Origin of the sequence: Vibrio sp. Makdt, assembly GCF_027587015.1 — a bacterium.
GTDB classification, from domain to species: Bacteria; Pseudomonadota; Gammaproteobacteria; order Enterobacterales; family Vibrionaceae; genus Vibrio; species Vibrio chagasii_B.
In genome coordinates this window covers 115,344-170,025 of the sequence record NZ_JAPPTH010000005.1, presented here as the reverse complement: position 1 = coordinate 170,025, position 54,682 = coordinate 115,344, and the positions used below count along the sequence as shown (strand labels likewise).

Sequence of the window (54,682 nt, the reverse complement as noted above, 5' to 3'; positions counted from 1 at the left end):
TCGCAGGACGCCACTATATAAAATCAACAAAAAAACTATAGGCTAGTAAATTCAGGGGTTAAGCACTGATTTATGCCCGCTATGCCTGATCACCAGTGACGGTATGCTTACTTGCCAACACTGAGGTTATTATTTATCTGAGTGTAAATTTAAACAGTGCAGGGCAAAGTAATGAGTGTTCAATCAACCAAACAAGAATCTTCAGAATCAAATAGTGAGCTCGATATCTGGAAGGCATTTTTCCCCGCCTCAGAAGTCTTTATCAAAACAGTTCTTGATTGTGCTCGGTACTGGGAAGATCAAAACAAAGGTCTACGAGAATTATTCTTCTTTCTGTGCGAAGCAACCGCTGACAGCTACCGTAGTGAACATGGGTTAAATGATCCAAAAGCACCACTGAATGTTGATCTAAACTCTGTCCGTCAAAGTCTTTACGCACTGGCTTCAACTCAGGCTACATTCGACCCTATCATGAAGACAGCCTATTTCACTGTTAGGTTTGACGCTCAAACTGGCCATTACAATATGGCCGTTGATTTAACATACAAAGGGAAAGTTCATCTAGCAAAGATAAACGGTTTGATTAAAACTGTTCGACCATCATTGGTTTGTAAGCGTGACACGTTTACCTTTAAAGGAAAAAATGAAGTACCAACGCATGTATACCCAAAATTGGCCTCAATAAAAGAACGGGGCGGAGTTATTGGAGCATACTGTTTAACTACACGGCCAAATGGTGAGACGATAGTAAATTACGTTAATCAGTCGGAACTGGAACAATTACAGTCATATTCAAATCATCAAGATCTGTACGTACAATGGCCTGCTAAGATGGCGTTAAAATCAGCCGTAAACCAAGCAGAGCGAGACTGGTACACAGCACCAATATCACCAATTGAGCAAACAGAAGCCCCATTAAGGCGATTAGTTAATACAAAGGAGTCATTGAAACCATTCTTAAAACTCTGTGACAACCAAGGTCAACTGCAAAAGCTATCCAAAGTCGTAGCTTACGCTATGACGTTCTTTCCCGATCAACGTTCGGCTCAAGAAGAAGGCGAGAATATGCTGATGCTGTTGACTTCGCAACCAGAACTCTTGAAGTGTAAACCGTTCAGTATTGCTAAATCTCTTATGGCTTGCGCTAAATATGGCGTTTCGCTCTCAAAAACAAGGGAATTGACGTACCTAACTGTATTAAAGGAGAAGGTGCATACGGCCGAAATTGACCTTATGTATCAAGGTATGAGAGATATCGCATTCTCTGGAATAACGAACACTTCGCAGAAAAGAGTCACCAAATTAGATGTAGAGTTGGTTTACTCGACCGACAAAGTTACCTTTGAGGCTAATACGCAGATACCACACGTGTTGGAGCAGAACCTAGAGGATAGAGGGCAACTTCTTGGCGGTTTTGTGGTGGTTACTCGCGATAACGACTTTGAGGTAAATTTCGTTAGCGTTGAAACAATGGATAAAGTAGCTTCATGCTCTCGGAGTAATGTAAAATCTACTTGGCCTAAGCATTACGCGCGAAAGACTCTACTTAGACAAACATTTTCATCATGGCTGTAAGAATGACAACTCAAATGAAAGAAAAACTAATTATGCTAGTGGACTGTATTGCAAACCAAGGTAACTTGGCTAAATTGATTGAAGATCAGAAGCTGTGCGTCTACGGTCGTCACGTTGAAGAGGTATACAAACTCTTCGGGTCGGGTATGTTTCTCAGGTCTGAAGTTCCAGATTTACTTAAAACCGATTTCTCTACGATAAACAGGTTGAATGAAAGATTTAAAAACGCAAATGTAATGAAGGGTTCTATATTCAGTCACGACTCAATTCACTAAGGCTAACAATGTCTAAATTTTTAAACACGGTAACGGCTTGTGTTGCCATCATCGCTGGTGGTAATGCTAGTGCGAGCGATGTACCTGAAAGATATGTAACGGTAAAACATAACGGATTTACATTGGTTATGGACTGCGTTACCAAAACCCCTCTGATGTTTAACTTCCAAATAGGTAAAGATGTTTGGAATGAACCGCGGTCTGATAGTTTTGACACAGACCCTGTTTTGCCAAGTAGATGTCAGCAGGAACGAAGCAGTTCCTACGGCCATAAGAAAGGAACCATGTATCATCGCGGTCATCTTGTCGGAGCTAATGCAATGGACAATTCTCGCGTAACAATGGAAGAATCGTTCTACATGTCGAACATTGTCCCTCAAGCTGAAGGATTCAACAGAGGAGCATGGCTCAAAACTGAGCAATATCAGGAGTGCTTAAGAGAACGTTCAGAAATAGTTGTATTAGGCGGCGTGGCTTTTAATGATGATCAAAATGATTTTTTCATCAAGTCACACGGGATAAAGACCCCCGATATTTTTTGGAAGATCATCATTACGGGCGAGGGTTACTATGCTTGGAAGTTTGATAACACGAACGAAATGACAGGTGAAGTAACAAATCAATACCTTACGACAGTTAATGATATCGAACAAACAATTGGCTTTGGGTTGAATCTTGGTTCAACACGGCAGTTATCAGCAAAAACACTGCCTCTGAACATCATGGATTGCCCTTTAGGATAGATAGGCTCAAGTTAGTGCCTATCATCATGGTACTGCCCTCAACACAATTGCTTACTCGGGTTCGTCTTATTCGAAGACGCTGTATGCTACATAACTGATGACCGTAGCATACAGTATATCTGAATGAACATTGCGGGTAGGATTTTAGATTTTGAGCAGTGCTAATAGTTATTCAATGGACATACTCATCAAGCAAGTGGCTTATGCCCTGAAACTATTGAAATACTTCCTCTTGATAGTTACTAACGAAATGTTAGATTATGAAAAAATTGATAGTTTGAAATTAAAATTTTGAATTGAGAAGAAATTGGGTCGTAAATGTCAAAATCTGATTTAAAGAGAGTCCATCGCTGTATTAAAGGTAAGCATCTTCAGTTCTACAGTACCAATGATGCTGAGATCGAACAAAAGATCAAAGAGTGGACACTCATCCTTGACACTCTAACGTTTCCTTGGGGTGTCAATTCAATTAAACGAAAAACGGCTAATAACGGACTTCCACAGAATATTCATTTCAAGAGAACGCGTAAAAAACTAGCTGATGGAAGTTACAGTTACTACGACAAGATTGTTTTAATTATCGACCGAAAATCGCTTGGGGTATATAAGACCTTCAGCCGTCGATATGGGACAACTCATACAATTGAAGAAGCAATTGACGATGTAATCGAACGTGCTACTACCTGGTGGAATCGTTCTGAGTTTGCATCAACCACCAGAAAGATTTCTGTATCGATAGTTGAATAAAAATCGGTTAATGGGCTTGCAGTGTGAGATTTGTCAGTAAATAAGCCGAAGGGGAAGTCTCTTCGGCTTTGTTTATGGTCGGAATATAACAGCATTCATTAGAGCATTGTCTTTGTATATCGCCAGTAACCCATCCCAGTCGACCTTAGACGTTCCGCGCAATAGAGTTATGCCTGAGCCCGGCTTGTGGCTAAATAGTGGCTTAGGGTCAATGTGACGACCTCTGTACTTAATTTCATAATGCAGATGTGGTCCAGTGGTGTATCCTGTATTACCCGAATACCCAATCAAATCACCTTTTTGAACATACTCACCATTAGCAATCGCGAATTTCGAAAGATGAGAGTAAGAACTCTCGAAACCAAATGCGTGCTGAAGACGCAGAAAGTTACCGCTACCCGTTTTACTTTTAGATGGTCTTACAACCTCTGCGTAGCCGTCTGCGGGCGCATAAATCGCTGTCCCGGTTAGAACGGGGAAATCAATACCTTTATGATTCTTTGAAGCATTGGGATGACCTTTAATATTTCTAACTCCATATAGGGAAGAAATTCGATAAGGACGGTCGAAGACTGTTCCAAAGGGTATATCCTGCGACATCGCATAAATGGCTGAGAGTTGCACCTTTCCAGAGGCTATCCCCTTAGACAAGGGTACCACCTTAGCGTCATCTAGATTGAACGCATAAGCAAAGTCATTATATTTGTCTTTTAGGTAAATTGCCCCAGATTGAAAATCATTAACAGTTCTCGATAATTGACCATTTTGGACACGAAGCTCAGCAGCATCACTTGTCACAGTCGAATTGAGTTCCTGAGTTGTAATTAGTGCTTCCTCTAACTGCTTAATTCTCAGTTTGGCTTCAGCCAACTCATTGGTAGGAACTTGCTTAATTTGAAGGATTGGTGGCAGTTTTGGCTCAACATTTGTTGCTACATTAGCTGGAGATGACACTCGTGTGTACGATTGTAATCCATAAGCTGCGACAACGGTGATAGTGATGCCATAAAGCCCAACCAATAACCGTCGCTTAATTCTACTTGAGGGGAAAAACAAGTCGTGGTAATCATAGTTACTGATAGCTGTCTTATGCTGCATGACAAACTCCAAGTGTTTTGGACTGCTTGTAAGACATTGCCACTAGCCCTAGAAGGTAATCAAGGTCCGTCTGTATCGCGTGGGTTTGGTAATCTTGACCATGAAAATGGTATAAATCAGAACGATTAGATTTGCATAAAGTTAAAATTGAAGAGTCACTAATCAAGAGAGCCGGTTTATCATTAATACTGAGTTGATAGAATCCGCCATATGATAGTTCGCAATGAACTCGCCCGTATATGGATGCGAGATCGCATAGAGTGTCTTTAATCATCGTTTTGCTCTTTCGAAGGTAATGTTCGTTCATGGGGTGAACAGTCGACATTTTCACGCAATATTACCACCAACGTCAATCTGGAATTACTGTTTCTAAGGTATCAAACCATTGGTTTACTGCGTTATCCTGAAAAACTTATCCTCATTCGATTGGATGACCAATAGCAGAAAGGATAAATCGGGCATTTTGCATACGCGATGAGTGAATTGGAGATCTAGTCGCGAGTAACCTCAGTTGACCGAGGGTGAATGTTTCATAATCGATATTCATAGAAGCTAATGCATTATTACTGTTATTAAGACACTTAGTGTAATTCGCTCCCTCATCAATTAAAGGGTAACAGCCAATACTTTCCTTCAACTTGAAAGAGCTCAGGATAGATTTTGCATCTGGCAAAGTTTGGGATAGACCATTTGCTGATGATACAGTCGAAAATAGAGCGATCAGTGCAATACAAAGGTGTTTTGCGTTCAAAATAATCTCCTTGATGGTAATTGGATTTAGAGTTAATCTAAATTTTGAGGTCAATCTATTTCATATTGTAAGCACCTCAATCCTCTAATATGGATGAATGTGTCTAACTTAAATATTCCTAAAGGCGGCTCACTACCAGGATTGTGAGCCGTTTTTACATCTGGCAGATTGGATGATTTTTGATTTTTGCCAGCATACATAGTAAATACAGCTCGCCTTACCAAAAATAATAAGTGGGATAGTTGTTATGAGTATTGGCGCAACCTTAACAGCAAACACATCATAAAATACCTCTGGCAAATGTTGAATTGCTCTATGCGTTAAGAGCCCAGTTAAGGTTGTTGATACGAGGGTTAAAGCCAAGGCTATGAAAAGCTTGGTCTTAAATACCCTAGCGTCAATCTGAGGTGATTTTGATAGCACTCGACATTTCCTGTTAGCAGTCTTCTGGATTGAAATAGAACTCTAGGCCACACGGAGCTGTAATGACTATAAAAAGCCACGTAGTGCAACGTAATCTGGATTGTCTATATGGGTTGCATTGTCAAAATCGACATATAAAACATCAGTCCCGGCAGTTGGTGTAAGTAATTGGAAATAATGGTCCCCAGTATCGTTAGTAAATGTGATTAGCACCTTAACTACATCACTCGAGTTAAGTTCAGAAGTTAGGTCCATACTATCAGGTTGACCAAGTACTAGTGAGAATTGGTGCAAGAACTCAATTAGAGCCTTATCTACCAAAATTTTGAAATCACCAATAGTGGCGCTAAATACTTGCGAATTGATTACAGATTCCGGGTCATTTTCATAGTTGACTATTTCCGACTGCAGAACCGAAAGTTCAGACTCAACAAGAGTTAATTCACTGCTGATTTGGCCGATGTCACCAACTACTTTATCAGCCTCAACAGTAGCCGCAGCAAGTTCGTTTTGCAGTGAGGCTATTAATTTTGTGTCAGGATCTTCATCACTCTCTAAAATGTTAATTTTATCTTGAATAATGGCAGTATAGCTAAGGTGTTCGTATTGAGATTCAATTAGGTCGCCTCGTTGGGACTGTAACTCTGACGCTTTAGATTGAACAAGCACCATTGAGCTTTCAATTTTAGGTTTAACCTCGGTGAAAGTATCGTTATATACATGAAGGTACGCCGCCAACTCGGTAGAGACCTTACTCCCTATAACCGACTTTGAACTGTTTCTATCAAATTGAACAGCGTCAAAGGGGGAGCTCAACAACTTGTAGTCTGTGGCCAAGTCATTAATCTGTTCCAGATCTGAACTACTGATTAGGTATGCTTTAGTGTCAGAGATGGACTTGAAAACATCGTTATCATAAGTGAATCCAATTCTAGAAGAGAGGGCGCCAGCTTCAGTATTCAGTTGCCTATTAGTATCGTTAGGTTGGGTCGACTCAGAGCTATAAAAACTGACCAGTACCAACAGTAAAGCGACTAAGAACATCGTATATACAACGCGAGCTTTTACCGAGTTTTTTGAACTATTCATAAATTAACTTGCCTCTTTGAATCGCTTGTAAGGTTGCTTCTGATTAGGGAGGTTTACCCTATAGTTTTTTTTAAGACGTGTTTTCTTCGAGGGTGTGAATAACTGAGAATACAAATAGTCTTGTTGTTCACCAGAGGCAAGGTTGATTAACTGAATTGGTACGCCTTTGAGTAGCATGTTGTTTTGAAAGGCCCTAATTTGCTTTTTCGTATAAGACGCCACGTTGCGAGCGATCTGCCTAGCTCCATTTAAATCACTCTCTTCAAAACTTGACCAATCACATTCTACGATGTGGGGAAGAGCCTTGTTTCCGATTTTAGAAACGATGAGTCGTGAAGTGAATCCCAAATGACACAGCTTTTGTGTCATTTTGATTAATTCTTGCCTCTTAGCAAACAGTTGGCCTTGTTGTTGCCTGCTATACGCTTTGGCTTTTTTGCTTATGTTAGGGTCTGAATACACTGCTTTTACAAAAGCCACAGCGTACAAGTCCCTTTCACTAACGACAGTTTCTGATTTTGAACCATCGAGATTGAATCGTGTTCGGTCAGGATCATCTATGGAATTAATTAAGCTGACTCGATATTCAGTTCTTAAGAAATACGCATCAATAAACTCCGCAACGACATGTTTGTTGTGGCCCGATTGATTTAATGCATTACGCATTAGTTTACCTGCACCGATCGCTAAGGGGACTGTTCCCTTACTTAAAAAAGGAAAAGCCTTATGCAAATCAGCCAAAAGCAATTGGTATTGCTCATGTTCCATTAGATGTCTCCTAGAGTACATCTCGTATAAGTGACATACTCATTAAAAAAGTTGTTATCAGACTGCATTTTGAGCACCGCAAATAAATCACAAGCCTCATCACGATCGATGAAAATTTTGATGTCACGGACCATTAATGTTAATGAATCACCATTTAAAATGGATAGATCGCGACCCACGTAGCCATTATCGACTTTAGAAAGGGTATCCCAATTAAGAGCTAATTGAATCAATTCCAAAGTTGCTAATGGAGTGAAGGTCATTTCAAAGCCACTAGAGGTACTTTTCAAGCGAGCTTGAAGCATACCAGTGCTACCAATGCCAATTGAAATCATTCGGTTTGACTGCATAGTGAAGACAATGCCATTCGAATTGACGTGATTATGCATATCAAATATGACGTTGGCCGAGGGAGCAAACATCCTAGACTCGAGAGCAGTAATGCGCTCTGAAGGAAGAGACTCCTGTAAAACGCCGAGATTAGCAACTGGAATTAATGATTTTAGCCGATCTGACAGTTCGTTGGAAACAATATTCCCTTTCAGGTGATGCAGCATGTCGGTTAGAGGACCCAAATGGTACATGCCATTAAGAGGTTCTGCGGATTGAGCCCCAAAAATTAATGCATCAAACTGTTCATTAATTCCTTTATCTGAAGTAAAGCCGAGCGCTCGATAGACACTATTTACGTCAAGTGAAGGGTCCTTATGAATGACGGAACAAAGAGTTTTAGTGATATGCACAATGCTCACTTTGTACTCTGGGTTCTTTAAAGTAATTCCAATATGCGCTTGGTACGCTCGGTAACAATGAATCAAAGTAAAACAAACGTCACTCATATCAACCGTGCTCTTATTTAGGATATCCCGTAGAAGTCGAAGTTGAGTTGCAGGTGACAAGGCTAAAGATTCACTAATTTTAGACCTTAGTACGATGTCCACTTCAGATATTGATTCAGTTAAATCTCTTAGAAGGGTGGTCGTTGGTCGGTTTTCATTAAAACTACTGATAAATCGCAGAAACCGTTCGGAGAAGCGAAGTGACATCGACTTTGTATTCATTAGTACGCCTAGAACTATGGACGGGAAGTGGTGTGTTAAACACATATTATCAAGTATAATAGTACAACTGGCTTTCAAGCAAGAATCAACGCAGATCATCTGAATTGGTAAGCTAAAACTTAACCTTCGTCGGTAAAATGATGATAATTTCAACTTACAATAGCACTGAAAATCCATGACCAAAGAAAATCAATTGAAAGAAGAACTTTTAAACTGTATTGAGTACTTTGAAGCGAACGTTAACATCACAGTACCGCTGCTCAATGAGGGAAACATAAATGCTGGTTTGTATGCACTAAGAAAAGCAACAGAGCACGGACAGAAAGTAGCCCCAATCATTGATACCTTGCTAACTACCTACCAATCAGAAATTGCATTAATGCAAGCCTCAAATTTATCAATGCACCTTGAACGCAATAACCGTGAGAAAACATTAAAACTCCAGTTAGCGGAACTCGTTGAGCAGAACAACGCACAACAAGATCACGTCAACGAATGCCAAAAAACAATTGAAGAACAAGCAACGTCTCTAAAGAACTTCTTACTAATTGAAAAAGAGGTGCAGGCTTTAAGAAAAAAAAATCCAGGTCTTTTAGAGAAGGAGTTGAAAAAAGCAACAGATCGAGTCGGTATATTAGAGCAGTCTAAGAAAGATGATAAAAAGATCATTAAAACGCTAAGGCAGGAAGCCAAGGATAAGGCTAGTGAACTGCAGGTTCAGAAAAAAAATTCGATAGACTTTATCCCACTAAGTGGTTGGATTGACGGGAGAAACAAAGACCAAAAGTACAGAATTATTGAGACAAATGACATCAGTACTATTGCAAGTATGGGCGACAATTCTAAGTACAGTGGCTTTGTGAAAACTGACTTTCAATTAATGGTCGAGATCACAAGTGGTATTAGTTATAAGGTACATGTTAGTGATTGGCTATGTCCGGTGAACCCGCACGGTATTGACCATAACGGCGATTATCCGCTCAAATTAGACACACTGCTAAAAGAAGAATTCAACAAGCGGATAAGTGAAACATACCCTGATCTTGTTGCTGTGGTGAATTCGGCCAAAAACATCTTGGTGGAAGATATACCAACGTTGACTTCAGAAGACAAAACAATACTAGGCACGGCGAACATTAAGTCACTGTATGAGTGCGTGATTTTTCCACCAGAACTGTTTATTGGGTTTGTGCGAAAGCACAACGAAAAACCCATATCAGATGAACAGGCAAAAGAGCTATACGACAAACTGCACTACCAAGGGTGCGTACTTAAGGGTGACTACTTACTCAACAACCCTCAAGAAATATCAGCCGCCTAAATAGGAAAGGGACTCCAAGGTCCCTTTTTTTCATGAAGAATGATTCTCTATCCAAGTTTTCTCGTGTAGCAACTCATCATGTCGGCATCCATAATGGCCGGTTTATCTGTTCCTTCGTTGTAAAAGACATAATGAGAGATAGCAGAGTTGGTTGGATTCATTGTTGAATTAGCTTGTTCAATCACCCAAATCGCACCACAGAGCTTCAACTGATCTACGAAGTCTTTACATTCTGAGTTCATACGTAACACGAAATCGGGCTGAGAAAAGTTACCGCTGTTGATGCAGACACAGATGTCTTTACGAACGGGTTGCTCGTAAAAACCATCTAACGCATTCACTGAACGTAAATAATGCAGTGATTTGGAAATGATGTCGCATTGTTCACTGGCACTCAATCGATAAAACAGGAGAAATGACTTAAGTGCTTTTGCTACTGTTACGGGAAAATCCACAGCTTCGGAACGTTCAATGAAGTTAATCGCCTGGATGACACGGCGATCAAAATCAACACTTGAACTACCACGTTGATTGTAGGTTTCAGCGATTTCAACAAGGAGGTTTTGAGGTTTATTGAAAGCATCAAAGAAATGATGCTGGTATAAGTGCTTCCCACAATCATTCATTAAAATAATGATCGATTTAGCGAGGTTGCAGGCTATGTGACCCAAAGCCGATTTTTTTTCGTTTGCTTCTTTGTAAGCAGCCACAAGATTTGAGAAGTCATGGCCTGGAAGCGCCGACAATTGAACATCATTTAAAGAGTAATGCAGTCGTAACAATGGTGAGTTTTCATTAAATACATGGACGTTTGACATACGACAATCCCTAACTTTTTACTCTGAATGAAGTGCAAACCGAATCAAAACACCAATGCACACTATAACTAAAAGAACACTTTTGAAGTTACTAGAGTGCTCAACTAAGCTCCAAAATCCTATCAGGAGCCAAATGTAGAATGGGTAATAAATAAGCATTTGTCTCTGTTGCATATTTATAAATCCAATCACAGTTGGGGATAATATACCAATTGAAATCTCAATAACACACCAAAATCTCAATAATAGGAATTTTATATTGCAAACACATTCAATAAATTAATGTCTTTAAAGTCATAGCTATAAATACATTATGAAAGATTTATAAAACATATCGGGCATCATTCCTTATTAACGCCAGTAGGGGCTTGCATAGAGAGCCAATTCATACTGTGTTTAAAGTAATACCGTTGCACTTATATACCCAAAGGGTAGGTGACCAAGACGCGCCAAACTCAACCCCTGCCTAGCCCCGCGACAGCGGCGCCTTTGATTTTATCTTTTTTTATCTTTTCTTATCTTTTCTTTCTGATTTCGGGCCTCGTATATAGAACGTGCGCTTTATATAAAGGTTGAATAAGCGGAATATGACAAGTTTGATGTGGTAAAGAGGGAGGGAATAAATCCGTGAAACGAGTGCGAAAGGTTATAGCGTGCTGAGGTACGTGACATCGTAGCGGAAACCCCTTAAGGTATATAAGTGCAAAAACTAATCGATATATAAATTTCTGGGAAAATCGTAGTTATTACGAAAATAGAACTTAAGTGTCATTGATATATATGTGGGCATAACGCCCGAAAGGATGTTTATTGTTCCATGGCCTTACTTCAAAAACAACGGGTTTTGCGCAATACCGCGACGTCTATCAGATGTGATCGACGAACAAGACGGTTCTAGTATAATGATTGCTCTTGGCGGGATACCCCAACAAAGACAGATAATACCAATTATGAAAAACATGATTTTCACCTTACTGGTCGCAACTGGCTGTACATCGATGCTAACGGGCTGCTACGAAGACATCAAAGCTCCTTTTGAGAAAGTCTTTAGTGTGACCTATCAGGCACCAGGGACTGACCAACAGTTCAGCCTTTTTAATGATACCGCTAAAATGACCATTGGCAATCACCGGTCGGTTGAGCGCTTTTATGAAGAACAAAGCAAGGCTATACATATCAAAATGTCGACAGACCCGACTTATGCTCAACGTTGGCTAGTCTTTACGAAACTCGACGACGGCGAGTTACTTTGTGTGCAGTGCGCAAAATACAACTGGCCGAGTCACTGGGTAAAGGTAAAAAAGTAATAGAATTGAGATAAGGAGGTCGCTATCTCCATTGCTTTGACCGTTGTTCACTTAAATATGCGGGAAAACTTGTTCACGGGGTGAACAATCAACCGGTAAACCCCGTTTAAAAACGAAGTAGTAGGTAACTTATATGGCGTTAATCCCTTTTGGCATGAAAGATGGCCGCCTAGTTGACATTACCGGCGTGGAGCGGGGCCTCAAATGCGGCTGCGTTTGTCCATCATGCCAACAGCGTCTGGTTGCTCGATTTGGGGAACAAACCATTCCTCATTTTGCACACGATAAAAACGCGGACCAGCAAGGCGTTCAGCGCGAACCATGCGCTCTGTCATTTTATGTCGCGTTAAGACTCATGATCAAACAAGTCGCTAATGATAACGGCAGCCTAGTACTTCAGATTCCAGGTATGACCATATCTCGCCATAGTTGTGACAATAACGACGCCCCGGTAACCCAATCTATGCAAGTCGCCCATGAAATGGAACTTGAGCTTACTAACATCTCACATCAAACTGTTGTTGACGATACTGTGCTCGACCTCGTTGGCTACTTTGGTTCAGCTCGGTTCGGGGTCCATTTTGTCTATCCTGGTCGTCAACGATGTATTGGCGACTTCCACTCCAGAATTGGAGTCATCGAGATTGACTTAACTCAGTTAGAATGGATCTATGAAAATTATGATTTTGTGCAAGATAAGCCATTTGACCAGAGAGTTATCGAGTATTTGCGGGGAAGCATTCATGCCAAGCAGTGGTACTTTCACCCGAGTTACATGCAAGCCAAGTCACTCCTTGAGAAGCAAGTCCAACAAGAAGTCATTGAGCGGAATATAGAGAATGATGAAGCGCGACGTAAAAAAGAAAGGGAACGACACCAAATTCTTCGTAGGGCTAGCCAACAAGAAGATATTCGCAGATCAAAACTAACTCAATTGAGAGCTCAGGGTGATTGGCATTGTGTGAGGTGCAACGTTGCTTGGGACTCAGATTCTAAAGGAACCTCATGCCCAAACTGCTTTATGCCTGGAGCCATAATAATGATCAAATGAGATTGGCCAAAGCGTCCCCATTTCAGGGAGCCACTCATTGCCGATAGGTCTACATTTTGACGAATTGACCCATCATGCTCCTAGAGTTGATTCTTTTGTTGAAACTTCAAAGTACTCATACTGATCGTTTACGATACCGTGCAACAAAGGCAGGCCACCAGCGGTTACCTGTTTTACAACCCAGTACCCGCGCATGTTTATAGATTGGCCTGATTGAAAAAAAGAGTGTCTGTTTTTTGAATGTAAAAAAACCCAACCTTGGTAGTACGCAAAGTCGGGTTTTCCTAAGCTGGTAAACCAGCGACAATCATTCTCAATAGAATGCTGTCAGTTCAATTCTACATTCGAATGATGAATAGAGCATTTATCGATGTCAACAATCAGTTGCTCTAATTGGGTTAATTTATTCATGCAATTTTAAATGTCTAGGTCTAAATCACATTGGGTTGTTTAAAAACCACACTAATATGCGTTATATTGGTGCTGTAAAACTCCTCACAAACAAAAGAACTCAAAGCATGAAACAACGAGATATGGAGATGCTCATTCAGCATTGGCCTGGTTTCTTGAGCGTTAGAGATTCGTCTCACCGCTTCACATACATAAACCGAAACTTCAAGAATTGGCTCGACCTCTATTGCGTGAAAAGTCCCATTGGATTTACAGGGCCTGAAGTCGCGGTTGATGCTCCCGATAATGTGGCAACAATGCTTCTTGCTTGTCACGATGCCAGTCTTGAGTTTATCGAAACTGGTACCCCTCTAACAAAAGTCATTGAGTTTAGGGGGCTCGAGGGAACACAACACTTTAACGTCATAAAATTTAAGTCCGTTATTGATGGCCAGTATCAGATTTTTACTACTGGGTTCGACGTTACGAAACTTCATGAAACAGCCCAATTTTACCAAATTCTTAGCCAAACAGATCCGCTTACAGGCTTAAATAATAAGGAGGCAGTGAAGCGGTACCAAGCTAACGCCGGTATTGCCATCGTCATAGACCTTAACAACTTTAAAAATGTGAACGATACTGATGGTCACCTAGTAGGTGATGAAGTTTTAAAAGGGTTTGCAAGTTTGATGGAGAGCCATTTTAGGCCAGCAGATTTCCTTGCTAGAATAGGAGGGGATGAATTTCTTGTGTTATCAAAAGAACTAACAGTTGACATGGCAACGAAGAGACTCGAAACCATGGCAACAAAGTTTTCTAAGCAGTTTTCAGATCATAAACTCTTAGGCATAGCATATGGAATTGCAAAATTTGATGGTAGTTGGGAGGAGACTTTCAATGCTGCAGATAAAAAAATGTACACTTACAAAAGGGGGGCTAAGCACAATACTAAGACAACTTAGATACCGCCCCGTCTATATTGAGAGGGGCGTTATAAGTAGTTAGTCGTCATGATTAGTTTGGTACGCTGATTGAGCAGGCTCAAGTAAGTTACCATCGACCCAAGTGATTTTTGAACTACCTTTAATATCCTCATCAAAAACATGAACATTGAAGTGAGATTGATTTTCCAACCCAACTATTTCAGCTGCGTATACTTGCGAGACATAATCACTAGTGACCGCTAAGTAACCTCGCTCTTGTATGTGGTAGTTAAAGGCATCTATGACCTCGTTAGCATCATAGTGGCCGTAAACAAAGAAGCCCCAAGGCTTACCATTAGATTGATTGTATTGGATTACGTTCATTTTTTATAAACCCCTAAATAAGTACGAGTGGCTGTCTAAGTCGGACAAGCTTTCCAAGGGAATGCCAATGCTCCCAATTAGTTTAGGGGGTAGGATGCTTTTAGAAATATGATCGAACTCCTCTTTGGAAATTTTGAACGCTTCAAAGTATGTTCTATCTGAAAGCGATATCACATGACCGTTGATAACGGGCTGACACAATATACTGGGATCTATGTGAGTTCCGTCCTCCAGCTCAATCCAACAGTGAGGGCAGACGATTGCACGATAGTCTTTATTTCGACTATTCGATCTGTACCCGCTTGTTGAAATTGCACCGTAAACAAAAGATCGGAATGAAGGAAAAACCAATCTAGCAGCATTCACGTTATCAAAGTGAAGCGGGGTCACCATTACATCAGCGCACAATGAATAGGTAACCCCTTCCACATCTTTTACTGGGACTTCTTGTAAGTATTGCTTCTTCAACCCCGTACCGGATTCAATGCGTTCAAGTAAGTCACTGTGTCCTACATTAACAGGTTCCATCTAAGCCCTTTTTCATCACCAACAGGAAAACACTGCAATTATAACGAATTTTAAATACCGGCGCTTGATCACCAGAATTAATTATGACTGACAGACATATTTGGAAACGCTATAGTTTGAAGTTCAACATTTTTCGTGCATAATGATTTTTAACTCATAGCTATTCGCTATTGCAGTTTTTGCCATGTACAACCCTATAATCAATCCTTGTCGAATTGTGGAGATTTGCATCAGGGTCTGGGATTTCTATGTGGCCATCATTTATTCTCTAATGAAGTGAAAATCATGACATCCAAATGTATTTATTTACAAGGACAGTATGAAGCCGTCGGAACAACTCGCCGCCGTGGTGATTGTGTAGAGGCTGAGTTCTTGAAAATTGAAGAACAGACCTTATCCAATGTGCTAATCAGTTATGAAGCATTCAATTTATTAGAGTTAGGCGAAAACATTGAAGTAACTTACTTTACAGTAGGTAAGAACACATATTTAACCTATGTTCGATTCGATAACGGCAAGATCACTGAAACTCCCAATTTTGCGGGTCGAGAACTGAGCAAGTCAGGTTTTCGATACCTAGGAGTTATGTTCGTACTCTTTATAGCTTGTTCAGTTTTATTCCCAAGGCTTGTCTACCTGGGGGGAAATGCCAATTTGAGTATCCTTGCTTGTATTGGAGCTTCCATAGTCATGCCAATCATAAAAGCAAGCAAAACGGCAATGCGGGTTCGCAACAGCAGAAACTTGTTTCCAGCGTAAAGGAACTTGCAACTATATGGACAAATTAGCGGCACCAGTTATAGCGCCGCTTTTTTATGCATACTTGGTTTTATCTTCTATGAATACTTGAAGTTGCTTAGCTTCTTCTATAGTCAGAGCGTCCGTTAACCCTTCTGTGATCATCTCCCCCAAAGTCCCGGCGACAAACTCAAGAAGTTCTTTGGATGGTACCAGCTCTTTGTGTTCATTTAATACTTGAATAGCCGCTGAAGAGGGTTGAGAACCGATTGTTTCAAACCATTTTAAAAGGTATTGATGAAAATTGTCAGTGAGAGCCGAATTTGAATTAGTCGCTACGAGTTTGATTTTTTGAACCACTCCAACTTGAGATCTCATTAACGCAAATGCTCAATGGTTGACGCTGCAGTAAGAGATTCCTCAGTTGTTTTTCCTTCAACGGCCTTATTAAAGGTGATATATCCACTTTTAAACTTGAATCCTGCAGCAATTGAATCCAAAAATGACGCAACACACGACATCGCTTGTCCTGTTGTGAAATTCAATCTTCCTAATTGCGTTTCAACGTGAGCTTGAATATCAACCTGAATATTATTAGTGGAGAAATCGATCGTGATAACAGTGTTAGAGTCCATGAGTAAAACTTGTTTGACTGAAAGGACATAGCGCCATAATAAACGGTCATGCATAAATTCAAAGTAGTAGGGTACTTCACGACCAAAAGAGTGAATAACGATCCCCTCAATTGCGTGTTTGAACACTGGTGCGTCTGGTTTGTCGTTGAACTTAATAAACTGGTCAATTAACGAATAATTCATAATGTTAAGGAGTTGATTGGCATTTTGACTATGCTTATTTACTTTCTTGGAAAAAGTGCTCTTTGGTAATTCTCGGAATGCAGAATTCATCATCCCATATTCTAATGGAAGGAATCGTTGAAGTAATACGTCGTTTCCAACTGATACAAGTATTTCAAATTGATTATCCACCTCGAGCACAACGTCAACGACAAAGTTATCAAATACATTTTTCGTACCTAATCCATCAGTTTTTATTGCTCTCTGTTCTTTGGCGGTTCCACTTGTTGATGTTAGAAGTTTTTTTGCAAGTTTCTCACCACCAGTGAGTTGTTTTTCGAATTTGATCGCTGTACTGAAGTTATGAATTACAATCCAAGAAACTAAATTGAAGTCTTCTTGGGGCATTTCGTGATTTGATGTCATTGTCATATGAAAAACCTAGCTGTTCTGGACGATATGAAAGAGTATTATTCGAGATGATCGTAGTTTTTAGCGATGCTGAATAGTACCATATTGTGGTACTATTACCACCAGATTAAGAAGCGGATTGAGAAAGTATCCTGCTTCGTATCGCACTTATACCCTCAGTGAATAATGGAAAGGCCTATGCAACTTAAGTACATTGACTACATTGATATTAAATCTCGAGAAACTCAGTCGTTTGGAGATGCGCTTACATTTTTGAACAACGTTATTGGAGAGATCGTTCGGCTTTCGCTGCAACAAGAAGGTAGGTTAAGCGATTATGATCAAGTCAGAAGAATTCTTACCTCACAGCAATTTCATAGTGTGACAAGCAAAGCTGACATTAGCCGGTTTCCGACTATGTACAGGAACGTTTTGAAGCAAGTGCAAAACTTCGATCCATTGTACCTTTCTCATGTGTGCGTTGGGCCGTACTTATTCGAATATATTACCATCAAAGATGCTGACAAGAACGCGGTGTTAATTGAAGGGCTAGGAATTGGTTCCAACCAACCGGGAGATGCAGCTATTCATGAAGCACTAATGAGATATGATGCTGCTGCAAAGTTTTGTACAAATTAACACTCAAAAATTAAACATTCTTTGTACATATTCTATACTACTGTTAAAATAAACATATGTTTTTTTATACAGAGGTTGAGATTTTGGATGCTATCTTTTCACCTGATCATGTGAGGGCAATACGAAATGCGATTGATGAGATTGTATCTATCCGCGTTTCAATTCGTGACACTTTAGCCGGGGACCCGATGCTAGTGACTAAAGCGTTCAAAATTGACCCGATCCATTATGCCGTTCAGTTTCCAAAGATGATCCCTATTGATGACGCCACGCAAAATGAAGCATTGAATAGCTTTAATTTGCAATTGACTGATGTGGATGGAGAGAGAACGCCGAGAAGAACGTTTGGTGTCATTCAAGTGAGCTATGACGGCTATGATAAAGTAAGTGCACTGGCTCTAGAACATAATCACCTTATCAAAGAACTTAAAAGCTGGTTATCCTCAAAATTTGAAACTAGCTACGCTAGAAGTCGTCATATTCATGCGGCTTACCCAAATATCATCATTGCAACGTTATACAGAACAATTAAGGTTGCCCCAGAAAGCGTCTACAACATTGCTTATGATTGGAACAATAACCAACGTGTACCGAAGCGAATTGAATTCGATGAGATCCAATCAATAATCGATAGTTATGGTGATCAGAACCTAGATGAACAAAGGGATGTTACTGGTCTAGATGTGTCGGGGTTCACCGCGGCTCAAATAGGAAGAGCACCAAAAGGTTATGAATTCGTTCAGCTAAAGAACTCTAAGGTGCATCCACAACAAATATACTACCATACCACCCCAGTGGAAGGTAAAAAGACCTACAGAGGGCGTGAGGGCGTTTATAGAGAGACTTTGAAAGCTAATAACTGTCTTATTGTTCCTCATGGGCCTGGGCATTCAATCAAACACCAAAAATTGACTGATTACGTTCACAAAGACAAAACAGACCTTTCAGCTCACTACAAACCGGTAAGGGAGGGTTTGGGCATTTACTTAAGAAAGAAAGTGAAAAGAAAGGCTAAAAGATGAATCAGGCATTCGGACCCCAGATTAAGCATCACGGTAAACAGCACATTCAATTCAGCGGTACCTTAAATCCGGCTCATCATCCAACATTGACTATTGAAATGACCACCAGCGAGAACCCATGGAAAAAAAATACGACAGTTAAAATGCAATTAGCGCCTGAAACTGAGCTGTTAGATTTGTGCCTCTTCTTGCACCCCAAAAAGAAATTGAGTAAGACTAGCCAATTCCAAACAAAGCGTTCGACAGTAAAACCAAAGGTATTAACAATAAGAGTTGAAGATAACACCTCCAGCTTATTCTTTATTGGATTGATTGATAATACGACCAACCAGAAGTACCACCGAGTCTTGGGAGTGAAGCAGATGCTAACCCTTCGACTTATTGCATTCTCGCGCTTGGCCAAGGTTTACGATTGTTCTGTAGCAGACTTGTACCTCATGCTAGAAACATACATGTAGTGGTAGATCATCAGCAGAGTGATTTTCAATTTCTCTAAAAAGAGATATACTTGAATCAACAAAAGAATCAACTTTGAGTGGTATTTAAGGTGAGTGAGTCAAATAAAGAATTTTTGAACATTGGCAAGTGGGGCAACAATCTTGCAATACGTTTCGGGAAAGAGTTTTGTCTACGATACAACATTACAAAAGGTAACACTGTTGAGATCGAGCATATGGCAGATGGCTTCTTTGTACGCCCAGTCACACACAAGCCACAACCTAAAGTATCTTTGTTAGATATTAAATATGATGAAGAGGTTTCAATCGACCCTCAGAATATTGAAACCATTCACCTAGTCAACGACTCAAATCATGGTTATGTACTTAGAATTAGTACAAAAGTGACGAAGATAACAGTTAAAACAGATCAGTTGATCGAACTAGAGTCATCGCTTACTCAATACCACCAGCTACCCGATACTGCAACGATCATGATTTGCTTATCACAGTTACTTGAATCCAAAAAACAGGCAAAAAAAGCATCTGAAGATTACACTAAAATCTTAAATCTTTGGGAGCAATGCGGAATTGTGTGGCGAAAAGATACAAATCCACTCAAGTCGCCGGACTTTCTAAACCGCATGTCGATGCTACGCAGTCAGATGGACTTATTATAGACCTCAGGTTGCCAGAGCTAACCAACTTTGGTAACCTAAATTTCTCAACTTGTTCTTGCCGGATAGAACGCTCTTTTAACAAGAGTTAGCATTATATATTCCGCGTGGGCTATCTATCTGTATCCAATCCTTCAGCTGAGGGTATTTTGGTAAGCGTTGGTTTACCAAAACACCCTCGACTCATTAATTCTATTCTTTATAGACTCTTAATGCTTTCGCATTTAACTGCACTTCAATTCTGATCTGTATGTTGTTTGTGATGTAGTCATAGTGATCTCTTTAGATGATAAAGCGATGACTTAAGTTCACTACACGAAAATTAGAACTAACAATAAATTCAAATATATAACGCACCTTTAAGGGACTAAGCAATCTTCCCTGTAAAGGTAGATCTCCTTAGTTTTGGTGTGATACAAAGTAACGCATTAAAGACTATAACTATAAGGAGATTCTTAAAATGCAAAATGAAAAACTAAGAAAAACAGACGATTCGGCAACCAATCCAGCATCAGATACTGACAAGGCAATACTCAAGATCTACAGTTTTACTTTTGGGATTGGAATTGTAGGCATCTTCGTTGCGGTTTTACTATTTTTGGTCAAACCGGAATTAACCAAACAAACGCTTGCATTAACTGCGATGTTATCAGCTGCTTACTCAACCAGGTATCTACTTCCTACAGTCAATTCAATTAACAAATGGTGGAAATTATTAATTGGCATTAATTGGGCAATAGTAGTGGTTGGCGGCATTATTGGTTTTAAGTATGATTATAACTACTTCGTTGATAACTTCTTGATCGGTGCAATTGGCTTACTGATAGTCGTTATTGGAATTGCCTTTACTGCAAGCTCAGCTGAGAAGAACCCTTTAAATAAGACACAAAAAGTGGTGGCCATATTATCTATAGTTCTGTCTGCATCAGCAGCTGTGTATAGTTTAATCAACCCCATTTTTGGTAAAGATTTTCACCCAGGTTTTTTATCAGAAACAGGCCTAACCTGGCTTGTATTTGTTGCTGTGCTGATTTCAATTTTTGATATGCTAAAGGAATTCAAAACGTATAGAGATAACCAGAAGAATAAGATAAAACTAATGTTATTCTTTTCGATCATTGCTGCGGTCTATGCGATGTTGACTTTCGATGGATGGCAGTAATCCTCCCATTCAATTGATATCAGTACACCACCAGCGATAATTACTTAAACCCTATAGGGCCTTTAGCCCTATAAGGTTAAAGGCTCTTTTTAATAGAGAGCAATAACATGATCGAATTCGACATATCTTCACTAAACCACATCCAAAGCTCTGAGATCACTACCGCGACTACACTAGTTGGTTACCGCGGAGATTATAGTGATTATGCAGATGCTGATGATAGTGTTGCTATTTACGAAACAGCAGCTCATCAAGCTGTCACAACGTTTGATGAAAACAAAATAGCAGTTTACCAAGCCTTTGGTTTTTACCGAATGCTCAAAGAATTACTTGGTAATGATGACTTCACCGTAGGTTTCGTATCAATAACAAAAGATGAGCGATTTTTCCTCTCGTTGGATTTTATCAAAGAGATGCTTTTAAAATTAGGCGACGACATTACTGTTCTACAGTTGGTTAACTTAACCGTCGAACTCTTAGATAACCCTTCTGCAGCAATTGAGCAGAGAATACTTGAAGGGGATATGCTCGAAAACCCGACGAATTACTTCAACCGAACGCCACGCAAGCTCATTCGATATATCGATTGTGACTGCGGAGTGTCGGAAGAAAGAGATAGAAGCAATCACCTGCACAAATTTGAAGAATTTGACTTAATTGAAACTATTACAACCGACCCTGATGGACAAACTGATGATTTCTACGAAGGTGCATTCAAATGTATCTGTGGACGCTACACAGTAAGTCAATCCTACGTTGTATAACAAATAACAAACCACCGAGAGGGTAAGTAACCCTTCTGGGTAAATTGCCCTCTAAATATCCAAAATATAGGGAGCAACAAACATGACAAAACAATCAACCATTCAACCTGCAACCTCATGTGATACAGATCAATTTGTTCATTTTTATGATTCGTCGCTATACGCTTCGTATCTTAAAGCAATGGAATGTTGGGAAACAAAGCGAACTTCAGAAGATATCACTTCTCTCAACTTAGACATTTCAAACAACGGTTTGTATGAAACGTCTGATCTTGTTAATTCAATGCTGAATTTAACTGATTCGAAAAACATTAAAGCCGGTATAGTCTTTGATATAGGTGACAGCCGCCAGGCTTTCATCTCATTAGATTTACTTGTAACTTTGAACAGTGTTCAGCACCCCTATTATTTAGGGATGATCAACGTTGCGATATCCGCAGTGAATGGCGACCAAGAAAGCATTGGTCTATGCGGTGACTATGAACTCGGAAAAGAGTTTTGCGTTTTTTAATAACCAGAAATTTATTGTTCACCCTGTGAACAAGCCCCAAAGGGATACACACTCCCTCTGGGCATTGTGTGTCCCAAAAAAATAAGTGAGCTGCACAATGAAATTCGTTACAGAAAACCACTCAACTCTCCACGCTAAATCAGGAAGTAAGCTACATCACATTACCCATATCCAGCATGATGAGTCCTATGACGCCGCAAAATTGCTGCACTCTAAAGGGCAAATCGCTATTGGTAATGTACCGGGTATACCAAGTCTTGAATTAATTACTAATGCAAACTGCGGAGATAGAGAAATTCAATTAAGTGAGCACACGTGTCCAAACGTACCGAACACTGATTTATTTCTAAGAACGATGGGTAAATATTTCCAAATAGCCTTCGTAACTACTTCAATAGAAGCCGGCGAAGAGCTGGTGAAACCTTTTGACTATGAGCTAATTGGTTACCTTGATTGTACCGAGCGCAAGCTGATGAAGCAGGGCCTTAAACTTTACTTTTGGGCTTTCGGGAAACCGGCAAAAATTTCAACCAAATAATATAACCAAACAACTACCAACAAGGGTACACTCTGCCCTTGATGGCAATGTGTATCCTGCAATATTAAGGACTACACATGAACGACCTAATGAACCTAATCAAACAAGCTGCCACACAGACGCCTGAAGCCTTCTTGGCATCGCTTGAAAAAGAATCTGCTGAGCAATCCAGCAAGCCTCGACATTTGTCTGAAGGAATGCAAGATTTCATCAAGATCACAGTAAGAAAAATTGCTGAAGAAAATGATGATGCTGGAGTGCCTGATTGGCGCATCCGTGAACAATTTGCCGCAAAAATGCGTATGCGTGCTCGCCGCTTATTTAATGCCACATACGGCAGAAATGAGCTGCGTGACCCTGAAGTGAGATCATACATTCGTGAGATTGTTGCTTCTGTTTAAAATACTACTAAACACCATGTCGATTATCGATGTGGTGTTTTTTTTTCTCTGAAATACAGAATAAGTGCGTTCTCCATTGATTCATCTAGTTCTGGTACATTTTTGAAATCATACAAGCAGTTCAGTGAAAGTTGTCTCCAATGTATTTTAAGTTTTACTTGAATACGTGGAAATATCAGCGGGACAACATCAAAAGCATCTGAAATGGCTTTGTAACTTATTTCTTATTTGTGTTACTTTAATTAATAACTCATAACTGTTATTACGGATTTTATGAAGGAAGAATATTTACGTAAACTCGTCTTGCTCACCAAAGTGACAAGTCAACCTGTTTTAGACGCAACTATTGAACACCTTTGCTCTGGTACAACACAGAAATTCTCCGCAGAAAAACACGGCGTTAAGCAAGCAGCTATTGCAAGGCTTACAACTCGTTTGGTTGAACTTGATACGCTTGTCGCAGAAATTTCGGCCATTAAGGAATAACAGTTTGCCGTTATTGATATATAACACGTATGTGTTATTGTTCGATCGGGCACGATAACCAATTTACATAGAAAACTCATGCCCTACGACTTCTATGATGGCGATGATGCTCCTAAGCTCCATGCGGAGTGTTTAGGTGCTGTTGAATGTTCTTATGTTTGTTGATTTTACCGCGGTTGCAACTTAATTGATTACCTATGCCCAGAGTATGGTGGAGAGTGCAACGAACTCAATGAAGACCACTTTTAAACCAATGGTTTTGATAATTTCACGTGCGTTGAGGAACGTAAAACTATCATCATAAGCAATAACTAAAGATATGAAAGGTTGCCGTGTTTATCGTGAAGAGCGCCACGTTGTTGAACTGAAAACCAGATTACGATCGCCGGCGACTGGTAGAAAATCAACCATCAACTAGGGACGCTTAAGGGGAAATTGGCATGAAACCACAGAAAATTGAAAACCTGGAACAACGACTAAATAAATGGCACGAGCAAAGGCGCATATGGCTACTACAAGAACTACCTATGATATTGATCATTGGTATCATCGTGTGTAGTGGCTTCATGTATCTAGGTTCCTTTACGGAGCCTAGTCTAGAATCATCTTGGTTCTTATGGGGTACTATCTTTGGTATTGGTTTTGCGCTCACGCCTTTGAAAATGTCATACCCAAAAATGCCCTCTCAATCTGATGTTGATGCTGACGTAGCATTGCGCAAGGCATTCAATATGGACTCGTCTGTGAACGAATCACAAGATCGAGATTAAGACTAAAATGATGGATATAAAAACTGTTTTTAAAAGATTATTCACTTGTCCTAGGCGCGTTATAGAGAAAGTGCCCAATAGTCATCTAAAACTTATCGTCATTAAGACTGTAGCCCCACTATCGGAAAGGGTCTTTCCTATTGTGCTAAAGAAATAAAGGGAAAAACGTTGAAAATTTTTATCATTGCTGCCGCGATTGTGATTGCGGCCCTTATAGTTGGCAACAGCATTCAACAGGCATCATTACCTGATGTTGTGAAGATTGCGCAAAGTGAACAAAAGGCAGAACAAGCGATACTGGCCCAACAAAAAGAAGAACTCAGAGTACGTGAAGCATCTGTTATGGTTGATAAATTCTATAGTGACGTATTTGAACGCATACCAAGTTCGGTCTATAGCGAATTGGAAGGTAGAGACAAGTTGATTTTCGCTGCAGGCTTTCTTTTCAATGGGTATTTCATGACTAGTCTCCTAGCAATTCTCGGTGTTATAGGAGCAATGTTCTTTTGTCGGTCAGAACAGGTACCCCTTAAAAGATTACTAAAGATTAGGGCTATTCCTATCGTGATGTTGACCATCCTGTTCATTGGCCTAATGTCTATGTCCATTTCTTATTCATTGGGATCATTTGTTATGGCAATGATTGCTATGTCTTATAAAGTCATAGATCCAGTTATAAGTCTAGGAATGTTAATGATAGGTAGCGTAACCGCAGGGATGATTATCATTCGTGGAACCGCATACAGTTTTGACTTCTTATTAGAGCGGGGCTTCACTGTTCGTGGAAACTCGCATGATTGAGCCACCAGCTCTAAATATTTTCACTATCGCGATAACTAGAGAGCAATAATCGCAATAAAAAAGGGACAAGTACAACCATGAAGCAGACCGAAGAACTAGAAATGTCAGTGCAATCGGGTGAGTTTATTCATACAATTGCGAATAGGTTATGTGATGGGGAGATTAAGATTTCAGGTGTGAATCAAACTCGACAAAAACTCATTATGGAATTGAGCGAGCTACTGCGCCGCAAGGGAGTTCAAGATAGTGATGCACCCTTACTTTTGGCTGAAGGCTTTCATGTAACTCAACATCCACGCTCAAGTTGGATTAATCTAGCAGGTCATTTGCTTGATGCTCCTGAAGATCAATTAGTGGTAGACATATTTAGAAAGTTGCCTGATAAGCCCGTTCAAGTTGATGAACTACTTGATCTATTTGATGATGAACCCAGTAAGTCGCACACCTCAATTTTTGAGTATATAGCGTTAGCTCTCTTTGTAATTTTAATGTTCTTTTTCTTTTACGGTGAACCTGATGTATGGGACTCGCTTCGAACCTACTTCACTAACCTTTAAGGTGAGTTTATGAAGAAACCACATATTATTGCATTTGTCATTTTAACAGTATTAGCCTACACGATATTGAGCAGTGGAGGTTGGATGAATGGAAAGCTAGCAGCGTATAGCCTCTATGCTAATGCGCTTGCAAGTGTAGTTATTGCTGCAGTTAACACTTACGTGTTCCGCAACGTTATAAACACTCAAAGCAAGTAGATAAATTATGATAACCAAATTAATTAAAAAAAAATTTAACTCAGTAATAGCTTTAATTGTAACTATGGTCATTTCTTTTATTTCAGGGGTATGCTTCTTTGCATTTATCCCCGGGCTCTTTACAGACAATTACGCCTGGTACGCACTTTCAATCACCTCACTTATACTTTATGCCTATATTAAAGTTGATAGCTACAAGTTATTTGCTAGGTTCGAACGAGTACAGGATTGGTCAGACAGCAGAAATGCAAAGTCGAGACTTAAAGCGCTGGAGACTAAATCAGGTAATAACGTAAAATTTGGTTGGTCTGTATTATTCATAGCATCCGTTTTATCTAGTATTGCGTTGCTAGTTTTTTCGCCTGCATTTCTTTTGATTGATTCGAATACCGGGTTAAGCGAGGAACAATTGCTCTATAACGAATTGTTTAATCTATCTGTGAAAAGTGGTTCAATTCTTGGGGGCCTGATAGCTGTATTCTTCATATTGTTTATTGTTATGTCAAATCCTTCTGTGACAACACCCAGCTGGATGAAAACCGAAGTTTAACTGTAAATTCAAACAATTAGACCAAGTTCATTGCAACACGACTGAGAAGACTTAGTACTCCTCCATATGTTAATGGAGGGAAACAGCACGAGCAAAGTTCCAAATGGATACCCGAACAAGATTAAGCGGTTGAGTCATCGGTATTGGGGATTCAATACCTCTCAGTTCTCAGTTCTCAGTTCTCAGTTCTCAGTTCTCAGTGGGATGTTGAATTAAAGGTAACCCAGATCGGCAAGCGCTGCAGAGCTGTGAGTTGTATTCAGTCGATATACTAGGCCCTAGATAAATATTAATGGGCTGAGAATACTATGAATCCTAATTTACCAACCATTGTTATCGCTTGCTCAGAGCTTAAAGAACAAGCCAGTTCACGTGCTATTGACCTATATACAGAGGGGTTGTCTGGTCAAGTACGAGCACATGCAAAACGCTTAGGCATTAATGATGTATTAACAGAAATCAATGTAATCACTCTTTCAGCAAAGCATGGATTCATTGAAGGTTCAGAAGTAATTGCTCCTTACAATCTAATGATGTCAGATCATGCGGACATTTCAGACTTTGTTGATTCTATCTCACACACATCAAGTAAGCTAAATAAACTTAATAAGGACCAGCCCTTATTAGTATGCCTACCAAATGACTACTTAGATGTATGGGATCTCTGCATCGAACGTGGAGATATAAACGCTAGAAAACTTCCATCTGAGATTTATGTCTCTCGTGGTCATGTTGGGATACTCCAATTGAAGTCAAGGCTAAAGAAAGGCTTGGCTGCTTTATTAGAGCACTCAAATGATCCGATATACTTCCGATCTGGAGTGGCGAGTGAAGCTGAGGTGGGGTATTTAGACGCAGGGCAGGCCGTAGGCACTTCGCTAGCACATTGCAATAACCGAAAACTGAAAAAACTGAAAAAAGAACTACTCAAAGGCGCCGAAACACAGAAGATATTTTGGGACAATGGCCTCATTACCATGATGAATAAAAATATGCCAATGGATACTAACTGGGTGTTTGACCAATACTACAAGTTAATCAATGAGGCAGGGGCTCACAGCTCCAATATCAGCATTGTAATACCTGATGCACCGCAATGTGAAAATGACGCTCTAAAGATTATTGACAGGCATTCAGAAGACATTTTATGGCTATTATCACGGTGCAAAGTTATTCTCCCAGTTCACAACTATGAAAATCCAGTCAAGTTCGCTAAACAGGCCTTATCGATTCTCAATAATCCGACGAAGCTGACACTTGGTGCACCTTGCTTAGAAAAGCCCGGCCTCGATCTCTTACTCCCATTAGATAAAGTCGAACTTTTACTACAATCGAAAAACGAAGAGCAACCATTGTTCTCAGCAATACATTACTTCGCTATGAGTGATGCAACCGCACCGCGTAAACTCAAACCGCGTTTGCTTTTAGCAAAAATGTATCTAGGCGAGCACACATCCTCGATCACTCTCGATGCATGCCGCACTACCGCAATGTTTGGTACCGGAAGAAAAGGCACTCAACTTCAAGAAAGGATCATCAATAAATCAAACTTTAACTTACTCGAAATGTCTCCCGGGTGTGTTGTTGGAGACCGAAATATCGAAGAATTCTATGAAAGTATAAAGTACGAAGACAATTCTCTTATGGAGGACTTCTGGATGCTACTGAACGATGAAGAGAACACTGAAGATGTGGCAAAGTGGTTTGATATTTACAACCTCATAATGGAAGAGGACAGCCAATTAACTTTAGAATTCGACGAACAGGACGTTGCTGGGTCCATCGATGTTGCGAAGCAAATGACGAATATAATCAGTGTAGATCGCAAGCTATTCGATTTCTGGAAAAACTTCAAGTCTGGTGAGCGAGTTCAGAATAAGCGTCTGACAGCTAGCGCAGGGCGTCGAGAAGCGATCCGACAAATGTTCACTTCTCAAAAACACATTAAGAGAGCCGCTTAACATTGACCAATTATGAACTCACCTCATGAAAAGGGCCGATATCTCGGCCTTTCACTTTCCACGATTTTGAACTGTTAGTCAGTTCAGATGGCATTGAAGATCCCTACTTCATTAGTTACACCGAGAGTTGCATTAAACATTGATAGCTTCCCTGGAGTAATAGGGAGCCCCTTAATGTTGTAAGACGAAACTATTGGGTTGGTATCGCTATCATGCCCGTCAAGAAAACTAACTTCAAACGTTGCTAAAACTCGGTCTGTTCCAACCTCCTCACGAAGAACAACAACGCTCGGACAATGTTTGTCACAGTTGTCAAACATAACCTTATAAGGCAACTGGTCGTAGTTAACAGTCAATGTTGAAGAACCTTGGAAATAGGCATCGTTAGAGTGCTTGAAGACAAACGTACCTATTTTATTTTGAGGAGATTCGATTGTATTTTTTCCAGCCATTGGAAGGGGCGGTGCTATTGGCGTTGGCTTTGGAGCGCATCCTGTAATAGCTAATGAGAACGCAATTGTGCCAAATAGTTTTTGGGTAACTGAAAGCATGGATATACCTTGAGATTCTTAAGACCAACAGCTAGCGGTTGGTATGAATAATAGATTTGGAGTTTTATAAGTATTACACAGACTCCAAATATAAACCATTGGGTCATCTACCCAGATCACCATTTAAATAACCAACTCACACTTACTACTTATCGAGTGATAACGTTATTCGTACCTATTTAGATCGTAACTATCTGCAAGATACATTGGTAACTCAAGTAATACACTAATTGCAATCAACAACAAAATAGTACTTAAAATGAACCCAACAGTAGAGCAGCATGACATAAAGATGGCCGGGATCTTACGCAAAAACCTGATAGTGAGAAGCTTCGCCGGAACAGGTAAAACTTGGACGACAAAGCTACTGATCGAGAGTATTTGCTCGGCTGACACTCCAGTGTTGTATATTACGTTTGCTGTATCTAACGTCGATGAGGCATTGGAAAAGATGGGCCATATCGATGGACTAAAAGTAACCAATATTCATAAACTAGCATTTGATGCAGTAGGTTCAAGGTACAAAGATAAACTTGGTGATATGAACCTTAGAAGGTACAAAGAACTGCTTGGGTCTCACTCATTCGATTTACCGAAGTCCGTCCAGAAATCAATAGCTAATTATATTGTTTCTGACGACAAAGACCTATCTATGAAGCACGTGCCAACGCATAAAACCTACAAATATAAGCAAGTGGCGATCAGAAGGGATTTGGTTGAGCTTAGCTTTAAAATGGCACGGAAACTCTGGTCTAGGATGATTGATGTAAACGACAGGCTAGTAAAGATTCCACATGATGCTTATCTAAAACTCTACTGCCAAAGGCCTGAAACTATTCAGGAATGGCTTAGTTACTCGTCAGTGATAGTCGATGAGGGACAAGATCAAGCCAAAATAGTTGTTAGTTTGGAAAAAAGGTTTGCGGCGGCAAAAGGCCATTTAGTTAAGGTCGGCGACGACCATCAAAACTTATACCGTTTTAGGGAGTGTTCGAATGGCTTGACGGCCTTTGATAGCAACGATGATTTTGAAAAGCACCAACTGACTCAATCGTTTCGTTTCGGTCAAAGAATTGCAGATGCGGCAAAGTGTGCTTTGAAATTAAAAGGTGCGTCCGAGGATATTAAGGGAACAGCTTCAATAGACTCTCACATAAGACCGTCAGGTTACAAAGTCGATGGGCAACGCGTAGTGCTTCATCGAACAGCGGCAGGCGTCCTGAGAACGGCTATAAGCCTTTACAAACGCCAAATACCAATGGTAGTAATAGGAGGGGTCGCAAAATACTTTACCACTGAACTAGGTTGGTTTGAGAAACTTAAACAAGGTCAAACTACAGGTCTGCCTTGGACATTCATAAACACCTATCCCAACTGGAAAGCGGTTGAACGAATTGAAAAGCAGACTAAAGATCCAGATTTAACCAGAGTGATTAGAGTTCTTAACTTAGCTGAAAGTCTTAAAATTGGTAATCTAGAAAAAACGATTGCACACATTGATGAAGCAAACCGACAAGTAACAGCGCCAATAGCAATACTTTCAACAGTGCACAAATTCAAAGGGCTCGAAAGTCCAAATGTCGTGCTAAGCGATGATTTTATCGAATTTAATAAACTCCAGCAGCTGCAAGGTAGCCAACTTGAAGATGAAGTGAACATTATTTACGTGGCCATAACACGGGCTATATATAATTTGGTCGCGAACGATATGCTGGTGGAACTGCTCACTCGTGGAGGCTTAAGGAAACTCATCACAGGAGAGATTAGTCCTTACGCTTAAATTTGAACTCAAATCGGTAACTTTATGAAACGAACAAAGCACTTGTCACAATCTGAAGTTTCAGAATTAGTAGCGTACTGTCAAGAGTATGCATCCAACTATGGTGTCTTACCTTTGACTGTATCCATTGATAAACTCAGATATGACTTGAATGATATTAGAGAAGCATTGAGAGAGAATAAGACCAAGCTGAGAGCGTCCAAACACTATGCGCTGATAAAGCTCATAGCAAGGATTTAGCGCAACAATTTAACAAGACTATGGACATTTGATCGTAATTATGTATTCTAATTGCGAAATATTCTTGCCTAGTTCAGTGCAAGAACCACCTCAATAAATTATTAAAAACCTTCTGATGCTTTATCAGGATAGCTCAATCTACATATAGAATGGAGTACCGTATGCTTAGTGCAAAGCGCTTTATGTGTCATGGAAAGATTTTCTCAGTTAAAGAACTTGGTGACATACTACCTTTAATGCTTACTCAAACCCGAGCAGACCATGATGCTAAGAAAGTCGACCTTCGAACTGTCAAAGAAAACATAGCTGGTACCTCAGACCCAGTAGATATTTCTGAAATGAATATTGAGCAACGCAACCTAGAATCCGAAATTAATAAGCTTGTCTCTGACTCAAATTCTATACGTACTGTCATCGATTTATACGAGTGTGGTGATTATGGATTTTGCGATGGTTGCGGAATTGAAATTAACCTTGATCGACTCAATGCCTACCCGACGACAACGGAGTGCGTTGATTGCAAGACGATTTCGGAGTTGAAGGAAAAGCAGAAACATCATTAGTACAATGAACTAAAGGCTTTGTGATAAAGCCTTTCTTAATCAAAAGAGTATCTGATTTTTATGCCGAATATTGATGACTTATTAAATTACGGACTTATAGGGGCCGGAGTGTTCCTTGGGTACATGTACTTAACCAGTGGGAAAGCTCAGAAAAAGAAAGGGAATATAAGTGGGGAATTCAAATCGTGCAAATACTTGAACACTCGAACAGAACAGTCTTTTAAACGGGTAATTGTTAACTCTTTACCTCCTCACCTCGAATTGAACTCAAAAGTTAGGTTAGCAGACTTATGTAGACCAGTAGACAACAAGAACTTCACAAGCTTAAACAAGGTAACTTCGAAGCATGTTGACTACGCAGTGGTGGTTAGGGAGACATCACAAATCGTATTTGCGATTGAGTTGGATGACAAATCCCATGGTTCGGCCAGAGCTAAAAAACAGGACAGCGAGAAAAACTACGCTATGGATAGTGCAGGTATACCACTATATCGTGTAAAAACTGGCTCTAATTACCAAAGTGCAATGAACCAAATCCTAAGTCGACACATCTGATAAGTTCAAACATATCGACTTAGAAACTTAATTAGACAGGCTCCTTGAAACCTTCTATGAGAATGCTTTTACAGACACCTAATACCAATGCTGAAGAGTAGTGAATGCCACGTTCAAGTTTTACAGGAGACGACCATTTACGGTCAAGTATAGAGCCAGGTCCAACGCACTTAGTATTTTCTTCATTACCAAATTTGCTGTCACCTCGGCACATAGTTAATCCACCATCACTTGAAACCGCAAACGTTCTATCCCTAACAAGGGAGCCTTCTAGTAATTGGGCTCCTTGAATATAATGAAAGTTGATTGCATTGAATCGCTCTTCATCACAAGTAAATCGGTATCTTTTAAAGCCATTAACAGCCATCACTTGGGTCGATATCAATAACAATCCGACAAGAATAAATGTTCGTTTACCCATCACAATTTGAAGCCCAAGTCGTTAGATATGGATTCAATTACCGTATCTGAAACAGAAACGGCGAGCATTTCTGTGAACGTCCGTTTCTGACTATTGTAATAGACGAATTTACTTGTTTCGTACTCTTCTTTAAGGTCTTGTCTTATCTCATAGGTAGTCTTAATTTCATCCACCAGCCCAAGCTCTTGAGCGTGAGGCCCGACCCACATTAAACCAGTAAAAACGTTGGGATCATCAGAGAGCTTGTCACCACGACCATGGCGGATTATATCCTTAAACTGTTCAAACACTGGTGAAAGCAGTTCCTTTTTGATATGCGATTCTACGTCAGCATCTGCAGCGCTAAATGGGTCGAGGAATACCTTGTGATCACCAATGGAATAGGTTCGTCGCTCAATGTCGAAGCGCTCGAGCACTTTATTCACACCCCAAGACTCAATCTTAACGCCCACGCTTCCTATCATTGATGATCGGTGTGAGTAGATTGGTATGTCTGGGTTTGATGCCAAAGCAAATAGACAGGCTGAAGCACAAAGATCGCCGATGCTCACTACTACCGGTTTCTCGGCCACTAACTTGTTTAGTACTGCGACCATAATCTCTGCTTGAGTTGGACTACCACCCGGAGAATTAGCTTCAATTAATACAGCCTTAACATTCGGGTTTGCAATGATGGAATCGACAGTATCACCGAACTTAATACCGTCCCCGTAGCGAGAGCCTGCACTGATAGCGCCCTTAATTTCTATTACAGCTACATGGTCTTTGTCCTTACCACTATTATCAGCAAATGCAAATTGGTAAGTCTGCCAAGCTACCACACTGAATAACAGCCCCTGAAAAGCGGCTTTTATATAGCCAACACGAGTGTTTCTCTTAATTGCTTTAGTGTTATTACTAACAACATCATTATCATCGGTCATATTTTACCTATGTACTTATTTTGGTTTATTAGTTACTTATTGTAGAACCGGATTAAGCTTGATTATTGAGTTTTTACCCTTATAAAGTTGACTCTACAATTGTTGAAACAAATGAGTTTGCTTGGTCTTACCCGAAATTCAATTAGCTATGATTAATAACATAGATCAGAATCTGGTACTTTCATCATGGCTTAAGTATTGATCATTTATGGATCTAGGGAGATTTATCCATGGTATATTTTTTTCAATATAAATCAAATAGTCATCGCTAACTGAGAAATTAAAACACGGATCACTAGGTATCGATTGACATATATCTTTTTCGATATAACATAAATTACTCCAAGTCATTCATAGAACTTGGCATTTATCTCACTGCAGAACAGCAGACCAACATGACTATTAAAACTAACGAAGACAATGATGGGTCCTTATCATTTCGCTTGTTGCTTGCTAGCCAAGTAAGAAAAGAGATCTTGGATCGTAAATGGTCACAAAAGACAGCGGCCAGCACATTACTAACTACACAATGCAGAATTAGCCATATTCATAATCTGAAAGTCGAACAACTATCAGTGAAAAGTTTATTGAAGATGCTGCAAATACTAGGGCACCAGATCGACCCAAAAATTATCAATGTTGACGGAGACGAAGTGATCCAGGTGAATATCAGCAAGCAACGTAAATAGTACAAGTCAAACAAGACCATGCAAAATGACGATTTTCAAGTCGCATCGCAATCCGGCACTAATAAGTTACCACGGATAGAGATATTTCTCGGAGTGCTCCAGAAAGAATGGTCGTAGACGCACAGTTAAGTATTCTAACGTCAGATGCTTAACGAACTATTTTTACCAATTCAAAACGAACCATAGTACGGAAAAGTAATATTGATGATTAAGTTAAATCAAATCCTAGTTATATCGACTCTAAGCACTCTTGCCGCTTGCTCGGCCATAAATGATAGAGAAAGGGATCTAGTTAATGAACGGCTCACCATATTGAAAACAGCTTGTGGATCGTGCGAGGTGGTTGCGAGAGATCTTATAGACATGGTTGTTGAAAAGTGTGACGCGAACTATCTTGCTGCTTACGACAACATTACACAAGAAAACCCAATCTTCCTTACCGTCCTAGGATTAAATAACATGAACCCTAAAGGTTACAATGCTTATAGAGTGGGTGCTCTTGAGACGATTGATTGTGATGATGGGAATTCGTGGGCAAATAAGATGTCTGCCTACTTGTCAACTAATGACTTTACCAACTTATATTTTGAAGAGTTGAAAAAGGCCAACTCTACAAGTAACGCAAATGAACAATGAAAGGTGCGGCTCAAGGCCGCATTGGCACAAGAGATTTAAAACCCTAGCTTAGTGTATGGCATGTTAGAGATTGGCAAGTGCAACGGATTTAACCAGAGGAAATTTGTGTGAAGTTTGTCGATTGTTGCGTCACTAAGAGTCATTTGCTTTTCAGCAACGGAATTCAAGTTTGCTGATACCATTTTAGGTAAAACACTCATACGCATCGCCTTAACTACCCCAGTAGTCGCTTCTATACCAACAATTACAAACTGGAAAGGCAAAGAAGCATCATGCTGAACTGAGACATTAGATTTTTTGGTATTGATACATGTGGTTAGAATCAAGTTCACATCTGGGAATCGCAAGTCTACAACTGCTGCTTCGGTACCATTAATCCCGCAAAGGTATGGAAGGTGGTTAATCGCATCAACCTCAGAATCTGACATATCCTCATAAAATACATAAAATACGCCAAGGTTAGGTGTCGAGAAAAAATCAAATGTGGTACAGGCACCGACTTCTGACATTGTTAGTTGCTTTAGAGCTTCCCAATTTGGCAAGGTTGAACCTACACAAATTGCATTCATGCTTAATTGTTCAGCTACAGATGTTGTCGACATAACTATCGTTCCTTTATAATGAATAATATCTCCATCCATCATAAAGATTTTAAACTCCAAACAAGTGATCACCATGTGACACATTCGTTAGGCAGATCACTAGATTCATCTGACAGACAGTTTTAGGGAGTACGCGTTGAGTATCATCGTTAGAAGCCTATTTCAAGGCAAGGTATCACTGATCGGAGACGACAGGATAATTAATGGTCCGGGTCTAAATGCGGGTAAGAATTTGGCCAGAGCTTTACCGGGAGGTCAGGTCGCTTACCATGAGTTTGGAGGCGTGATGGACCATACAGAGCCCGTACCATCAGCTAAAAAGGTAAAACTCGTGTTCCTTGTTGGTTTTCAATGGGAGTTAACGGAAAAAGCAACAAACATCCCTCCCAACTCTTTTACGGTTGGCTATTTGTTTAATGAAAAATTGTATGTATCTATTAAGGATAATAAACCGCTTTTCTGGGCGATATAAATCGACATCCAATCACCTTAAGAATCAACATTTGTTGACTCGTTTTATGATGGTAAGTGACTAAGTTGAGGATTACATGGTTGAACTTGCGACTACACTATTATTGGAAGGCATATTCTATCTAAATGAAAGTACATTAGTCTTGGTAGTGACGGTGGTCGGTTTAGGGATATATACCTTCAGAGGAAACGGGTATACCAAACCTAAACAAGATCACATTGAGCTAAATGAATTACTAACTAAGAATAAGATGGCTATGGAAAGGTCAAGAAGAGAAGGTGCGGGGGAAGTTAGAACTAGTGTCGTCTGCCATAAAGGTCGAATAGTTGATGGTGATGCGGACCTCGTAATAGTCGCCTCAACACTGAATGGAAGGGTGCCTGATACATCTAAAGCACACTCTGAATCTAGTCAAGCAGCTGATTCTACAGGCGATACAAGTTCAGCATCGGACTCTGGCTGCGGAGGAGGAGAATAGGTTATTTTGATCACTCAACCATCTATTAAGTTTGACACTACTCAAGATTTAAATTAAATTTTATCTTGTTCCTGCCGAGTGGAACGGCTATCACAGAGTTAAGAGTGATAGTTTCAAATTTTATTTGTATCTCGCGTGGGCTCTCTAGGTCTACCTTTTAAATCGAAATAACAAAGCATTTTTTCTAGAGTTCTTTCTTATTTCACCCCCATCTCTTTCCTATTATCTAGAACGCACTATGTTGCTTCTTATAGGTCACAAACCTTTCTACTTTAACTCTATGTTGTTAATTGGAATTGTTTGAACGGTTGTACTCATTGAAAAATGTTTACTCGCAAACCCGTTGGATGAAAATTTTGCATTAACTGAAAAAAACAACCAACCAACCACGAGGTATCACTTTTACCTCCTGGTACTTGTGTGCCTCTTTTTATTAGGAGCTACACATGACTACACAAAATATCGATCTAAACGTTCTTACTGCAAACCTCGAGACAAACCAAATTGTCTTCTCTGCGTTTGCAAATTTAGATGCCCTAGAACATATCGAACAGAATTTTCATGACTCTGTTTTTGCTCTAGAAGCTTTCGCTAAGAACCACCCCAATGCACTATTGAAAGTTCGCAATCTTGCAAACCGCTTCAATATTCCATACGGGATTTTAGACATTTAACCCTAAACCCCTTCAATGCAAAAGTTTGAAGATTTCAACTCAGGATTTGATTGTTATTTAAGCCTTACATTCAAACTTCTACTTAAACCCAAAATCTACCATGAGGTAACACTAAACCTCACGGTTCTTGTGTGCCTTTAATATTTACTATTAGGAGCTTCACAATGATTAAACAAAACGCATACTACGCAATTAAAAAAGCTATTCGCCACCTAAATTGGACAACTGAAGATTTAATTGGCATTGGCTTTAACAAACAAGAAGGTACGGTTTCAGAACGAATTCGCTATAGTCGTTTTCTTGCAGCCAAATACAACCTATAAGCTTTACATAACACTAAACTAGATGTCTTTTAGCCATCTCATAAACAACAACTGACCTCGAGGTTACACTTAACCTCACGGTTCATGTGTGCCTCCAATATTTTTATTCGGAGTTACATATGCACATAAACACAAATAACGAACTTAAAGAAGTTTCGTTCAACCCTGATCACGTATTTACTAAATCAAATACACTTAAGTTCCTTTCTAGCGAACCTAAAGGTCAGTGGCACAACAAAGTATGGCACCCAGAAGTGCACACTGTCTCTCAAGAACAATTTGTTTACGAGAATAGTTTTGTCTTTGTTGATGACTGGTTTGTAGTTCCGACAAAGGTCCTTTTTGATCAGCTAGGTTATAGCTTCAAAGAAGACAAAGCGTCTACTTCAAACAAGCGTCATATCGATTTCATCCAACTAGATTTGATGAAATAATTACCGAAAAAACTTCAATCAGTTGATAAGCTTTTGCTTATCACTGGTTGGGTTTAAGTAAGCGTATTGCATAATGCTTTTACTTTAGCCCAGCACTTTTAGCTGCATAATCGCGCAAAATTCCATTTCCTTTTATCTTTTGATTTACTGTTAGCTTGTATCATCACGTAGTTGTGATGCCCAGATAGCGCAGCGTGCTCTCTCAACATGAGGAAAAACCGAGAAAACCAATTAAAAACCTAACCAATCGAGCAGGATTAGTACATCCTCTTCGGTGTTCTATCTTTGCTTCAAACAAAAGTGAGTGATAGTTCATGAATGAAAATTCAATACACCTAAAACCATACCCTCAAACTCTATCTTGGTCAGACATTGAAACTGGAGGCCTAAATGGAATTCAAATTCTTAAAGACGGGACAAGAGTAAACGGGGCAGACTATTATCCAATTTTAGAAGTTGCTTTTACGATTCCTAAAATAAACGATGATGGCACAATGCAATTGACTGACATCCCTACATTAAACGTAGGTATCAAGATGACTCAGCAACGCTACGACCGCATGGATTCCTGGCCTCTCAAGCAACATACAGAAAGTGGTTTATTAGCTAGATTAGAAACCGGAGACGGATTCGATTTTCTTGCTAAAGATACCGCCGAAGCTGAAACGAAGATCATACATTGGCTTGAAAGTCATGGGATTAATCTTTATGACAGCAAAAGCGGTGAAGGATCAATTTTGTGTGGTAATAACGTAGGGTTCGATTTGTCATTTTTTGATTGTCAAATGCCAACTCTTGCAAAATATTTCCATTACCGAAAAGGTGACGTGTCAGCTTTAAATATCTTTTCACGATCGCCACTTTGGAAACATACTGGACTTAAAGGTATTGATAAAAGCGGAAAACACACTGCACTTGCCGATATCACCGAGAGCGCATTGGAAATGAACGCATACACTGAAGCAATGAATGAATTACTTTGGTATAAGCAACAAGCAATTGCTGCTGGCATCAAGTTTCCAGGCATTGAAAACATTTAATTTTACCAACTAACCACAACCCTCGAGGGCTATTACCCTCGCGGTGTAGCTCTCTATCAAAACCCTTAAAGGAGCTACAATATGGGCGTACAACTTTCCCCACTTTCAAAATACTTTGAAGAAGTAAAACAACCAACTTCATCGACCATTGAGACTGTCGATATTTCGAACTTTACTATGGCCAATGATGTTGTCGATAAATATATGCCAGGATGGTCTTTTGAACTTCCCGACTATGATGACCCAACCGTTCACTATCTTGTTGGAATTTCAGGAGGGGTCGACAGCAGTGCCTTAGCGGCAGCGTTAGCGGCAAAGCACCAAGTTGCAATCAGAGACCGTCGTATGACATTTCTCTTTACAGATACAGGTAACGAACCCAAGTCTTGTGAAGATATTCTGGATCGACTAGAAGAACTGTTTGGTATTGAAGTGGTTCGTTTAAATGAAGAAACTTTAGCTGGAGTAATAGAGGAGAACGGTGGGTTTCTTCCTTCGGCACGTAGCCGTTGGTGTACAAAGCGCTTAAAAATTGACCCATGGGAGAAGTTTTTGAAAGAACAATTTCTCTCAAAAGGTAAGCGAATCATTGGCTTCTCCGGTGTTCGTTATGATGAGCGTGAACGTGCCGGTGTATTCGGTGTCGAGGGCGTAACTTCATCATTTCCATTTGTAGACCAACGAGTAGAAAGAGCGGCAGTTTGTTCTGTTGCCTCGATTCTCGGGCTTATGAATGCCGCGTACCTTCAAGGGAGAAGTCGCAGTGGTTGCCAATGGTGTTTTTTCATGTCAAAACAGGAACTTGTATCACTAAATGTATGGAGTCCAAAGTCGTTTGAAGAGGGCATGAGTAAGGAGAAAGTTGCTGACCATGTACTTGAACGACTTACTTCGGATCGACTTAAAACACCGGCTCGTGGATACTACGCGCAATTTCCATTCAGTAAGCTGATCACATCTGGCAAATCTTCATTCTTGCAGACTGATGTGTTCGGAAACGAAAACAGAATGGATAAAGTTGGGACTGTTAATTGGGACTTTAGAAAAACTGATAAAGCTCCAATGAAAAAGAGAAAAGCTAAAGCAATACATGAAGACCAAATAGACATGTTTGCAGCAGCATTAACAGTTCCTGAGTCTGGTACTGATGATGGTAAGGTTGAAAAACCTGACGAATCAGAAATCTTCGAAGAAGAAGTAACTCTGTATGTAGGCGTTGAGTGTTACAAGCATGAAACCCTAAGTATGTTCGATAATAGCTACAATGGAGTGTGGGACCAACGGTTGGTCACATTTAGTCGTACTCTTGGTGGCTTGTCTCGAAGTCTTTCAGGTTACCATTACCACCGTCAAATGGCTTCTCGTTCTAACTTTCACGATGAAGATGATTATAACAATCAATCACATTTGAGCGTTCTTGCGATCAAATTCCCGTCAGGGGTAATTCCTCGAATTGCTTATGGTAAAGATACATACACCTGGGCAAGTGGTCGATCGTGGGCTGAAGTTTCACATACTATTCGAGCAATCGAACGTGCATGCGAATACGCAGTTCATTATAAGGTAATTGAACAAGGCAAAAAGGGGCGAATTCGTGAAGATGCTGAGTATTTTCTTGAGAAATACGCTGAAGACGGATGCCCAGACCTTGGCAATATCGTCGGCATTGGTCACTATTTGCCAAAACCGATTAGCGAATCATTTTACGATTCTTATGACGAGGACATCAGCACTGTAAGATGTGCGATATGCTCCATTTAACTTAAACTTAATCAACCAACCCACATGGGCTACCTTAGCCCATGGCTACTTGTAGCCCTATAGATAGAAATTAGGAGCTACAAATGGACTTAAAAACCCCAATCAAGTTTAGAGACTACAAAAAGGAATCCTGCTTAGAACCAGAAAAAGACTATTTCTACTACCACCATCAATATGGTGCTAGTGAGGCTGGTTTTTTTAAATGGCTAAGTGCAAACCGTCTGTTTAGGAAACGTTTCTGCGAGGATAAACACTCGCTGGACAGCGATCTTATTCAAATAGCCGCAACTGCTTGGTATCGATATACAACGCGTTACGAAAACTTCTGCCTATCGTCATTTATAGTTGAGGAATACCCGGCTGGTTATTTCGAATGTAAATCCGAAAGTGGGAGAGTAGCAACGTTTTTACCGGAGCCAAGTGACGAAGGTGAGTATCGTATTTCATACTACACCGAAGGTGGCCCACTATCACATAGTGTATTTAATGATCGTACAGAAGCTTTAATCGAGCTCGCTAGTGGTCACTACAAGCACTCTGAAGGCGCTCTAGAAGCAATATCAGGTACTTTACGATGGGATAGAGGGGTTACTGTAGCTGGATGGCTTAGTGAGGGTTTACATCCTGATGATGGATTTAAGCGTGATCGTAACCTAAATCATGTTCAACGCGAATTCGCTGAACTTTATTAGGGGGTTGTCATGTTGAACACATTGTTGCGGTGCTTTACTTATATGGAGTTGGTAGGTTAATGAAATCAATAGTCGAATTAAAACTAGGTAAGAGCGGTACACGCTACATTTCTTGTGCTCTAGGAAACGATGATATGTCAATTGAGCTTGATTATCTGAAGTCATTTCTTGGTAGAGATGTATTTGGCCATGTTGTAGAGAATAAGCAACTACGCGATGGGGATGAATATCACATCACCGTAATGTACGGCCACGAACTAGACCAAATTAGCGATCACATGATGAACTCAATGATTGGCTCCTCTATTAGTTTCGAAAAGATCGGTATAGGCAAAGCTTCAAGTGGGGCTAACGCTGCGTATTACTCGATTGTTGAAAGTGAAGAATTAACCCAGTTGCGCTTGTTAGCTCATTTACCCGCTAAAGATTTCCACATAACTCTGGGATTTGATGGTTCTGATATACATGGCGTACCTAAAGATACTTCAACCCTGATCATCCCTACAAACTAATTAATTTTCTACCCTGCTCGGGCATTACTTTCCCGAGACGGGAGAGTAGTGCCATAAGCGAGAAAAAGGAGCTACTCATGAAACACTTAGGTTTTCTTAATCTAAAAGCATACCTACAAATAACACCGGCATCACAATATACTCAAGATTTCATTAATCCTTGGGAAGATAACGAACCATCTGTAAATCAACTAGAAATACACCAGTTTATTAAAAGTCTACCCTTCTATGAATTGGTAACTAGTTTTGGTGAGTTTGCTGTATCTAGCCAAGCATGGGAAGAGATCACTACACTATACCGAAATTCTCTAAACACAGCTTACGGGAGACGTATGCTTACGCAGTTTCCCGCATACATAGTGAAGAAAGGTCAAAAAGATTGTAGTGGAGTTATTATTGAGAAGCTGGAATCAGATAAAGGCTATTTAGTCATTATCTATCAAGCCAACAAGTTTAAAATCAAGTTGTATGAGGATTTGGATTTTTTGGCTCGTGTTATTGTAGCCAATGGATGGGTGCAACCTCGCTTGCCTCGACCGCTTCTTAAATGTCGTTTAGAAGAGGCCCTAGTTGAAATGGAAAATTCTAAGCTTGATCTTGACGGACATCAGCGAAAAGACAGAATCATTGATTCATTCAATTATTTGTTTATTGCTGCTGCACGCCAATGTGAGGGCGATGATAAAATCAACACAGCTCAGTATCTGCAGAGTCAGGGAGAATGGTTGGAAGCTAATGGCATCAACCTAACCGAAACGTACCTGCCAAGTCCTTTTTGGACTGATATTGACCTTATATTTAAAACTAAGATCAACAACCCTTCGAAAAGTTCAATTGAATAATGATGGAATACCACCAGCACCCAAAGAACTAGTCGAAAACTAAAAAATACAAAGGCTGCAGCTCAAACCAATTCATATTGAACAATGGTTAGACTTAGTTTTACTTTGTAATAACCCTTAAAACCACTCACTCCTATCCAGGAAGAGTGGTTTTTTTTTGGTCTAGATCTCAGTTACAGAGAACGAAGCAATTGCTACTCGAAAAAATGCACTTCAAGAATGGATTGATGAACTTGCTTCTTCAATTGACACTTAACAAAATCCAAACCACTACCTTTTCCTGCTGTAGCAGAAAATGGTAGGGTTTATTCAAAGGTTCGTAAGCCGTGCCTTTCAATAAACCCTATATTCGTTGGATGACAGCCGTGCCTCCCCGCTAGTACAATGGTGGAACAAAAGAGAACGGGCAAAAGAAGCTCGAATAGACCGAATGAAGAAAGTTCGTCAATGGACATTTCGAGACTAGAGATAGGTTATGAGATATTTACTGACAACCGGGCATCGCATACCCAAATTCTATAAAGCTGATGGTTCAACTGTAGAAGTCGAATTGAACTACGTTGAAACTAAATTAATTTCATCCATTGATGAGAGTGGCAAGCTAACTCACACGCAAGTCGGTGGAACACCACCTTGTACTGGAAACGTTTGGCTGGTGTACTCTGTAGATGAGTCGCTACACCGCTTAGCTGCGCATGATGTTTACCCGTTCATTAATAAGGCGGCAGCGAGGGTGAATGCTAAACGTTTAGGTTTGCAGACGTTTAAATACATTGCTGTACCCTAGAAACGAAAAAACCTGCACGATGGCAGGTCTTCTCTTTATCATATGTCTTTGGTGGGCTGTCGAAACAGGGATATCCAAAGCTCTCAAGACGTATACTAGGCCATTTTGCCCAGCAGGTCAATAACCAACGATATTCAAGGAACTTCAATGCCTCACAATGCTATTGAACAAACTCTGTCGGTGAGTCGGTTTTCTACATACCGAAATGCCATTATTGCAGCTCAAGGGGCTGACTGTCCAATTAACGCGCTTCAACTCTATGAGTGGAATGCTCAGTTGGCCTCAAGATTTTTCTTTCCATTACATATCTACGAAGTTGCACTACGTAATGCGATCTCCGAAGCCCTATCAAAGCGATATGGGCAAGACTGGCCTACAAATGCTGTATTCGTAAATTCACTCAATAGCCAAGACAAACACACATTGAATCAAGCGCTTTCAGATGGGTATAACGGTGTAGGTAAACTATTGCCTGAACTTAAATTTGTATTCTTTGAGAACATTCTAACCAAACGCCACGACGGGCGCATTTGGAAGCCATATATCAACGATGTATTTCCTAACGCACCTAAAACTATTACAGCACCAGAGCTAAGGAAACAACTTAAAGATGCGTGCTATGTCATCAGGAAATTTAGGAATCGTTGTGGTCATCATGAGCCTGTGTTCAACAACCAGAACCTTGCCAACATCATGCCTTATATGGCAAAAACTATGAAATGGCGATGCTCCGATACATACCACTGGTTCAATCAACAAGAAACTGTTTCAGACCTGCTCGCTAACCCCATTATTTGAGATTGTTATGACTGAGAAACCAAGCAAAACCCAAACCTCTTTTCTAAGGCGGCTACTAGTGGCTTACTTAATTGATACGGGCAAAAATACAGTACCGCTAGTGATGGATGTGACTGGTATGCCGCGAAGAACAGCGCAGGACACGATCAAAGCGCTTCACGAAATTGAGATTAAAGTCGAACAATTTAATCGCGGTGAATATCGAATTGAAGATTGGGGTGCAGTTAATAGAGATTGGATAAAAAACAACTTTACGCACGCCTGTAACGTGCTATCGTATCCATGTGAAATGGAATGAGTAGTTAATAAAACATGCCATTAGGTCGGCTTAGGAAACATCGATCTTGTGCAAAAGGCATTGATTATCTTGAATTTAGTGCCTTTTAACCATGAAATTAAATGTCTTTGACATAATTATGAAAGCAAACACATTAAGGATGCGTATGAAAAATAGTCTAGGTATGACCTCACCAACCGCAGATGATATTTTAATTGTAAAAAAAGAACTACAGGTACTAATTAAGGTAGCAAAACATTTTAGACCATCAGGAATAAAGTTATCTCGTATCACGGAAAACTCCAATGAAGAAACTGTTAAACACCTTATTTCTCATTTATTGATGATAGACACCAACATTGAAGAAAACAAAAAGGTGATTGATGAACTGTACGCCGAGGAAGGTGAGCGATTATCAATGCAATTCATTGAATTGGAATAGCCCTAAAGACACTACCAAGCAACGGTAAGCCGGTACTTATTAGATTGAATGATAGTGATCCCAGGAATTGCATTTGTAGCTGGCGTCGCCTCTGTGCTTGGGGGGCAATATCTAATATACAACCACCGCATCAAGCTACTAACTAATATTGGAAAATCCGCACTTATGTTTGGAAAGAAAGATAGAAGATGTACATTAAATTTATGGAGTGTCTGGTGGAAGCTCGGTTCGAGTCCGAGGGCAGGCATGGTGTTGGTGACGGTCAGCCGCGTAGCTGATTACGGCCATGAAGTTGAGTTCGATTCTCAACCGCTCCAACCAAAAATACAGAGTAGGAAACAAGCATTGCAAATTGCAGGGCAAACGGAAGATGGAGAGCCTTATGTCGCTCCAACTAAAGCTTTAACTCAATGGCGTTTAACGTTTATCGAAGCTATTCAATCTAAGTAGAGATGCTAAATGAGCAACTTAATCGAAAAACGACCTACACCAGAAACAACTTACGTTTCTGAAAGTGGTCAGCGAATATACGTGGAAGATGTCATTGGTGATGAAGATGACGAGTTTTACTTGGTTATGACTGTTCCTGCCGAAAATAAAGACGATATGGATGCTATGGGTGATGAACTAGATTCTCAGCAGTGGGTCGATCTTGTGAGTATGCTTGGCCTAAAGCCCGAGGTTGAAACTGGTGGGGCGGAAGTAGATAAAATCCGTTCTATGTTTACAAAGCAGTAATGGGAAAAATTGAATTACCGTTTAGATCTTTTTATGGAAATTGTTGGTAACGACAGCGCCGCTTGCTTTCGTTATCAGCGGTTTAAGTAACCGGCACGGCGCTAGTCCACTCTGGAAAGTCAGAGACAAAACCAAGACTTTCCACAGCGAATTAGCTTGATTAATACGGAAATCACAAATCTCTGGAAAAGAGCTGGTGGCCTTGATGCTCAAGGTTTACAAACTTCTTCCAGACCAATAAGTAAAGGGCAATCGCATGGATGAAATACAAAAACTATATAGTCATATCAATGCAGTTAAGGAAGGCATACTGAGTCAGCAAATCGAGAATGGACATGAGCTGGCATCTCGATTTTTCAATATATGTGCAGCCTTTCGTGGCTTTGACGATCCAAATTTCAATATTGATGAAAACACGAAGCTTTTGGAAGATTTGCTCTGCTTTGAGAAGGAGATCGGTAGCCTTGATTTTCTTTATACGTTTTATGGTTACATTGGTCGAATGTACCTACAAACTGGGAATCCTGAAAAAGCAGTAAGTTATGGGCAAGCGGGTTTAGAGTTATGCATAAAAGAGCGTGACGATGAAGGGGTCAAAGCCGCTCGTAATCTTTTGTGTGATATTGCTATAGCCAATGATGCGGCATTGATCGGAGTGGAATACTTTAAAAAAGCCAATCCTGAATTGAAAGAAGAAGCTGCTTTTTTTGCTACGCTCCCTAACCACAATTCAACCAATGTGCGGAAGTGGCTCGAACGTAAAACACGCCCAACTACATATAAGTATTTTGAGTCGCCCGACCTTAAGCAAAGAGAAGAATCTATACGCATGCTAATGCTTGCTCAAGGCTACTCAAGAGCTACAGCAAGCAAATATATAACAAGAAATGGGTCATAGGAAACTGAATATGATTGAGAATTATGATCCTCGTGCTCAGTGGGCTAATAAATCATGGACTTTAGATAGCGCAGATTTGTTCGAACGTTTTGGTTTTCAAGATGGCGCTATTTTTGAAGACCTAGCTCTCGCGGAACAAATGGAAATGCCATCTCAACAAGAGATCTTAAAGGTGGTTGTGGAAAAGTTTCTACTACCAAAGATAGGTACCCATATCGAACTGTATGATGCCAACACTTCGCATAATCGCGTAAGAGCATCATATGATTATAAGGGTTCGTTTGACCACGTAGAAATCACGATAACAGCGAAGCAGATCTTCGATGCATTGGACGAATTAGAGTAATGGGAAACATCCACTATGAAAAAAGCTATTCCATTAATAGTTTCATTGGGTTCGCTATTCCTATTCGGTTGTTTTAATCAGCCTTTCGATGGTAGCGAGCAAGCAACTGATTACGATGCACTAAAGAGAATCACTGATAATGCTCCATCGTGTTCTGCATCGCCAAATGTCAAATTATTCGCACTTGAAACAGTCGATGGTGGAAATGGATATGCCGCAACAGTTTATGGCACTCCGTTACAACTAAACAAAACACACCTTATCCTTGGTGGATATAAGGTTGAAGGTGTTTCACATGATGGCCATTACAAAGTAACGGCTAATATCAACCTCTTGGTAGATGGCAAGACTGAATATTTTGTACACGAAGTTGAGCACTATCTTGATGGGGTAGTTTTAACAAACCTAACTGCAATTTGCGCTAACCAAGCTATATAGGAATTATACAATGACCACGCATATACAAAATCAGATGTTAACAACAATTTTCGAGAGTACATACAACACAGAGAATAGCCTAACGCACAATGCATTTGCAGCTTGGAATCTAAGGTACTTACAGTCATTTGAGAAGATGATGGATTTTCTAGGCCGTAACATCGAAATCAAAATATTTGTCGATTTCTTAGCTGACAACACTGAATTGTTAAAAGAAGTTGCAACAAAACTATTAGCACCTCATGACAGACTATCTCAAAGGGTCAACTCGCCTGAAATCCTCGGTGAATGTATGAATCGAAAGCACTTTAAGCGTGACGAAGATCTTCTTAAAAAAGGCATAGTTATTAGTAAGTTCATGCTCGACAATCAAGACATCGCATTGAGTAAAGCAGAGCAAGAGGCGGTGGATGGTTTTTATCACTCATTTAGAGAGGATTTACAATACGCACAAATAATGAGTGCGGCAATCGCATCCGAAGCGCACAAACTTCTTAAATAGGAAACTTATGAAATATCAACCAAATGCCACCTGGCACCCAACTTCCTTGATTGGATGGATACTCATCCTTATTAGTTTTGGAACATTTGCACTTGCCGTTCTTGTACTGATGAGCTCAAAAGAAATCCCTTATTGGATGCCATGCGCAATGATCGGCTTTTCCTTGATGGGCATAAGTACATATCTACTTGAACATAAGAAATTCATTAATTTTCCCGCTATTTTTATAGGTCTTATAGGTATGGCACTATTCATAGTGCCGCGTTTAATTAATTAAATTGGATAGTATGAAAATGACGATGATAAATTTGATGAACACAAAGTTTCGTGAAATCCTTCAAATTATAGGGCTCATCCTTGTTGGACTGATGTTTCCATCTGCTTCTGCAATGTGGGTAGGGAACCAAATTGCTAATGACCTTGGTTATAGCTCAGGAACGTATGGAGCGCTGATCCTAAGGCTTGTCATTGCTATAATTTGTATTGCAATTAGCGCCCTCTTTATCACAATGAACCTCGGTAGGTCCAAGTAGGAAACTTTATGTTTAGAAAATTTTTAGCAAACTGGTTACTCACAACAACAGAGCAAACAGTGACAAAAGGTGTTACTGGTGTGTTGGAATTGCATCTTAACCAATACAATATTCGCTCAAAAACACGTGCCAAGGAAATGAAAGTACCTCAGTTTATTTATGATGAATACCTTACTGAATCAAATCGACTAGGTGTGAAACAAACTAGGTCATTTGCGGGTGTACAGATTGGTGTTTCTTCTAATAATCGCTTCGAGTTCATCTAATAGGAAACATCGAATGAGTGTTTTGATTGATTGCAAAACCCGAATGAAGCCGAATATTGAAAGGATGTTAGCAACCTTATCGATTGTAAGTATGGTGATGGTGTACTTGGCCTCACACTACGAATGGTCTGAAAGCATACGTTTCGTGCTTGGTTTACCTGCTCTTTTTTATATTGTAATACTTGCAGGAACTAAGGCCGCAATATGGGAGAAAGTGGAATACGAACACGGTAGGTCGGCATCAAAAAATGACCATCACAACGAATAGGAAATTTCAAGCTTGTGCAAAAGGTGCTTTCAAAACCGTAGAGTGCCTTTAACAGAAGCGTGATTAACGAAAAAGGAAATCAGGATGTTAACCAAAAGCGAAAGACAACGATATTCAAATGCACTTAAAGGTCTGAAAGCGCAGGCTAGTGCGGTGTCCGAAGCATTACCGAGTAAACCCGATAAAGATGCCTTGGGTAAAGCACAGTCTTTAATGTCCGAACATGACAGCGAATGCAAGTCAATTTACAGATTGGTAATGAAACGAGGTGTACCTATTCCTGAATTGGATGAAGCTCTTTTATTTGAGTGGTTAGAAGAACCCGTTCAAGCACTGTAATCAACATTGGAAACTTAGCTGGTGGTTCGACTCGTAACCGGCGGTCACGATATAGGAATTGGGTATGGATTTTAAACGAATAAACTTACTAATGACCAAGCATGGTTTTGGTTTGCGCTCTTGGGATGACCGCTATAGCAAGGGTATATGGGTCTGCATTTGCTCGAACAGCTATTTGCTTGAGGAAATAGAGGATGCCAGTGATGCGGGAGACTTAGACATGATCCCTGCTACAGACTTCATTCTTTCTCAAAAATGGCTGCCAATCGCTATAGGCGACAATCTATCTGATGGTTTACAAGAATTAGAAAGTCGACTATCTGAACTACCTGAAACAGAGCTATCCCGAACATCTCAATGGTCAGAGGCAGTGGATAAAGTGCTAGAGCACCTAAAGCAAGTAACTAACGCCTCAAGTGAGTATGGGAGCACTGAGGGTATGTTTAACACTATCTCTAGCGATTTCCGCAAAATCTGGGAATAACCAACATTGGAAAATTCAAGCTTGTGCAAAAGGCATTGAATAACTTTGATTGAGTGCCTTTAACAGAAGCAATTTGCTGAGTAGCAATCTATGCAGCTTAGAGCGGATAGCCTGACCGATCGCCATTTGGCAATCAGATAAATGGGCGTGATCCGCATCCTTCAACCTAATAGGAAAAATCATGGCTAAAACTCATCTAAAAGTGTCAGGCGTAGATGCTAGAGAAAGTGGTCAAACACAGTTCGAATACGATCACCAAACAGCGTGTGGCTATGTTCGAGATAGCGTCACAAGAAATATGGATCATATTGATTGCAAACACTGCTTACGTTCTAAAGAAATGCAACATTATCACCAATTGAACAGAACTCTAACCGACAGCCAAGGCTGTCATTAGTAATAGGAAAAATAAATTATGGAATTTATCTATTTCATTGCTAATCAAGGCGGCGACAAGTCGAAAGTTACCGTCATTGACCTCGCAAATGTCACTGTTTACGAACGTGAGCAGTTCTCTCCTGTAAATGATGACAATTACCATGATCTATCAGAGGCACTAGGAGACGCAAAAGCTATCGCTAGTAAATACGATCTTGAGTACATCCCGTTTGAGTCACGCTACAACAGCGAACTTAACGAAAAGACGCAATTAACTTTGTAGTGGGAAACATCGAATGAGTGTTTTGATTGATTGCAAAACCCGAATGAAGCCGAATATTGAAAGGATGTTAGCTTCTTATCGATTGTAAGTATGGTGATGGTGTACTTGGCCTCACACTACGAATGGTCTGAAAGCATACGTTTCGTGCTTGGTTTACCTGCTCTTTTTTATATTGTATTACTTGCAGGAACTAAGGCCGCAATATGGGAGAAAGTGGAATACGAACACGGTAGGTCGGCATCAAAAAATGACCATCACAACGAATAGGAAATTTGGAACCTTATGATGAGCAAGCGATTAATGACATCTTTGCTATTACCCTTCGCGCTTGCTGGGTGTAGTGATTATGTTGAGATGGATAAAGCTGGTACTAAGATAAATTGCGATGAGCTATTAGCTTCAACCAGTAGGGAGGTTGATATATATGACCGAGAGCAAGACGGTGGGTATGAGTTTTCTCAGTGTAGAAGTGAAATTGACGCATCTCATAAAGAAAGATGTTCTAACCATGCAAACAACTTTTTTGAACAAAACGCATGGTATGGGGGTAACGATGGTGAGAAAATTCAAAATAACGACGATGCGCGATGTGTTTCAGAAACACTGAAATACATATCCCTGTTGTCGAATGAATATCAATTCCAAGGTAATGCGTTAATTATAAATGGTACTGCATCTACGAAGAACACTCTAACGATTTACCCGGTCGAAAAACGAACTTCAGCTGGTGCCGAATACTTCCGAGTACCAGTATTTAACGGGAAAGATACATTGTATTTGCGTTATATCACCAATGAAGAAGCAATGATGGTTCAACAACAACTTGTAAAGTTCATTTCTTCCTAAAGAGAATAGTAAGAGCTATGCGAAGCTACGCAATAAAGGTACGGATATCTCTGATTGCCGAAGCCTGATAACTAATACGACATAGGAAACAACATGAAATCATCAATACTTTGGTTTTTGCTTGGGAACTGCACCGCCTTTGCTTTGATTGGACTAATTGCCCATATACAAGTCAATGAGCCCGCACAACAAGTACCAGCGCAAGCCAATACCTTCTCTAAACAGAAGGTAAATTCACATAACAATTTCAATGCTAAGTCCGTACCGCAACAAGAGCCCCAAGAACCTGGAAGCGATCATTACATAGTTCAGAGTTTTGTCTCAGGTGTTGTTGATAACACAAGCTTAAATAAAGCTTTAGAGTCACCAGTGTCAGTTGAGGAATATGCAAGACTGGAATCAGAAATGAATACAAACTCTGCTTATGAACTGATGTTTTGGGGATTAAGCGAAGATAGTACGGTTGATGATATAATCAATGCAATTCCAAACATCGAGTACGGCCAAGCATTGCTTGCCGAAAGTATGCTCAAAGAATCTCCAGATGATGCGATGTTCATACTCAGCTTATTGGCTAATGCTCCGAATACGGGCAACAAAGAAAAAGATCTGATGTATCAAGCGGCAGCTGTGTCGAGTGATGTAGATGAAAATACGTTGTACCTTGTTGATAGTTTGATTACGACCAAATGCTCTATCAATACGAGTCCCAAATCACTGATTCATTTTATGAACACATACCAACTGGATTTAGAAAAGGCGTACCGCAAGCGCAATGTCAAGTGGCTACAGTCAGCCATCGATAGGGAAGGCTGTTCAGCCTTTAATTCTATCTAGTACATACACTCAATTACAATGGAAAAATGAATTAATGAGCTCAGTATTAATACCTAAAGCTACAATCGATATTCTAAGAAGATTAGCGCAGAACGTTATCAGAAATAAGTACCTGCGCATTGAAGCAGACGAGCCCAAAATGTGGTGTACATCCGGCACGCTGATTGGTGATATTGGGAGTAACTGCCTCCCTGCACATATGGCAATAATCAACGAAGTAAAACAGTTAAACTTAGGTAAAAACCCTGCTGTGGTTATCGGTAGATGTCTCGAGCAAAATCATGAACTATCGAACAAGCAAATACATGATCTAAAGGAAAAGTCAGCATCAGGCCCCCGTCCACATCAACATTATCATGCATGGATTGTACTAGATGTAAAGGTTGAGCAGAGCGATATCATCGATATAACAGGTCATCATTTCATGGGGAAAGACGTCTCTGAAAACTATATGAACAATCAGATTGCAGCCCGTGAAAAAATAAAACATCATGCGGTTTTGACTGATATCGAGAGCGTGTACAGTTATCACGCAAACTTAGTGAAAGCTCAATTAACTGCTGGAACGACACAAGAAAAGAGAAAGGGTTTAATCGCCTACCTACAAAAGTTTGCTATGTTGCAAGGTGTAAGTGAAGAGATAGCTCTTGGTGAAGTAGGTCGCGAAGCATTAGAGCAAGAAAATGAAATCTCGACTAGCGACAGTCAGAAAACCTCAACAGTTAAAGAGAAATTAAGTAGTTACTTCCGTTCTAATAGATCTAACTCAAAGTAGAAATCTTAAAAGCAGGAGGTAGACTTGCTGAGTGCAATTAGACAATTCAACGATTCGAAACGTGTAAGTGCAGTATATGGGATGGTTTTTGCTTCTCTATTGATTACAGTTCCGCTGACAATTTTCGGCTTGATGCTGATATTTGGAGATACTGATAGCAGTTGGGCTAAGTTGGGTGGCATCTGGTTGACAGCGTTGGGTTTAGGGGTAGCTTTTAAAACAGTGCCAGAGTTCATTGAAGAGTACAGGTCCCCTTCGGGGCAACCCGACGAACCTATGAACTTATGGCTTCCTGTAACATTGTTCATATTCGCTTTCGTGTCGCTATATGCAAAGCATGGTGAGCATGGCGATTTAGTTAAGCAATACATGCTATCCGTACCAGTCAAAGTCATGTCACTTGCAGCGCCTCACTCGTTTGAAATGTTGGAGAATGGTCTAGCAAGCGGCATCGAAGATTTCGAAAAAGCCAATTAGGAAGCATATCAATGTTTATATATACAAAAACAAAGCCCTTGGAACGAATAGCAGAATACGGTTCATGGGCATGGGTAAAGTCCAATTGGAAGCCATTAATATTGCTATCTATTTTCTATGTGGCAACAGGGATAGTTCTTAATTATTGGTTCGAAAACAGAGGCACTATTTTTATCCTTTGGGGTTTATTACCGATCTTGAGTTTTATTTCTATAATTTGGAACTCATTCACTAAATTTACCTTTGGTGTTGTAGCATTACCTGAGTTGTTAAGGCTCTTTTATGTGGCACGAAACGAAAAAATTTAGAATAGGAAATTAAAACAATGATACCTAATTACGATCCACGCGAAGCTTGGTTAACCAAGACATGGAATCTGGACTCAGACGATTTGTTTGAGCGTTTTGGTTTCAATGATGGTGCGTTATTCGAAGATTTGGCAATGGCTGAACATATGACGATGCCTAAGCAGCAAGAGATTTTAAAGCTAGTTGTTGAGCATTTACTGCTACCTAAAATTGAATATGTAATTGAGCTTTATGATTGGAATACTTCTCATAACAGAGTGCGTTTGGATGATCGACACAAAGGCACATTTGAGCGTGTTGAGATCACGGTGACAGGCGAGCAGATTTTCCAACTATTGGACAATCATTAGAACTAGAAAACAGGGTTTTACTGTAAAACTCTATAATGGGAAAAATGACTCGTAATTTCAAGGATTGGTGAATGACTGAAAATAGGTGTTTTTTTAGTGGTTTAGAGCTTAAAAAGTTCGCCCAAAAACTAGAGTGTGATTGGAGGGGAATTAAGTATCTGGCTGGAAGATGTGGGCTTTCTGCGGGGGCGCTACGGGCATTGCTTAAAAACCCTGACGTTAATAGCGATACATTTGAACATGCTGTTTTTGTCGCGGGGTACACCGTAGAAGTGTGCGACTATCCCACACCTGATGTTCCGAATGAATACGAGCTGTATTTTGATGTTGAGGGTGGCTCAATTTGTGGTGGGTGGGCCTATGTAATCGATAAACGCACCTCTACAAAAACCGCCCAAGACCTTATTGACGTTATGAATCCTGACACAATAGAGGGCATGACCGTTCTCGTT

General features: G+C 40.1%; 75 protein-coding genes (1 of these 75 running past the window's edge). 63 read left to right on the top strand and 12 right to left on the bottom strand.

The features are described from left to right. The first annotated feature begins 171 nt into the window (after positions 1-171). From OH460_RS08440 to OH460_RS08425, 4 genes are all read left to right on the top strand, one after another. Positions 172-1,575: a recombinase RecT gene (locus OH460_RS08440; protein WP_269996577.1), complete on the top strand. Its 1,404-nt coding sequence runs from the start codon at positions 172-174 to the stop codon at positions 1,573-1,575. 14 nt (positions 1,576-1,589) lie between these two features. Beyond that, a complete protein-coding gene (locus OH460_RS08435; RefSeq protein ID WP_269996575.1) occupies positions 1,590-1,850 on the top strand; it encodes a hypothetical protein in 261 nt (86 codons plus the stop codon). Between the two features lie 8 nt (positions 1,851-1,858). Beyond that, positions 1,859-2,593 carry a DNA/RNA non-specific endonuclease gene (locus OH460_RS08430; RefSeq protein WP_269996573.1) on the top strand — a complete coding sequence of 245 codons (735 nt, stop codon included), beginning with the start codon at positions 1,859-1,861 and terminating at the stop codon, positions 2,591-2,593. 318 nt (positions 2,594-2,911) lie between these two features. After that, the gene (locus tag OH460_RS08425; protein WP_269996571.1) at positions 2,912-3,340 is read left to right on the top strand and encodes a hypothetical protein; all 429 of its coding nucleotides are present in this window, start codon (positions 2,912-2,914) and stop codon (positions 3,338-3,340) included. 72 nt (positions 3,341-3,412) lie between these two features. On the opposite strand, the gene OH460_RS08420 is transcribed toward OH460_RS08425, so the two are convergent. The 4 genes from OH460_RS08420 to OH460_RS08405 all read right to left on the bottom strand — a co-directional run bounded on the left by OH460_RS08420 (position 3,413) and on the right by OH460_RS08405 (position 8,530). Beyond that, the gene (locus tag OH460_RS08420) at positions 3,413-4,438 is read right to left on the bottom strand and encodes a M23 family metallopeptidase (RefSeq protein WP_269996569.1); all 1,026 of its coding nucleotides are present in this window, start codon (positions 4,436-4,438) and stop codon (positions 3,413-3,415) included. Positions 4,439-5,678: 1,240 nt separating this feature from the next. Next, positions 5,679-6,701: a hypothetical protein gene (locus OH460_RS08415; RefSeq protein ID WP_269996567.1), complete on the bottom strand. Its 1,023-nt coding sequence runs from the start codon at positions 6,699-6,701 to the stop codon at positions 5,679-5,681. 3 nt (positions 6,702-6,704) lie between these two features. Continuing rightward, positions 6,705-7,469, bottom strand: a complete 765-nt coding sequence (locus OH460_RS08410; RefSeq protein ID WP_269996566.1) for a ProQ/FINO family protein — start codon at positions 7,467-7,469, stop codon at positions 6,705-6,707. Continuing rightward, on the bottom strand, positions 7,469-8,530 hold the full coding sequence (locus OH460_RS08405) for a hypothetical protein (protein WP_269996564.1): 1,062 nt from the start codon (positions 8,528-8,530) through the stop codon (positions 7,469-7,471). The genes OH460_RS08410 and OH460_RS08405 overlap by 1 nt, the downstream gene beginning before the upstream one ends. A 193-nt stretch (positions 8,531-8,723) precedes the next feature. Here OH460_RS08405 and OH460_RS08400 point away from each other — a divergent pair, with 193 nt between their 5' ends. After that, entirely contained in the window at positions 8,724-9,851 is a 1,128-nt protein-coding gene (locus OH460_RS08400) for a hypothetical protein (protein ID WP_269996562.1), read from the top strand. Positions 9,852-9,898: 47 nt separating this feature from the next. Here OH460_RS08400 and OH460_RS08395 read toward each other — a convergent pair whose 3' ends face one another. After that, on the bottom strand, positions 9,899-10,669 hold the full coding sequence (locus tag OH460_RS08395) for a hypothetical protein (protein ID WP_269996560.1): 771 nt from the start codon (positions 10,667-10,669) through the stop codon (positions 9,899-9,901). 950 nt (positions 10,670-11,619) lie between these two features. Here OH460_RS08395 and OH460_RS08390 point away from each other — a divergent pair. From OH460_RS08390 to OH460_RS08380, 3 genes are all read left to right on the top strand, one after another. Then, entirely contained in the window at positions 11,620-11,976 is a 357-nt protein-coding gene (locus OH460_RS08390; protein WP_269996558.1) for a hypothetical protein, read from the top strand. A 133-nt stretch (positions 11,977-12,109) separates the two neighbouring features. Then, entirely contained in the window at positions 12,110-13,027 is a 918-nt protein-coding gene (locus tag OH460_RS08385; RefSeq protein ID WP_269996556.1) for a competence protein CoiA family protein, read from the top strand. Positions 13,028-13,545: 518 nt separating this feature from the next. Continuing rightward, positions 13,546-14,379, top strand: a complete 834-nt coding sequence (locus tag OH460_RS08380; protein WP_269996555.1) for a GGDEF domain-containing protein — start codon at positions 13,546-13,548, stop codon at positions 14,377-14,379. A 39-nt stretch (positions 14,380-14,418) separates the two neighbouring features. Here the strand turns inward: OH460_RS08380 and OH460_RS08375 are convergent, their stop codons facing one another. After that, positions 14,419-14,724, bottom strand: coding sequence for a hypothetical protein (locus OH460_RS08375; RefSeq protein WP_269996554.1), 306 nt, complete (start codon positions 14,722-14,724; stop codon positions 14,419-14,421). An 813-nt stretch (positions 14,725-15,537) separates the two neighbouring features. Here OH460_RS08375 and OH460_RS08370 point away from each other — a divergent pair. Then, complete coding sequence (locus tag OH460_RS08370; RefSeq protein WP_269996553.1) at positions 15,538-16,011, top strand: hypothetical protein; 474 nt, start codon at positions 15,538-15,540, stop codon at positions 16,009-16,011. Positions 16,012-16,065: 54 nt separating this feature from the next. Here OH460_RS08370 and OH460_RS08365 read toward each other — a convergent pair whose 3' ends face one another. Both OH460_RS08365 and OH460_RS08360 read right to left on the bottom strand, forming a co-directional pair. Beyond that, positions 16,066-16,368 carry a hypothetical protein gene (locus OH460_RS08365; protein ID WP_269996552.1) on the bottom strand — a complete coding sequence of 101 codons (303 nt, stop codon included), beginning with the start codon at positions 16,366-16,368 and terminating at the stop codon, positions 16,066-16,068. After that, positions 16,368-17,219 (bottom strand): hypothetical protein, encoded by an 852-nt coding sequence (locus OH460_RS08360; RefSeq protein ID WP_269996551.1) that lies wholly within the window; start codon positions 17,217-17,219, stop codon positions 16,368-16,370. The genes OH460_RS08365 and OH460_RS08360 overlap by 1 nt, the downstream gene beginning before the upstream one ends. Before the next feature lie 177 nt (positions 17,220-17,396). Here OH460_RS08360 and OH460_RS08355 point away from each other — a divergent pair, with 177 nt between their 5' ends. The 16 genes from OH460_RS08355 to OH460_RS08280 all read left to right on the top strand — a co-directional run bounded on the left by OH460_RS08355 (position 17,397) and on the right by OH460_RS08280 (position 28,672). Continuing rightward, the gene (locus OH460_RS08355) at positions 17,397-17,837 is read left to right on the top strand and encodes a hypothetical protein (RefSeq protein WP_269996550.1); all 441 of its coding nucleotides are present in this window, start codon (positions 17,397-17,399) and stop codon (positions 17,835-17,837) included. Positions 17,838-17,920: 83 nt separating this feature from the next. Next, the gene (locus tag OH460_RS08350) at positions 17,921-18,859 is read left to right on the top strand and encodes a DNA replication terminus site-binding protein (protein ID WP_269996549.1); all 939 of its coding nucleotides are present in this window, start codon (positions 17,921-17,923) and stop codon (positions 18,857-18,859) included. Beyond that, a complete protein-coding gene (locus tag OH460_RS08345; protein WP_269996548.1) occupies positions 18,856-19,317 on the top strand; it encodes a hypothetical protein in 462 nt (153 codons plus the stop codon). The genes OH460_RS08350 and OH460_RS08345 overlap by 4 nt, the downstream gene beginning before the upstream one ends. 89 nt (positions 19,318-19,406) lie before the next feature. Then, a complete protein-coding gene (locus tag OH460_RS08340; RefSeq protein WP_269996547.1) occupies positions 19,407-19,976 on the top strand; it encodes an AbrB/MazE/SpoVT family DNA-binding domain-containing protein in 570 nt (189 codons plus the stop codon). A gap of 457 nt (positions 19,977-20,433) precedes the next feature. Continuing rightward, positions 20,434-21,135 carry a hypothetical protein gene (locus OH460_RS08335; RefSeq protein WP_269996546.1) on the top strand — a complete coding sequence of 234 codons (702 nt, stop codon included), beginning with the start codon at positions 20,434-20,436 and terminating at the stop codon, positions 21,133-21,135. A gap of 107 nt (positions 21,136-21,242) precedes the next feature. After that, positions 21,243-21,899 (top strand): hypothetical protein, encoded by a 657-nt coding sequence (locus OH460_RS08330; RefSeq protein ID WP_269996545.1) that lies wholly within the window; start codon positions 21,243-21,245, stop codon positions 21,897-21,899. 82 nt (positions 21,900-21,981) lie between these two features. Then, positions 21,982-22,410: a hypothetical protein gene (locus OH460_RS08325; RefSeq protein ID WP_269996544.1), complete on the top strand. Its 429-nt coding sequence runs from the start codon at positions 21,982-21,984 to the stop codon at positions 22,408-22,410. Positions 22,411-22,507: 97 nt separating this feature from the next. After that, positions 22,508-22,948, top strand: coding sequence for a hypothetical protein (locus OH460_RS08320; protein ID WP_269996543.1), 441 nt, complete (start codon positions 22,508-22,510; stop codon positions 22,946-22,948). Positions 22,949-23,025: 77 nt separating this feature from the next. Beyond that, complete coding sequence (locus tag OH460_RS08315; protein WP_269996542.1) at positions 23,026-23,349, top strand: hypothetical protein; 324 nt, start codon at positions 23,026-23,028, stop codon at positions 23,347-23,349. A gap of 273 nt (positions 23,350-23,622) precedes the next feature. Beyond that, positions 23,623-23,835 carry a hypothetical protein gene (locus OH460_RS08310; protein WP_269996541.1) on the top strand — a complete coding sequence of 71 codons (213 nt, stop codon included), beginning with the start codon at positions 23,623-23,625 and terminating at the stop codon, positions 23,833-23,835. Positions 23,836-24,275: 440 nt separating this feature from the next. Further along, positions 24,276-24,605 (top strand): hypothetical protein, encoded by a 330-nt coding sequence (locus OH460_RS08305; RefSeq protein ID WP_269996540.1) that lies wholly within the window; start codon positions 24,276-24,278, stop codon positions 24,603-24,605. Between the two features lie 168 nt (positions 24,606-24,773). Then, a complete protein-coding gene (locus OH460_RS08300) occupies positions 24,774-25,406 on the top strand; it encodes a hypothetical protein (protein WP_269996539.1) in 633 nt (210 codons plus the stop codon). A 77-nt stretch (positions 25,407-25,483) separates the two neighbouring features. After that, positions 25,484-25,963 carry a hypothetical protein gene (locus tag OH460_RS08295; RefSeq protein ID WP_269996538.1) on the top strand — a complete coding sequence of 160 codons (480 nt, stop codon included), beginning with the start codon at positions 25,484-25,486 and terminating at the stop codon, positions 25,961-25,963. 9 nt (positions 25,964-25,972) lie between these two features. Next, a complete protein-coding gene (locus OH460_RS08290; protein ID WP_269996537.1) occupies positions 25,973-26,161 on the top strand; it encodes a hypothetical protein in 189 nt (62 codons plus the stop codon). A 7-nt stretch (positions 26,162-26,168) separates the two neighbouring features. Continuing rightward, positions 26,169-26,711 carry a hypothetical protein gene (locus OH460_RS08285; protein WP_269996536.1) on the top strand — a complete coding sequence of 181 codons (543 nt, stop codon included), beginning with the start codon at positions 26,169-26,171 and terminating at the stop codon, positions 26,709-26,711. A 308-nt stretch (positions 26,712-27,019) separates the two neighbouring features. After that, positions 27,020-28,672: a DUF6884 domain-containing protein gene (locus OH460_RS08280; protein ID WP_269996535.1), complete on the top strand. Its 1,653-nt coding sequence runs from the start codon at positions 27,020-27,022 to the stop codon at positions 28,670-28,672. An 83-nt stretch (positions 28,673-28,755) separates the two neighbouring features. Here the strand turns inward: OH460_RS08280 and OH460_RS08275 are convergent, their stop codons facing one another. Next, positions 28,756-29,223, bottom strand: a complete 468-nt coding sequence (locus tag OH460_RS08275; RefSeq protein WP_269996534.1) for a hypothetical protein — start codon at positions 29,221-29,223, stop codon at positions 28,756-28,758. 259 nt (positions 29,224-29,482) lie between these two features. On the opposite strand from OH460_RS08275, the gene OH460_RS08270 reads away from it, so the two are divergent. From OH460_RS08270 to OH460_RS27425, 3 genes are all read left to right on the top strand, one after another. After that, on the top strand, positions 29,483-31,003 hold the full coding sequence (locus OH460_RS08270; RefSeq protein WP_269996533.1) for a UvrD-helicase domain-containing protein: 1,521 nt from the start codon (positions 29,483-29,485) through the stop codon (positions 31,001-31,003). Positions 31,004-31,404: 401 nt separating this feature from the next. Next, on the top strand, positions 31,405-31,806 hold the full coding sequence (locus OH460_RS08265) for a TraR/DksA C4-type zinc finger protein (RefSeq protein ID WP_269996532.1): 402 nt from the start codon (positions 31,405-31,407) through the stop codon (positions 31,804-31,806). Positions 31,807-31,866: 60 nt separating this feature from the next. Beyond that, the gene (locus OH460_RS27425) at positions 31,867-32,361 is read left to right on the top strand and encodes a DUF2726 domain-containing protein (RefSeq protein WP_443088676.1); all 495 of its coding nucleotides are present in this window, start codon (positions 31,867-31,869) and stop codon (positions 32,359-32,361) included. Positions 32,362-32,392: 31 nt separating this feature from the next. Here OH460_RS27425 and OH460_RS08260 read toward each other — a convergent pair whose 3' ends face one another. Then, complete coding sequence (locus OH460_RS08260; protein WP_269996531.1) at positions 32,393-32,785, bottom strand: hypothetical protein; 393 nt, start codon at positions 32,783-32,785, stop codon at positions 32,393-32,395. Next, a complete protein-coding gene (locus tag OH460_RS08255) occupies positions 32,782-33,705 on the bottom strand; it encodes a S49 family peptidase (protein ID WP_269996530.1) in 924 nt (307 codons plus the stop codon). Before OH460_RS08255 ends, OH460_RS08260 begins: the two co-directional genes overlap by 4 nt. A 395-nt stretch (positions 33,706-34,100) precedes the next feature. Between OH460_RS08255 and OH460_RS08250 the strand changes: the two genes are divergently transcribed. Continuing rightward, a complete protein-coding gene (locus OH460_RS08250; RefSeq protein ID WP_269996529.1) occupies positions 34,101-34,394 on the top strand; it encodes an XRE family transcriptional regulator in 294 nt (97 codons plus the stop codon). 204 nt (positions 34,395-34,598) lie between these two features. Continuing rightward, positions 34,599-35,030 carry a hypothetical protein gene (locus OH460_RS08245; RefSeq protein WP_269996528.1) on the top strand — a complete coding sequence of 144 codons (432 nt, stop codon included), beginning with the start codon at positions 34,599-34,601 and terminating at the stop codon, positions 35,028-35,030. 35 nt (positions 35,031-35,065) lie between these two features. Here OH460_RS08245 and OH460_RS08240 read toward each other — a convergent pair whose 3' ends face one another. Continuing rightward, positions 35,066-35,632 carry a hypothetical protein gene (locus OH460_RS08240; protein ID WP_269996527.1) on the bottom strand — a complete coding sequence of 189 codons (567 nt, stop codon included), beginning with the start codon at positions 35,630-35,632 and terminating at the stop codon, positions 35,066-35,068. A gap of 136 nt (positions 35,633-35,768) precedes the next feature. Between OH460_RS08240 and OH460_RS08235 the strand changes: the two genes are divergently transcribed. From OH460_RS08235 to OH460_RS08075, 33 genes are all read left to right on the top strand, one after another. Next, a complete protein-coding gene (locus OH460_RS08235) occupies positions 35,769-36,104 on the top strand; it encodes a hypothetical protein (RefSeq protein ID WP_269996526.1) in 336 nt (111 codons plus the stop codon). 76 nt (positions 36,105-36,180) lie between these two features. Beyond that, on the top strand, positions 36,181-36,582 hold the full coding sequence (locus OH460_RS08230; RefSeq protein ID WP_269996524.1) for a hypothetical protein: 402 nt from the start codon (positions 36,181-36,183) through the stop codon (positions 36,580-36,582). 446 nt (positions 36,583-37,028) lie between these two features. Continuing rightward, the gene (locus OH460_RS08225; protein ID WP_269996522.1) at positions 37,029-37,256 is read left to right on the top strand and encodes a hypothetical protein; all 228 of its coding nucleotides are present in this window, start codon (positions 37,029-37,031) and stop codon (positions 37,254-37,256) included. A gap of 164 nt (positions 37,257-37,420) precedes the next feature. Further along, entirely contained in the window at positions 37,421-37,579 is a 159-nt protein-coding gene (locus tag OH460_RS08220; RefSeq protein WP_269996520.1) for a hypothetical protein, read from the top strand. A 119-nt stretch (positions 37,580-37,698) separates the two neighbouring features. Next, on the top strand, positions 37,699-38,013 hold the full coding sequence (locus OH460_RS08215) for a hypothetical protein (RefSeq protein WP_269996518.1): 315 nt from the start codon (positions 37,699-37,701) through the stop codon (positions 38,011-38,013). Positions 38,014-38,327: 314 nt separating this feature from the next. Further along, positions 38,328-39,053, top strand: a complete 726-nt coding sequence (orn, locus tag OH460_RS08210; RefSeq protein WP_269996517.1) for an oligoribonuclease — start codon at positions 38,328-38,330, stop codon at positions 39,051-39,053. Between the two features lie 81 nt (positions 39,054-39,134). Then, positions 39,135-40,814: a phosphoadenosine phosphosulfate reductase domain-containing protein gene (locus OH460_RS08205; RefSeq protein ID WP_269996515.1), complete on the top strand. Its 1,680-nt coding sequence runs from the start codon at positions 39,135-39,137 to the stop codon at positions 40,812-40,814. An 83-nt stretch (positions 40,815-40,897) separates the two neighbouring features. Beyond that, on the top strand, positions 40,898-41,506 hold the full coding sequence (locus tag OH460_RS08200) for a hypothetical protein (RefSeq protein WP_269996513.1): 609 nt from the start codon (positions 40,898-40,900) through the stop codon (positions 41,504-41,506). A 59-nt stretch (positions 41,507-41,565) separates the two neighbouring features. After that, entirely contained in the window at positions 41,566-42,018 is a 453-nt protein-coding gene (locus OH460_RS08195) for a hypothetical protein (RefSeq protein WP_269996511.1), read from the top strand. A 77-nt stretch (positions 42,019-42,095) separates the two neighbouring features. Then, complete coding sequence (locus tag OH460_RS08190) at positions 42,096-42,860, top strand: hypothetical protein (protein WP_269996509.1); 765 nt, start codon at positions 42,096-42,098, stop codon at positions 42,858-42,860. Between the two features lie 475 nt (positions 42,861-43,335). Continuing rightward, a complete protein-coding gene (locus OH460_RS08185; RefSeq protein ID WP_269996507.1) occupies positions 43,336-43,647 on the top strand; it encodes a hypothetical protein in 312 nt (103 codons plus the stop codon). A 147-nt stretch (positions 43,648-43,794) separates the two neighbouring features. Continuing rightward, on the top strand, positions 43,795-44,445 hold the full coding sequence (locus tag OH460_RS08180) for a hypothetical protein (protein WP_269996505.1): 651 nt from the start codon (positions 43,795-43,797) through the stop codon (positions 44,443-44,445). Positions 44,446-44,452: 7 nt separating this feature from the next. Next, the gene (locus OH460_RS08175; protein WP_269996503.1) at positions 44,453-44,743 is read left to right on the top strand and encodes a helix-turn-helix domain-containing protein; all 291 of its coding nucleotides are present in this window, start codon (positions 44,453-44,455) and stop codon (positions 44,741-44,743) included. 145 nt (positions 44,744-44,888) lie between these two features. Continuing rightward, a complete protein-coding gene (locus OH460_RS08170) occupies positions 44,889-45,164 on the top strand; it encodes a hypothetical protein (protein WP_269996501.1) in 276 nt (91 codons plus the stop codon). Positions 45,165-45,329: 165 nt separating this feature from the next. Beyond that, on the top strand, positions 45,330-45,614 hold the full coding sequence (locus tag OH460_RS08165) for a hypothetical protein (RefSeq protein ID WP_269996499.1): 285 nt from the start codon (positions 45,330-45,332) through the stop codon (positions 45,612-45,614). A gap of 9 nt (positions 45,615-45,623) precedes the next feature. Further along, the gene (locus OH460_RS08160) at positions 45,624-45,902 is read left to right on the top strand and encodes a hypothetical protein (protein ID WP_269996497.1); all 279 of its coding nucleotides are present in this window, start codon (positions 45,624-45,626) and stop codon (positions 45,900-45,902) included. A gap of 256 nt (positions 45,903-46,158) precedes the next feature. Further along, the gene (locus tag OH460_RS08155) at positions 46,159-46,800 is read left to right on the top strand and encodes a hypothetical protein (RefSeq protein ID WP_269996496.1); all 642 of its coding nucleotides are present in this window, start codon (positions 46,159-46,161) and stop codon (positions 46,798-46,800) included. 10 nt (positions 46,801-46,810) lie between these two features. After that, positions 46,811-47,146: a hypothetical protein gene (locus tag OH460_RS08150; protein WP_269996494.1), complete on the top strand. Its 336-nt coding sequence runs from the start codon at positions 46,811-46,813 to the stop codon at positions 47,144-47,146. 15 nt (positions 47,147-47,161) lie between these two features. After that, positions 47,162-47,584, top strand: coding sequence for a hypothetical protein (locus OH460_RS08145; protein ID WP_269996492.1), 423 nt, complete (start codon positions 47,162-47,164; stop codon positions 47,582-47,584). A 10-nt stretch (positions 47,585-47,594) separates the two neighbouring features. Next, a complete protein-coding gene (locus OH460_RS08140; RefSeq protein ID WP_269996491.1) occupies positions 47,595-48,086 on the top strand; it encodes a hypothetical protein in 492 nt (163 codons plus the stop codon). 7 nt (positions 48,087-48,093) lie between these two features. Then, the gene (locus tag OH460_RS08135; RefSeq protein WP_269996489.1) at positions 48,094-48,363 is read left to right on the top strand and encodes a hypothetical protein; all 270 of its coding nucleotides are present in this window, start codon (positions 48,094-48,096) and stop codon (positions 48,361-48,363) included. Positions 48,364-48,627: 264 nt separating this feature from the next. Beyond that, entirely contained in the window at positions 48,628-48,885 is a 258-nt protein-coding gene (locus OH460_RS08130; RefSeq protein WP_269996487.1) for a hypothetical protein, read from the top strand. A gap of 13 nt (positions 48,886-48,898) precedes the next feature. Then, positions 48,899-49,153: a hypothetical protein gene (locus tag OH460_RS08125; protein ID WP_269996485.1), complete on the top strand. Its 255-nt coding sequence runs from the start codon at positions 48,899-48,901 to the stop codon at positions 49,151-49,153. A gap of 84 nt (positions 49,154-49,237) precedes the next feature. Beyond that, positions 49,238-49,492: a hypothetical protein gene (locus OH460_RS08120; RefSeq protein WP_269996483.1), complete on the top strand. Its 255-nt coding sequence runs from the start codon at positions 49,238-49,240 to the stop codon at positions 49,490-49,492. A gap of 64 nt (positions 49,493-49,556) precedes the next feature. After that, positions 49,557-49,976, top strand: coding sequence for a hypothetical protein (locus OH460_RS08115; protein ID WP_269996481.1), 420 nt, complete (start codon positions 49,557-49,559; stop codon positions 49,974-49,976). Positions 49,977-50,157: 181 nt separating this feature from the next. Beyond that, positions 50,158-50,373 carry a hypothetical protein gene (locus tag OH460_RS08110; protein WP_269996479.1) on the top strand — a complete coding sequence of 72 codons (216 nt, stop codon included), beginning with the start codon at positions 50,158-50,160 and terminating at the stop codon, positions 50,371-50,373. Positions 50,374-50,391: 18 nt separating this feature from the next. After that, positions 50,392-50,637, top strand: a complete 246-nt coding sequence (locus tag OH460_RS08105) for a hypothetical protein (protein WP_269996477.1) — start codon at positions 50,392-50,394, stop codon at positions 50,635-50,637. 285 nt (positions 50,638-50,922) lie between these two features. Continuing rightward, positions 50,923-51,483: a hypothetical protein gene (locus tag OH460_RS08100; RefSeq protein WP_269996475.1), complete on the top strand. Its 561-nt coding sequence runs from the start codon at positions 50,923-50,925 to the stop codon at positions 51,481-51,483. A gap of 93 nt (positions 51,484-51,576) precedes the next feature. Continuing rightward, a complete protein-coding gene (locus tag OH460_RS08095; RefSeq protein ID WP_269996473.1) occupies positions 51,577-52,320 on the top strand; it encodes a hypothetical protein in 744 nt (247 codons plus the stop codon). A gap of 34 nt (positions 52,321-52,354) precedes the next feature. Beyond that, positions 52,355-53,095 carry a hypothetical protein gene (locus OH460_RS08090; RefSeq protein WP_269996471.1) on the top strand — a complete coding sequence of 247 codons (741 nt, stop codon included), beginning with the start codon at positions 52,355-52,357 and terminating at the stop codon, positions 53,093-53,095. Between the two features lie 24 nt (positions 53,096-53,119). Next, complete coding sequence (locus OH460_RS08085; RefSeq protein ID WP_269996469.1) at positions 53,120-53,572, top strand: hypothetical protein; 453 nt, start codon at positions 53,120-53,122, stop codon at positions 53,570-53,572. Positions 53,573-53,897: 325 nt separating this feature from the next. After that, entirely contained in the window at positions 53,898-54,230 is a 333-nt protein-coding gene (locus tag OH460_RS08080; protein ID WP_269996467.1) for a hypothetical protein, read from the top strand. A gap of 71 nt (positions 54,231-54,301) precedes the next feature. Beyond that, positions 54,302-54,682 carry the 5' portion of a hypothetical protein gene (locus OH460_RS08075; protein ID WP_269996465.1) on the top strand. 363 nt of this gene lie beyond the right edge of the window, so only the first 381 of its 744 coding nucleotides appear in the window; the start codon lies at positions 54,302-54,304; the stop codon falls past the right edge of the window.

Excerpts from the sequence above, each read along its gene's own strand:
- OH460_RS08240 (WP_269996527.1), bottom strand. The coding sequence starts at position 35,632 with ATGTCGACAACATCTGTAGCTGAACAATTAAGCATGAATGCAATTTGT.
- OH460_RS08345 (WP_269996548.1), top strand. The coding sequence starts at position 18,856 with ATGAATCAGGCATTCGGACCCCAGATTAAGCATCACGGTAAACAGCAC.
- OH460_RS08155 (WP_269996496.1), top strand. The coding sequence starts at position 46,159 with ATGGATGAAATACAAAAACTATATAGTCATATCAATGCAGTTAAGGAA.
- OH460_RS08150 (WP_269996494.1), top strand. The coding sequence starts at position 46,811 with ATGATTGAGAATTATGATCCTCGTGCTCAGTGGGCTAATAAATCATGG.
- OH460_RS08105 (WP_269996477.1), top strand. The coding sequence starts at position 50,392 with ATGGAATTTATCTATTTCATTGCTAATCAAGGCGGCGACAAGTCGAAA.
- orn (WP_269996517.1), top strand. The coding sequence starts at position 38,328 with ATGAATGAAAATTCAATACACCTAAAACCATACCCTCAAACTCTATCT.
- OH460_RS08215 (WP_269996518.1), top strand. The coding sequence starts at position 37,699 with ATGCACATAAACACAAATAACGAACTTAAAGAAGTTTCGTTCAACCCT.
- OH460_RS08275 (WP_269996534.1), bottom strand. The coding sequence starts at position 29,223 with ATGCTTTCAGTTACCCAAAAACTATTTGGCACAATTGCGTTCTCATTA.
- OH460_RS08325 (WP_269996544.1), top strand. The coding sequence starts at position 21,982 with ATGACAAAACAATCAACCATTCAACCTGCAACCTCATGTGATACAGAT.
- OH460_RS08265 (WP_269996532.1), top strand. The coding sequence starts at position 31,405 with ATGCTTAGTGCAAAGCGCTTTATGTGTCATGGAAAGATTTTCTCAGTT.
- OH460_RS08130 (WP_269996487.1), top strand. The coding sequence starts at position 48,628 with ATGTTTAGAAAATTTTTAGCAAACTGGTTACTCACAACAACAGAGCAA.
- OH460_RS08395 (WP_269996560.1), bottom strand. The coding sequence starts at position 10,669 with ATGTCAAACGTCCATGTATTTAATGAAAACTCACCATTGTTACGACTG.
- OH460_RS08255 (WP_269996530.1), bottom strand. The coding sequence starts at position 33,705 with ATGACCGATGATAATGATGTTGTTAGTAATAACACTAAAGCAATTAAG.
- OH460_RS08285 (WP_269996536.1), top strand. The coding sequence starts at position 26,169 with ATGATAACCAAATTAATTAAAAAAAAATTTAACTCAGTAATAGCTTTA.
- OH460_RS08095 (WP_269996473.1), top strand. The coding sequence starts at position 51,577 with ATGAAATCATCAATACTTTGGTTTTTGCTTGGGAACTGCACCGCCTTT.
- OH460_RS08090 (WP_269996471.1), top strand. The coding sequence starts at position 52,355 with ATGAGCTCAGTATTAATACCTAAAGCTACAATCGATATTCTAAGAAGA.
- OH460_RS08315 (WP_269996542.1), top strand. The coding sequence starts at position 23,026 with ATGAACGACCTAATGAACCTAATCAAACAAGCTGCCACACAGACGCCT.
- OH460_RS08225 (WP_269996522.1), top strand. The coding sequence starts at position 37,029 with ATGACTACACAAAATATCGATCTAAACGTTCTTACTGCAAACCTCGAG.
- OH460_RS08230 (WP_269996524.1), top strand. The coding sequence starts at position 36,181 with ATGGTTGAACTTGCGACTACACTATTATTGGAAGGCATATTCTATCTA.
- OH460_RS08385 (WP_269996556.1), top strand. The coding sequence starts at position 12,110 with ATGGCGTTAATCCCTTTTGGCATGAAAGATGGCCGCCTAGTTGACATT.
- OH460_RS08405 (WP_269996564.1), bottom strand. The coding sequence starts at position 8,530 with ATGAATACAAAGTCGATGTCACTTCGCTTCTCCGAACGGTTTCTGCGA.
- OH460_RS08420 (WP_269996569.1), bottom strand. The coding sequence starts at position 4,438 with ATGCAGCATAAGACAGCTATCAGTAACTATGATTACCACGACTTGTTT.
- OH460_RS08250 (WP_269996529.1), top strand. The coding sequence starts at position 34,101 with ATGACTATTAAAACTAACGAAGACAATGATGGGTCCTTATCATTTCGC.
- OH460_RS08135 (WP_269996489.1), top strand. The coding sequence starts at position 48,094 with ATGAAATATCAACCAAATGCCACCTGGCACCCAACTTCCTTGATTGGA.
- OH460_RS08190 (WP_269996509.1), top strand. The coding sequence starts at position 42,096 with ATGAAACACTTAGGTTTTCTTAATCTAAAAGCATACCTACAAATAACA.
- OH460_RS08290 (WP_269996537.1), top strand. The coding sequence starts at position 25,973 with ATGAAGAAACCACATATTATTGCATTTGTCATTTTAACAGTATTAGCC.
- OH460_RS08100 (WP_269996475.1), top strand. The coding sequence starts at position 50,923 with ATGAGCAAGCGATTAATGACATCTTTGCTATTACCCTTCGCGCTTGCT.
- OH460_RS08440 (WP_269996577.1), top strand. The coding sequence starts at position 172 with ATGAGTGTTCAATCAACCAAACAAGAATCTTCAGAATCAAATAGTGAG.
- OH460_RS08355 (WP_269996550.1), top strand. The coding sequence starts at position 17,397 with ATGCAACTTAAGTACATTGACTACATTGATATTAAATCTCGAGAAACT.
- OH460_RS08330 (WP_269996545.1), top strand. The coding sequence starts at position 21,243 with ATGATCGAATTCGACATATCTTCACTAAACCACATCCAAAGCTCTGAG.
- OH460_RS08205 (WP_269996515.1), top strand. The coding sequence starts at position 39,135 with ATGGGCGTACAACTTTCCCCACTTTCAAAATACTTTGAAGAAGTAAAA.
- OH460_RS08425 (WP_269996571.1), top strand. The coding sequence starts at position 2,912 with ATGTCAAAATCTGATTTAAAGAGAGTCCATCGCTGTATTAAAGGTAAG.
- OH460_RS08310 (WP_269996541.1), top strand. The coding sequence starts at position 23,623 with ATGAAGGAAGAATATTTACGTAAACTCGTCTTGCTCACCAAAGTGACA.
- OH460_RS08140 (WP_269996491.1), top strand. The coding sequence starts at position 47,595 with ATGACCACGCATATACAAAATCAGATGTTAACAACAATTTTCGAGAGT.
- OH460_RS08430 (WP_269996573.1), top strand. The coding sequence starts at position 1,859 with ATGTCTAAATTTTTAAACACGGTAACGGCTTGTGTTGCCATCATCGCT.
- OH460_RS08410 (WP_269996566.1), bottom strand. The coding sequence starts at position 7,469 with ATGGAACATGAGCAATACCAATTGCTTTTGGCTGATTTGCATAAGGCT.
- OH460_RS08110 (WP_269996479.1), top strand. The coding sequence starts at position 50,158 with ATGGCTAAAACTCATCTAAAAGTGTCAGGCGTAGATGCTAGAGAAAGT.
- OH460_RS08080 (WP_269996467.1), top strand. The coding sequence starts at position 53,898 with ATGATACCTAATTACGATCCACGCGAAGCTTGGTTAACCAAGACATGG.
- OH460_RS08125 (WP_269996485.1), top strand. The coding sequence starts at position 48,899 with ATGAGTGTTTTGATTGATTGCAAAACCCGAATGAAGCCGAATATTGAA.
- OH460_RS08375 (WP_269996554.1), bottom strand. The coding sequence starts at position 14,724 with ATGAACGTAATCCAATACAATCAATCTAATGGTAAGCCTTGGGGCTTC.
- OH460_RS08180 (WP_269996505.1), top strand. The coding sequence starts at position 43,795 with ATGCCTCACAATGCTATTGAACAAACTCTGTCGGTGAGTCGGTTTTCT.
- OH460_RS08185 (WP_269996507.1), top strand. The coding sequence starts at position 43,336 with ATGAGATATTTACTGACAACCGGGCATCGCATACCCAAATTCTATAAA.
- OH460_RS08280 (WP_269996535.1), top strand. The coding sequence starts at position 27,020 with ATGAATCCTAATTTACCAACCATTGTTATCGCTTGCTCAGAGCTTAAA.
- OH460_RS08295 (WP_269996538.1), top strand. The coding sequence starts at position 25,484 with ATGAAGCAGACCGAAGAACTAGAAATGTCAGTGCAATCGGGTGAGTTT.
- OH460_RS08160 (WP_269996497.1), top strand. The coding sequence starts at position 45,624 with ATGAGCAACTTAATCGAAAAACGACCTACACCAGAAACAACTTACGTT.
- OH460_RS27425 (WP_443088676.1), top strand. The coding sequence starts at position 31,867 with ATGCCGAATATTGATGACTTATTAAATTACGGACTTATAGGGGCCGGA.
- OH460_RS08390 (WP_269996558.1), top strand. The coding sequence starts at position 11,620 with ATGAAAAACATGATTTTCACCTTACTGGTCGCAACTGGCTGTACATCG.
- OH460_RS08365 (WP_269996552.1), bottom strand. The coding sequence starts at position 16,368 with ATGAGATCTCAAGTTGGAGTGGTTCAAAAAATCAAACTCGTAGCGACT.
- OH460_RS08370 (WP_269996553.1), top strand. The coding sequence starts at position 15,538 with ATGACATCCAAATGTATTTATTTACAAGGACAGTATGAAGCCGTCGGA.
- OH460_RS08320 (WP_269996543.1), top strand. The coding sequence starts at position 22,508 with ATGAAATTCGTTACAGAAAACCACTCAACTCTCCACGCTAAATCAGGA.
- OH460_RS08165 (WP_269996499.1), top strand. The coding sequence starts at position 45,330 with ATGTTTGGAAAGAAAGATAGAAGATGTACATTAAATTTATGGAGTGTC.
- OH460_RS08435 (WP_269996575.1), top strand. The coding sequence starts at position 1,590 with ATGAAAGAAAAACTAATTATGCTAGTGGACTGTATTGCAAACCAAGGT.
- OH460_RS08120 (WP_269996483.1), top strand. The coding sequence starts at position 49,238 with ATGTTAACCAAAAGCGAAAGACAACGATATTCAAATGCACTTAAAGGT.
- OH460_RS08200 (WP_269996513.1), top strand. The coding sequence starts at position 40,898 with ATGGACTTAAAAACCCCAATCAAGTTTAGAGACTACAAAAAGGAATCC.
- OH460_RS08335 (WP_269996546.1), top strand. The coding sequence starts at position 20,434 with ATGCAAAATGAAAAACTAAGAAAAACAGACGATTCGGCAACCAATCCA.
- OH460_RS08115 (WP_269996481.1), top strand. The coding sequence starts at position 49,557 with ATGGATTTTAAACGAATAAACTTACTAATGACCAAGCATGGTTTTGGT.
- OH460_RS08305 (WP_269996540.1), top strand. The coding sequence starts at position 24,276 with ATGAAACCACAGAAAATTGAAAACCTGGAACAACGACTAAATAAATGG.
- OH460_RS08220 (WP_269996520.1), top strand. The coding sequence starts at position 37,421 with ATGATTAAACAAAACGCATACTACGCAATTAAAAAAGCTATTCGCCAC.
- OH460_RS08245 (WP_269996528.1), top strand. The coding sequence starts at position 34,599 with ATGATTAAGTTAAATCAAATCCTAGTTATATCGACTCTAAGCACTCTT.
- OH460_RS08360 (WP_269996551.1), bottom strand. The coding sequence starts at position 17,219 with ATGACAATGACATCAAATCACGAAATGCCCCAAGAAGACTTCAATTTA.
- OH460_RS08175 (WP_269996503.1), top strand. The coding sequence starts at position 44,453 with ATGACTGAGAAACCAAGCAAAACCCAAACCTCTTTTCTAAGGCGGCTA.
- OH460_RS08380 (WP_269996555.1), top strand. The coding sequence starts at position 13,546 with ATGAAACAACGAGATATGGAGATGCTCATTCAGCATTGGCCTGGTTTC.
- OH460_RS08270 (WP_269996533.1), top strand. The coding sequence starts at position 29,483 with ATGAACCCAACAGTAGAGCAGCATGACATAAAGATGGCCGGGATCTTA.
- OH460_RS08170 (WP_269996501.1), top strand. The coding sequence starts at position 44,889 with ATGAAAAATAGTCTAGGTATGACCTCACCAACCGCAGATGATATTTTA.
- OH460_RS08195 (WP_269996511.1), top strand. The coding sequence starts at position 41,566 with ATGAAATCAATAGTCGAATTAAAACTAGGTAAGAGCGGTACACGCTAC.
- OH460_RS08145 (WP_269996492.1), top strand. The coding sequence starts at position 47,162 with ATGAAAAAAGCTATTCCATTAATAGTTTCATTGGGTTCGCTATTCCTA.
- OH460_RS08415 (WP_269996567.1), bottom strand. The coding sequence starts at position 6,701 with ATGAATAGTTCAAAAAACTCGGTAAAAGCTCGCGTTGTATATACGATG.